The 56453-nt window shown below is 59.6% G+C and carries 56 protein-coding genes (2 of these 56 only partly in view); 18 read left to right on the top strand and 38 right to left on the bottom strand.

All coding sequences use genetic code 11. The features are described from left to right. A protein-coding gene (gene menD / locus L6762_RS00285; protein ID WP_237184965.1) for a 2-succinyl-5-enolpyruvyl-6-hydroxy-3-cyclohexene-1-carboxylic-acid synthase crosses the window boundary here: on the bottom strand, positions 1–976 show its 5' portion. The gene continues 752 nt to the left of window position 1, outside the view; the window shows 976 of its 1728 coding nt (coding positions 1–976); it begins with the start codon at positions 974–976; its stop codon lies beyond the left edge, outside the window. Positions 977–1033: 57 nt separating this feature from the next. Further along, on the bottom strand, positions 1034–2065 hold the full coding sequence (locus L6762_RS00290; RefSeq protein WP_237184966.1) for an o-succinylbenzoate synthase: 1032 nt from the start codon (positions 2063–2065) through the stop codon (positions 1034–1036). A 218-nt stretch (positions 2066–2283) separates the two neighbouring features. Between L6762_RS00290 and L6762_RS00295 the strand changes: the two genes are divergently transcribed. Next, entirely contained in the window at positions 2284–3756 is a 1473-nt protein-coding gene (locus tag L6762_RS00295) for a phosphatase PAP2 family protein (protein WP_237184967.1), read from the top strand. Between the two features lie 102 nt (positions 3757–3858). Here L6762_RS00295 and L6762_RS00300 read toward each other — a convergent pair whose 3' ends face one another. Next, positions 3859–4773 (bottom strand): MBL fold metallo-hydrolase, encoded by a 915-nt coding sequence (locus L6762_RS00300; RefSeq protein WP_237184968.1) that lies wholly within the window; start codon positions 4771–4773, stop codon positions 3859–3861. 210 nt (positions 4774–4983) lie between these two features. Between L6762_RS00300 and gluQRS the strand changes: the two genes are divergently transcribed. The 4 genes from gluQRS (at position 4984) to L6762_RS00320 (ending at position 9772) form a co-directional block, all read left to right on the top strand. Beyond that, the gene (gluQRS, locus tag L6762_RS00305) at positions 4984–5955 is read left to right on the top strand and encodes a tRNA glutamyl-Q(34) synthetase GluQRS (protein ID WP_237184970.1); all 972 of its coding nucleotides are present in this window, start codon (positions 4984–4986) and stop codon (positions 5953–5955) included. Positions 5956–5963: 8 nt separating this feature from the next. Then, positions 5964–6902, top strand: a complete 939-nt coding sequence (locus L6762_RS00310; RefSeq protein WP_237184971.1) for an EamA family transporter — start codon at positions 5964–5966, stop codon at positions 6900–6902. Positions 6903–7127: 225 nt separating this feature from the next. After that, on the top strand, positions 7128–8627 hold the full coding sequence (gene putP, locus L6762_RS00315; protein WP_237184973.1) for a sodium/proline symporter PutP: 1500 nt from the start codon (positions 7128–7130) through the stop codon (positions 8625–8627). A gap of 191 nt (positions 8628–8818) precedes the next feature. Further along, positions 8819–9772: a 1,4-dihydroxy-2-naphthoyl-CoA synthase gene (locus L6762_RS00320; protein ID WP_237184975.1), complete on the top strand. Its 954-nt coding sequence runs from the start codon at positions 8819–8821 to the stop codon at positions 9770–9772. A 464-nt stretch (positions 9773–10236) separates the two neighbouring features. Here L6762_RS00320 and L6762_RS00325 read toward each other — a convergent pair whose 3' ends face one another. Together L6762_RS00325 and L6762_RS00330 are read right to left on the bottom strand one after the other, a co-directional pair. Next, positions 10237–11322 (bottom strand): HigA family addiction module antitoxin, encoded by a 1086-nt coding sequence (locus tag L6762_RS00325; protein WP_237184976.1) that lies wholly within the window; start codon positions 11320–11322, stop codon positions 10237–10239. A 19-nt stretch (positions 11323–11341) separates the two neighbouring features. Then, the gene (locus L6762_RS00330) at positions 11342–11641 is read right to left on the bottom strand and encodes a type II toxin-antitoxin system RelE/ParE family toxin (protein WP_237184981.1); all 300 of its coding nucleotides are present in this window, start codon (positions 11639–11641) and stop codon (positions 11342–11344) included. A 391-nt stretch (positions 11642–12032) separates the two neighbouring features. On the opposite strand from L6762_RS00330, the gene L6762_RS00335 reads away from it, so the two are divergent. Further along, entirely contained in the window at positions 12033–12509 is a 477-nt protein-coding gene (locus L6762_RS00335; protein WP_237184982.1) for a hypothetical protein, read from the top strand. 156 nt (positions 12510–12665) lie between these two features. Here the strand turns inward: L6762_RS00335 and L6762_RS00340 are convergent, their stop codons facing one another. Genes L6762_RS00340 through L6762_RS00350 form a run of 3 tightly spaced genes read right to left on the bottom strand, consistent with a single transcriptional unit; the run spans position 12666 to position 19667 of the window. Next, on the bottom strand, positions 12666–15872 hold the full coding sequence (locus L6762_RS00340) for a type I restriction endonuclease subunit R, EcoR124 family (RefSeq protein WP_237184984.1): 3207 nt from the start codon (positions 15870–15872) through the stop codon (positions 12666–12668). Positions 15873–15879: 7 nt separating this feature from the next. Next, a complete protein-coding gene (locus L6762_RS00345; protein WP_237184986.1) occupies positions 15880–17070 on the bottom strand; it encodes a restriction endonuclease subunit S in 1191 nt (396 codons plus the stop codon). Next, positions 17070–19667: a type I restriction-modification system subunit M gene (locus L6762_RS00350; RefSeq protein WP_237184987.1), complete on the bottom strand. Its 2598-nt coding sequence runs from the start codon at positions 19665–19667 to the stop codon at positions 17070–17072. The genes L6762_RS00345 and L6762_RS00350 overlap by 1 nt, the downstream gene beginning before the upstream one ends. A gap of 170 nt (positions 19668–19837) precedes the next feature. Between L6762_RS00350 and L6762_RS00355 the strand changes: the two genes are divergently transcribed. Together L6762_RS00355 and L6762_RS00360 are read left to right on the top strand one after the other, a co-directional pair. Continuing rightward, positions 19838–20092, top strand: a complete 255-nt coding sequence (locus tag L6762_RS00355) for a type II toxin-antitoxin system Phd/YefM family antitoxin (RefSeq protein ID WP_237184989.1) — start codon at positions 19838–19840, stop codon at positions 20090–20092. An 8-nt stretch (positions 20093–20100) separates the two neighbouring features. Then, entirely contained in the window at positions 20101–20358 is a 258-nt protein-coding gene (locus tag L6762_RS00360; RefSeq protein ID WP_237184991.1) for a Txe/YoeB family addiction module toxin, read from the top strand. 188 nt (positions 20359–20546) lie between these two features. Here the strand turns inward: L6762_RS00360 and L6762_RS00365 are convergent, their stop codons facing one another. After that, entirely contained in the window at positions 20547–20774 is a 228-nt protein-coding gene (locus L6762_RS00365) for a hypothetical protein (protein WP_237184992.1), read from the bottom strand. Between the two features lie 2 nt (positions 20775–20776). After that, positions 20777–20953 (bottom strand): hypothetical protein, encoded by a 177-nt coding sequence (locus L6762_RS00370; RefSeq protein WP_237184993.1) that lies wholly within the window; start codon positions 20951–20953, stop codon positions 20777–20779. Positions 20954–21059: 106 nt separating this feature from the next. Here L6762_RS00370 and L6762_RS00375 point away from each other — a divergent pair, with 106 nt between their 5' ends. Continuing rightward, a complete protein-coding gene (locus L6762_RS00375; RefSeq protein WP_237184994.1) occupies positions 21060–22325 on the top strand; it encodes an AMP-binding protein in 1266 nt (421 codons plus the stop codon). A gap of 90 nt (positions 22326–22415) precedes the next feature. Next, complete coding sequence (locus tag L6762_RS00380) at positions 22416–23333, top strand: 1,4-dihydroxy-2-naphthoate polyprenyltransferase (protein ID WP_237184996.1); 918 nt, start codon at positions 22416–22418, stop codon at positions 23331–23333. On the opposite strand, the gene L6762_RS00385 is transcribed toward L6762_RS00380, so the two are convergent. Continuing rightward, entirely contained in the window at positions 23330–23614 is a 285-nt protein-coding gene (locus L6762_RS00385) for a DUF4229 domain-containing protein (RefSeq protein ID WP_237184998.1), read from the bottom strand. The genes L6762_RS00380 and L6762_RS00385 overlap by 4 nt on opposite strands. Positions 23615–23731: 117 nt before the next feature. On the opposite strand from L6762_RS00385, the gene L6762_RS00390 reads away from it, so the two are divergent. Beyond that, positions 23732–24166 carry a PLD nuclease N-terminal domain-containing protein gene (locus L6762_RS00390; protein WP_237185000.1) on the top strand — a complete coding sequence of 145 codons (435 nt, stop codon included), beginning with the start codon at positions 23732–23734 and terminating at the stop codon, positions 24164–24166. Here the strand turns inward: L6762_RS00390 and L6762_RS00395 are convergent. The 12 genes from L6762_RS00395 to L6762_RS00450 all read right to left on the bottom strand — a co-directional run bounded on the left by L6762_RS00395 (position 24158) and on the right by L6762_RS00450 (position 34924). Beyond that, the gene (locus L6762_RS00395) at positions 24158–25237 is read right to left on the bottom strand and encodes a hypothetical protein (RefSeq protein ID WP_237185001.1); all 1080 of its coding nucleotides are present in this window, start codon (positions 25235–25237) and stop codon (positions 24158–24160) included. The two genes, L6762_RS00390 and L6762_RS00395, sit on opposite strands and share 9 nt — an antisense overlap. A gap of 37 nt (positions 25238–25274) precedes the next feature. Then, positions 25275–25592 (bottom strand): PadR family transcriptional regulator, encoded by a 318-nt coding sequence (locus tag L6762_RS00400; RefSeq protein ID WP_237185002.1) that lies wholly within the window; start codon positions 25590–25592, stop codon positions 25275–25277. 298 nt (positions 25593–25890) lie between these two features. Beyond that, positions 25891–26982 carry a c-type cytochrome biogenesis protein CcsB gene (gene ccsB, locus L6762_RS00405; RefSeq protein ID WP_237185004.1) on the bottom strand — a complete coding sequence of 364 codons (1092 nt, stop codon included), beginning with the start codon at positions 26980–26982 and terminating at the stop codon, positions 25891–25893. Between the two features lie 80 nt (positions 26983–27062). Further along, complete coding sequence (gene resB, locus L6762_RS00410) at positions 27063–28667, bottom strand: cytochrome c biogenesis protein ResB (RefSeq protein ID WP_237185006.1); 1605 nt, start codon at positions 28665–28667, stop codon at positions 27063–27065. A gap of 46 nt (positions 28668–28713) precedes the next feature. Further along, positions 28714–29466: a cytochrome c biogenesis CcdA family protein gene (locus L6762_RS00415; RefSeq protein ID WP_237185008.1), complete on the bottom strand. Its 753-nt coding sequence runs from the start codon at positions 29464–29466 to the stop codon at positions 28714–28716. Then, positions 29459–30067, bottom strand: coding sequence for a TlpA family protein disulfide reductase (locus L6762_RS00420; RefSeq protein WP_237185010.1), 609 nt, complete (start codon positions 30065–30067; stop codon positions 29459–29461). The genes L6762_RS00415 and L6762_RS00420 overlap by 8 nt, the downstream gene beginning before the upstream one ends. A 49-nt stretch (positions 30068–30116) precedes the next feature. Further along, on the bottom strand, positions 30117–30803 hold the full coding sequence (locus tag L6762_RS00425) for a histidine phosphatase family protein (protein WP_237185011.1): 687 nt from the start codon (positions 30801–30803) through the stop codon (positions 30117–30119). A gap of 53 nt (positions 30804–30856) precedes the next feature. Further along, positions 30857–31111, bottom strand: a complete 255-nt coding sequence (locus L6762_RS00430; protein ID WP_237185013.1) for a glutaredoxin family protein — start codon at positions 31109–31111, stop codon at positions 30857–30859. A 117-nt stretch (positions 31112–31228) separates the two neighbouring features. Beyond that, a complete protein-coding gene (locus tag L6762_RS00435; RefSeq protein ID WP_005504750.1) occupies positions 31229–31327 on the bottom strand; it encodes a 30S ribosomal protein bS22 in 99 nt (32 codons plus the stop codon). A 236-nt stretch (positions 31328–31563) separates the two neighbouring features. Beyond that, positions 31564–32799: a FadR/GntR family transcriptional regulator gene (locus L6762_RS00440; protein ID WP_237185015.1), complete on the bottom strand. Its 1236-nt coding sequence runs from the start codon at positions 32797–32799 to the stop codon at positions 31564–31566. A 46-nt stretch (positions 32800–32845) separates the two neighbouring features. Next, on the bottom strand, positions 32846–33625 hold the full coding sequence (locus L6762_RS00445; protein WP_237185017.1) for an ArsR/SmtB family transcription factor: 780 nt from the start codon (positions 33623–33625) through the stop codon (positions 32846–32848). A 147-nt stretch (positions 33626–33772) separates the two neighbouring features. Beyond that, positions 33773–34924 carry an acetoin utilization protein AcuC gene (locus L6762_RS00450; RefSeq protein ID WP_237185270.1) on the bottom strand — a complete coding sequence of 384 codons (1152 nt, stop codon included), beginning with the start codon at positions 34922–34924 and terminating at the stop codon, positions 33773–33775. A gap of 310 nt (positions 34925–35234) precedes the next feature. Between L6762_RS00450 and L6762_RS00455 the strand changes: the two genes are divergently transcribed. Both L6762_RS00455 and L6762_RS00460 read left to right on the top strand, forming a co-directional pair. Beyond that, positions 35235–36584: a TrkH family potassium uptake protein gene (locus L6762_RS00455; RefSeq protein WP_237185271.1), complete on the top strand. Its 1350-nt coding sequence runs from the start codon at positions 35235–35237 to the stop codon at positions 36582–36584. After that, positions 36577–37254, top strand: coding sequence for a potassium channel family protein (locus L6762_RS00460; protein WP_237185019.1), 678 nt, complete (start codon positions 36577–36579; stop codon positions 37252–37254). Before L6762_RS00455 ends, L6762_RS00460 begins: the two co-directional genes overlap by 8 nt. 446 nt (positions 37255–37700) lie before the next feature. On the opposite strand, the gene proC is transcribed toward L6762_RS00460, so the two are convergent. The 6 genes from proC to L6762_RS00490 all read right to left on the bottom strand — a co-directional run bounded on the left by proC (position 37701) and on the right by L6762_RS00490 (position 45575). Further along, positions 37701–38552: a pyrroline-5-carboxylate reductase gene (gene proC, locus L6762_RS00465; RefSeq protein ID WP_423817070.1), complete on the bottom strand. Its 852-nt coding sequence runs from the start codon at positions 38550–38552 to the stop codon at positions 37701–37703. A gap of 155 nt (positions 38553–38707) precedes the next feature. Further along, the gene (locus tag L6762_RS00470; RefSeq protein WP_237185023.1) at positions 38708–39523 is read right to left on the bottom strand and encodes a sugar phosphate isomerase/epimerase family protein; all 816 of its coding nucleotides are present in this window, start codon (positions 39521–39523) and stop codon (positions 38708–38710) included. A gap of 2 nt (positions 39524–39525) precedes the next feature. Further along, positions 39526–40512 carry a Ppx/GppA phosphatase family protein gene (locus L6762_RS00475; RefSeq protein ID WP_237185024.1) on the bottom strand — a complete coding sequence of 329 codons (987 nt, stop codon included), beginning with the start codon at positions 40510–40512 and terminating at the stop codon, positions 39526–39528. A gap of 74 nt (positions 40513–40586) precedes the next feature. Beyond that, positions 40587–43367, bottom strand: a complete 2781-nt coding sequence (gene topA / locus L6762_RS00480; protein ID WP_237185026.1) for a type I DNA topoisomerase — start codon at positions 43365–43367, stop codon at positions 40587–40589. Between the two features lie 138 nt (positions 43368–43505). Next, positions 43506–43925 carry a pyridoxamine 5'-phosphate oxidase family protein gene (locus tag L6762_RS00485; RefSeq protein WP_237185028.1) on the bottom strand — a complete coding sequence of 140 codons (420 nt, stop codon included), beginning with the start codon at positions 43923–43925 and terminating at the stop codon, positions 43506–43508. 9 nt (positions 43926–43934) lie between these two features. Continuing rightward, the gene (locus L6762_RS00490) at positions 43935–45575 is read right to left on the bottom strand and encodes a DUF7059 domain-containing protein (RefSeq protein WP_237185029.1); all 1641 of its coding nucleotides are present in this window, start codon (positions 45573–45575) and stop codon (positions 43935–43937) included. Positions 45576–45615: 40 nt separating this feature from the next. On the opposite strand from L6762_RS00490, the gene L6762_RS00495 reads away from it, so the two are divergent. From L6762_RS00495 to L6762_RS00505, 3 genes are read left to right on the top strand one after another with little or no spacing between them, the layout of a single operon-like run. Continuing rightward, positions 45616–45933, top strand: coding sequence for a thiamine-binding protein (locus L6762_RS00495; RefSeq protein WP_237185031.1), 318 nt, complete (start codon positions 45616–45618; stop codon positions 45931–45933). Continuing rightward, positions 45933–46373 (top strand): pyrimidine dimer DNA glycosylase/endonuclease V, encoded by a 441-nt coding sequence (locus L6762_RS00500; protein ID WP_237185033.1) that lies wholly within the window; start codon positions 45933–45935, stop codon positions 46371–46373. Before L6762_RS00495 ends, L6762_RS00500 begins: the two co-directional genes overlap by 1 nt. 44 nt (positions 46374–46417) lie before the next feature. After that, positions 46418–46558 (top strand): hypothetical protein, encoded by a 141-nt coding sequence (locus tag L6762_RS00505; protein WP_237185034.1) that lies wholly within the window; start codon positions 46418–46420, stop codon positions 46556–46558. A 121-nt stretch (positions 46559–46679) separates the two neighbouring features. Here the strand turns inward: L6762_RS00505 and L6762_RS00510 are convergent, their stop codons facing one another. The 3 genes from L6762_RS00510 to L6762_RS00520 are packed head-to-tail and all read right to left on the bottom strand — an operon-like array spanning position 46680 to position 48584. After that, positions 46680–47213, bottom strand: coding sequence for a GyrI-like domain-containing protein (locus L6762_RS00510; RefSeq protein WP_237185036.1), 534 nt, complete (start codon positions 47211–47213; stop codon positions 46680–46682). Further along, positions 47210–48094, bottom strand: coding sequence for a rhodanese-related sulfurtransferase (locus tag L6762_RS00515; RefSeq protein WP_237185037.1), 885 nt, complete (start codon positions 48092–48094; stop codon positions 47210–47212). Before L6762_RS00515 ends, L6762_RS00510 begins: the two co-directional genes overlap by 4 nt. 49 nt (positions 48095–48143) lie before the next feature. Continuing rightward, positions 48144–48584, bottom strand: coding sequence for a pyridoxamine 5'-phosphate oxidase family protein (locus L6762_RS00520; RefSeq protein WP_237185039.1), 441 nt, complete (start codon positions 48582–48584; stop codon positions 48144–48146). Positions 48585–48761: 177 nt separating this feature from the next. Between L6762_RS00520 and L6762_RS00525 the strand changes: the two genes are divergently transcribed. Further along, a complete protein-coding gene (locus L6762_RS00525) occupies positions 48762–51335 on the top strand; it encodes a DEAD/DEAH box helicase (protein ID WP_423817071.1) in 2574 nt (857 codons plus the stop codon). Between the two features lie 30 nt (positions 51336–51365). Here L6762_RS00525 and L6762_RS00530 read toward each other — a convergent pair whose 3' ends face one another. The 6 genes from L6762_RS00530 to L6762_RS00555 form a co-directional block, all read right to left on the bottom strand. Further along, a complete protein-coding gene (locus L6762_RS00530) occupies positions 51366–51740 on the bottom strand; it encodes an Rv3654c family TadE-like protein (protein WP_237185041.1) in 375 nt (124 codons plus the stop codon). Continuing rightward, positions 51737–52117, bottom strand: coding sequence for a TadE family type IV pilus minor pilin (locus L6762_RS00535; protein WP_237185043.1), 381 nt, complete (start codon positions 52115–52117; stop codon positions 51737–51739). The genes L6762_RS00530 and L6762_RS00535 overlap by 4 nt, the downstream gene beginning before the upstream one ends. A gap of 113 nt (positions 52118–52230) precedes the next feature. Next, the gene (locus tag L6762_RS00540) at positions 52231–52443 is read right to left on the bottom strand and encodes a DUF4244 domain-containing protein (RefSeq protein WP_237185044.1); all 213 of its coding nucleotides are present in this window, start codon (positions 52441–52443) and stop codon (positions 52231–52233) included. A gap of 332 nt (positions 52444–52775) precedes the next feature. After that, positions 52776–53231: a type II secretion system F family protein gene (locus L6762_RS00545; RefSeq protein ID WP_237185046.1), complete on the bottom strand. Its 456-nt coding sequence runs from the start codon at positions 53229–53231 to the stop codon at positions 52776–52778. 17 nt (positions 53232–53248) lie between these two features. Further along, positions 53249–53965: a type II secretion system F family protein gene (locus tag L6762_RS00550; protein ID WP_237185051.1), complete on the bottom strand. Its 717-nt coding sequence runs from the start codon at positions 53963–53965 to the stop codon at positions 53249–53251. Then, positions 53965–55086, bottom strand: coding sequence for a TadA family conjugal transfer-associated ATPase (locus L6762_RS00555; protein WP_237185059.1), 1122 nt, complete (start codon positions 55084–55086; stop codon positions 53965–53967). Before L6762_RS00555 ends, L6762_RS00550 begins: the two co-directional genes overlap by 1 nt. A gap of 113 nt (positions 55087–55199) precedes the next feature. On the opposite strand from L6762_RS00555, the gene L6762_RS00560 reads away from it, so the two are divergent. Next, a protein-coding gene (locus tag L6762_RS00560) for a bifunctional 3'-5' exonuclease/DNA polymerase (RefSeq protein ID WP_237185065.1) crosses the window boundary here: on the top strand, positions 55200–56453 show its 5' portion. 516 nt of this gene lie beyond the right edge of the window; the window shows 1254 of its 1770 coding nt (coding positions 1–1254); its start codon is at positions 55200–55202; the stop codon falls past the right edge of the window.

A 56453-nucleotide genomic window follows, 5' to 3' on the forward strand; every position in this document is an offset into this window, starting at 1 on the left:
CGGAGTTGGCCAGCAGGGTGGCAACGGGACGGGAGAGGGTGGGGTGACCGAAGATGACGGTTCGCTCAATCTGCCGCCCCAGGTCACCTGCTAGCACCTGCCGGTAGGCGGGCACGGCCAGAGGTGAGAAGCGGGCGTTCGATGAGGGTTCGGCAAGCAGGGGCAGTCCCTGCTGCTGGGCAAAGGCCTGGGCGATAGGCCCTGCCCCGTCACCGGCCACCACGACGGTACGGCGGGCGGTACCGGCGCCGTCCGTCCGCCAAGCCCCCTCGGTGGTGCCTGCGCGTAGCCAGCTAGCTGCGCTGGGGTCAGCCGGGGGTAGTGGGGTGGCAGGTGCCGGTGGGTTTTCGGCCAGCGAGCGCGCCCAGCGCTCTAGAATCTGCTGGTCTAGAGGGTTGGGGATAAACGGGGTGTCAAGGGCCAGGTTGATCTGGACGGGGCCCCGCGGGGTGCTTGCGGGGGCGTCCCAGTTGTCTGTTGAACGCCCGGTCAGAGCTGCGAGCGCTGCGTTGAGCTGGGCGCTCTGGGGGTCGGCTGGGTCGGCCGTGTAGTTTTCGAGGGTGCAGGACGCTCGGGTGTGGGCGGGAGCAATCACTTGCTGGTCGGTGGTTTGGTTGGCCCCGGTACCCTGGAGCCGGGCAGGGCGGTCGGCTGAGAGCAGGGCCAGGGGGACGCCAGCGTGGTAGGCCTCCATGAGGGCCGGGAGGCATTCGCCCACAGCGGTACCGCTGGTGGTGACCATGCCAACCGGCTGGCCACTGGCCTTGGCCAATCCCAAGGCGGTGAAGGCGGCACTGCGCTCGTCGATACGCACGTGGGCCTCTAGTACCCCGGCCTGGTCCAGGGCTGCGAGGGCGTAGGCTAGGGGGGCTGAGCGTGAGCCCGGAGCGATGAGAACATGCCGCATTCCTGCCCGCACGAGGGTGTCGAGCACAGAAATTGCGGTCATAAAGGAGGTTGAGGGTGCATCAGTCACCCCACCAGTTTACTCGCTGCCCTCTTCGAGACTCGGCCGGGTTCTGCCGCTGCCCAGCTACCCCTGTTCAAGTAGGCGGTAGCAGGCTTCGATTCGGCGGTGCCACCAGGCGGTGCGTTCGGGGCTGGCAGCTACCTCTTTTAGCAGCCGAGGCTCGGGAGTGACATCCCGCAGGGGCAGCTCCCCGTCCCGGGCCACAAGGGGGTAGGCGGTGACGTCCTTGGCCATCAGTGATACCGTGCCCAGGCCGCACCCGTAGGGCAGCTGCGGCAGGGCGGCGGCCAGCGCTGCCCCGGTACGGATACCGACCGAACTTTCAAGGGCAGATGAAACAACCGCAGGCAGACCCGCCTGCTCTACGATGTGCAGGGCCCGCCTTACCCCGCCCAGGGGGGCGGCCTTAATAATGAGCACATCGGCAGCGCCCAGGCGGGCAACCCGCAGGGGGTCGTCAGCCTTACGGACGGCCTCATCGGCGGCAATCAGCAGGGGGTTACCGTGTGCCCGCAGCTCATCGCGCACCCGCGCCAGCCCCTCAATACCCGGGACCGGTTGCTCAGCATAGAGCAGGTCGTAGTCAGCTAGCTCGTTGAGGGCGCGGACGGCCTGGGCCTCGGTCCAGCCGCCGTTGGCATCAATCTTCAGGCGGGCGTCCGGGCAGGCGTCGCGCACCGCGGCTACCCGGGCTAGGTCTTGGGTTAGAGATTCTTCAAAAGGTAGCCCGGTTTCAGCCACCTTGATTTTGACTTCCCGCACCTGCCCCTCGTAGCGGCCCAGCACCGCCTCAACCTCGCTAGCGGCCACCGCAGGAACCGTAGCATTGAGGGAAATACTGGTGCGCAGCGGCTGCGGGTAGGGCAGCCAGGCCGCCTCGATGGCGCAGGCCAGCCAGGCGGACGCCTCTGCCGGCTCGTACTCGGTAAAAGCAGCAAATTCTCCCCAGCCAGCCGGGCCTTGAATCAGGGCGGTTTCGCGCAGGGTGACGCCGCGGAACTTCACCCGCATAGGCAGGGCTACGATGCGGGTAGCGGCCAGGATTTCTTCGAGCGGGGGCAGGGCAAAGCCCAGGGGCAGGGAGCTAGCTGTCATACCTTCTAATCTACTCTTTCGCCGCTTCTGCGGGGCTGTGTGCAGGTGCTCGCGCAACATTAGGGGTTCTCTCAGGAAAGTCCCATGTGAGTTTGTCACAATAGCAGTGCAGGCTGAGCCTGTTAGCTCTTAGCAGGGTCTAGGGCTGAAATAGCAGGTACAGCTTGGTAGGCTCGTTGAGGTGTCTACACGCAGCAGAAAGGTCTTTGGCGATAACTGTGAGTTTTGAGAAGCGCGATTCTAACGCTGTTTCTGGCACACCCGACGATGCCACCGAGGTGCTAACGCCCCAGACCTATACCGACCGCACGGTTGCCCTGCCGACCAGCCCCGGTGACGACGCCACCGAGGTGCTTCCCGCTTCACGGGCACGGGCTACTTTTACAGATGATGACGCCACCGTGGTACTCCCTGCCGCGCCTTCTGCTCCCCAGGGCGAGGCCATCAAAGCTAAGCTCCAGGCCGGTACCGCCAGTGGCCTGGCGGCAGCTAAAACCGGTTTTGCCGCCGCGCAAGCAGCGGCCCAGGAGGCAGCGCACCGGGTCAAAAAGGAACGTGCCGCACGCGCAGCGAGCAAGGCCCGCGCCCAGGCGGCAGCCCCGCGTCCGGACGCCGTCAGCGCCCACCGGGCGCCGCAGGCTAGCTACAGGGCCCCTGCCACTGCTCCACAAGGACGGCCAGCCCCCGGCTACCCCGCCCAGAATTATCGAGCCCCGGGGCAGCAGGCTCCGGGCTACGGCCGAGCTCCCTACGGTAGCCAGGCCCACTCGGGTGAAGATTCCCCCTCGGGCCGGCTGCATATGCTCACTCCCTCGCATATTCGGCAGACTCGCCCCTCGCTCTGGACGCTGATCCAGCACTTCTTTGCGGCAGGAACCCTCTTCTGCCTTCTGGTGGCAGCCTTTGTTTTCTTTATTACAACGCCAACCGGCCAGGAGCTCGACGAGATTTCCTTCCAGGAGTTCTCCTACCAGTTCATGACCTACACCGAGCAGACCTCTACCCTGCTCGACTTCATCCCCACCGCCGCCGGTATTACCGCGGCTATCGGCATTCTCTTTGTGCTGCTGTGGAAGCACCGCTTTGTGCCTGCCCTGGTCGGCATCGCGATTGCTGCCGGGGCTAATCTGACGACCCAGCTACTGAAGAACTACATCATCGTCAAGCCCAATCTGGGTATTCAAGAAGCGCTGGGTAACTCGGCGCCCTCCGGCCATACCACCTTTGCTGCGGCTGCAGGTCTGGCCCTCTTCCTGGCCTCGCCCAAGCGCTTCCGCCCCACCGTGGCCCTGATCAGCATGGTCTTTACGGTAGCGGCCGGCTATTCCACCGTGGTCAATGGCTGGCACCGCCCAGCCGATGTGGTCACAGCTATTCTGGTCACCGGCCTCTGGGGTGTGCTGGGGCTCGTGATTCTGCGTTTCATGCGCTCAGAAGAGCTTGATATGAGCGATACCCAGCGGTCGGGGCTGATTCTGGTTCCCCTGCTTTCTATCTCGGGGTTCTTCTCGGGTTTCTGCGCTCTGGCCCTCTACTGGGTCACCTACACTAACCCGATTCCCGGCTCTGCCTTTATGGCAGCAATCTGCATGATTGGGGCGGTAGCGGCCCTGACCACCAGCACCCAGGTCGCCCTGCTACGCCCCCAGAACAAGAAGCGCAGTGCCTACCGAAAGGTTTGGGCTTACTAATACAGACTGGATTCACTTTAAAGGCAAGAGCTACCCGGCATTTAGCTGGGTAGCTCTTTCTTTCTATCGCCTAAGCTTCTGAGCAAAATGTGCGAGGGACTTCTAGCCCTGCCCAAGGGTAATGGGGCCGGTCAGGCCGGAGGCAGCATCCCCCTCGAAGGTGACGGTCGAGAGCCCCTGCCCCTCAGCCTCACGGGCTTCAAGCTTCGTAAGGCGGTCAAGCAGTATGCGGGTGGAACCGCCCGAGTAGGGCAGCTGGTACATAGATGCTGTGGTGGCTCCCTTAACCTCTTTCAGGGCGGAGTCGGCAATTTTCTGGACGGCGTCTTCCATGGTGTCTGCCATGCGCTCAATAAAGGAGCTTTCCACCGGGGTGCCGTGGCCGGGAACGAAGATACGGTAGCGGTCCAGCCCTGCCAGGGTTCGTAGGGTGCTGACCCACAGTTCGGGGTAGGAGTCGTCGAAGGCGGGGTCTGAGCCCTGCTCGATGATGTCACCGGCGAACAGGACGTCGTCTACGCCTACCAGCACGTCACCGTCGGTGTGGGCCAGGCCCAGGTACATGAGGGTAACGGCCCGCTGGCCCAGTTCTACCCGGGTAAAGGCCGGACGGGTACCGTCGCCGGGCAAGAACCGGGTGGGTACAACAAGCTGGGTGTTGGGGCCAGCCTGGTGGGCCATCTCGGGTTCTAGCACCTCAACGTAAAGACGCTGGCGGTCGCCGTAGCTTTCGATAGCGCGGGCGGCGCGGGGGTGGGCCCAGATGTCGGTGACTCCGTCAGCTGCGAACACGGCGTTGCCCATGAAGCGGTCGAAGTGCGCGTGGGTATTGACCGCAACCAGAGGAAGCTCGGTGACCCGTCGCACAGCTCTCAGGATCTCGGCTCCCTGACGGGGCCCGGCGCCGGTATCAATCACCATAGCCTTCTCTGCGCCCACGATCAGGCCGGAGTTAAGACGGTAGTTATCCGTTGAGATCTGATAGATACCATCGGCAATTTCAAGAGTTCTAGCCATACTCTCTAAGGTACTTGAAATAAAAGGTGCCTACCGTGTTTACGAGTGGCTGGGCAGTTATTTCTCACCACACTGCCCTTCTTTAACGGTGTTACGCGGGTTGAGCGCAATCTTATGTCATAAAAAGATGTATCACCTTAGCTAACCAGCTCATCAGGGCTAGCTGCCCTCAGCCCGCTTGCTTCCCCTGGGCACTAGACTAGTGGGGTGATGTCTATCAAAACCGCTCCTGTTCCCGTTCCCTGCGGCCGTTACGCGCCTTCCCCTTCCGGTGACCTGCACCTGGGCAACCTGCGCACCGCCCTACTGGCCTGGATGATGGCCCGTACCGCGGGAGGCCGTTTTGTGATGCGGGTGGAGGATTTAGACCGGGTCAAGAAGGGGGCAGCAGAGCGGCAGCTGGCTGACCTGGCCGCCCTGGGCATCGACTGGGACGGGAAGGTGCTCTACCAATCCACCCGCCTAGATGCCTACGCGGACGCCCTGACCCGCCTGCGCGAAGCCGGGCTAGTTTACGAGTGCTACTGCACCCGCAAAGAAATTCAGGAGGCCTCCAGCGCCCCGCACGGCGCCCCCGGCGCCTACCCCGGCACCTGCCGCAACCTCACCGAGGCAGAACGTGCCGAGCGCAGGCAGCTGCGGCCGGCGTCCTTGCGCCTCAAAGCCCAGGTGAGCGAATGGACTGTCACCGACCGTTTCGCCGGGGAATACACCGACGCGGTCGACGACTTTGTACTGGTGCGGGCCGACGGGGTCTACGCCTACAACCTGGTGTGTGTGGTTGATGACGATTACCAGGGGGTCACTGAGGTGGTGCGCGGCGATGACCTGCTGCCCTCTGCTCCCCGCCAGGCCTATCTAGCTCACCTATTGGGGTTGCAGGTACCTGCCTATGCCCATGTCCCCCTGGCCCTCAACACCGAGGGCAAGCGCCTGGCTAAACGGGACGGGTCCGTGACCCTCGCCGAGCTCACCGCCGCCGGGGTCAGCACCGACCACATCATGCGCATGATTGCTGCCTCTATTCCGCTGCCCCCGCTCACCGGGGCGAGCGCTGGCGAAAGCGGCCCCCACCTGCCCGAAACCGCCGCTGAGATGCTCTCTGTCTTTAGCCCAGACCGTATCAAGCAGGCCCCCTGGACGGTGGTAGACCCGCTGCTCGAAAGCACCTGCGGGCTTTAGGAGGCGCTGTGAACCTCTCTGACCGCATACCGGCCGAACGCCGGGGCACCGCTGCCCTGCTTCTAATCCTCACTGGTTCCTTGGGTATTCAGATTTCAGCTGCGATTGTCTCGGTGCTCTTTGCTAGCGTTGGCCCCACTCAGGTCGCCGCCCTGCGTGCCCTGATTGCCGCTGTGGTCCTGTGGGCGCTGGTGCGACCTAACCCCCTTGCCCTGCGGCGGCGGGACCTTCCCCAGGTGCTGGTCTACGGGCTGGTGCTGACCCTGATGAGCGTCTGTTTCTACAACGCGGTGCACCATATTCCTTTGGGTGTAGCGGTGACCTTTGAATACCTGGGTGCCTTTGTGGTGGCCCTGCTCGGTGTGCGGCGCCTGCGCGACGGGCTCATTGCCTTTTTCGCTCTGGCCGGGGTTGTGATGATTGCCGGGCCTACACTCGCGGGGGACGCCCACCCTATCGGCTTTATCTGGGCCCTCGGGTCAGCCGCCTCGATGGCCGGCTACACCATCTTCTCGGCCCGCATGGGTTCAGCGTCCGCCGCAACCAGCGGCCTGCGCGGCACCACCATGTCGTTGGCTTTTTCGGCGCTCATCCAGCTTCCCCTGTCAGTGCCCGCTATGGCGGGGCTGGACGCGGACGCCTGGTTCAAGCTGGCGCTCTCCGCCATCGTGGGCGTAGCCCTGGCCTATTCTGCCGATAACATCGCCGGGCAGCTGACCAGCGCCGCCGTCATCGGGGTGCTCTTCTCCATCGACCCCGTAGTAGGGGCTATCGTGGGTACCTTCATGCTGGGTGAGGTGCTCTCGGCCTGGTCTTACCTGGGCATTGTGCTCATCGCCGCCTCCGGCGCCTACATCGTCTGGCGCACCAACAGGTCAGCCATCGCGGTAACGCTGCATACATCGGCCCTACCCGTGATAGATCCACGCTCGCAGAAGCACTCTTAAGAAAAGCTCACCGTTTTTATACGAAGATTCTAAATAGCTTCAGGCGGCGAGATAGTGTCACCCAGACCCTCAGGGTGTAAGCTAACGCACAGACCAAAACGTGTGCCTCAGCAAATACCTCAAGTAATCTAAACAAGATACTTTAGAGAAACTGCATATAAGGGAAGGTGCGCCGACGCACCCACCCCAGCCCGCACGCCCTCGCCTACAACCCAAGGGGAGCTCATGAGCAACACCACCTACCAGCTGATAGCCCTGGCTATCTACTTCGCCGCCATGGTCGGCATCGGCATCTGGGCCAAGTCCAAGAACAACAACCTCGACGACTATGTGCTCGGCGGGCGCTCCCTCTCCCCCACTGCGGCGGCCCTGTCAGCGGGTGCCTCGGACATGTCGGGCTGGCTCCTCATGGGCCTACCCGGCGCCCTCTACATCACCGGCCTGGCTGAAGCCTGGATTGCTATCGGCCTAACTGTCGGCGCCTGGCTCAACTGGAAGTTCGTAGCCCCCCGCCTACGCGCCTACACCGAGGTCTCCCGCAACTCGGTCACCGTCCCCTCCTTCTTCCACAACCGCCTGCGCGACCCCCGCGGCATCATCCGCATTTTCGCCGCCCTGGTCATCCTGATTTTCTTCACCTTCTACGTCTCTTCCGGCATGGTCGCCGGCGGCGTCTTCTTCCAGTCCTCCTTCGGCGGCAACTACCACACCGGCATGCTGCTGGTCGCCGGTATCACCGTCGCCTACACCCTCTTCGGCGGCTTCCTGGGCGCAACCTACACCGACGTCGTCCAGGGCCTGCTCATGCTCACCGCCCTCATCGTCCTGCCCATCATGGCACTGATTTACGTGGGCGGTTTCTCCGGCCTTGAAACCACCATCGAGTCCGTCAACCCTAACGCCCTCTCCCTCTTTGCGGGCACCACCCTGCTGGGCATTCTCTCCTCAGCTGCCTGGGGTCTGGGCTACTTCGGCCAGCCCCACATCATCGTGCGCTTCATGGGCCTGCGCTCTGCCCAGGACGCCACCGCAGGTCGCCGCATCGGCATCACCTGGATGGTTGCCACCCTAGTCGGCGCCATGAGCGCCGGTCTCATCGGCATCGCCTACTTTGCCCGCCACCCCGAAGCAACCCTGACCGACACCACCAACGCTGAGTCAGTCTTCCTGGACATGTCCCAGATTCTGCTCCACCCCCTACTGGCCGGGTTCGTGCTGGCAGCGGTGCTGGCAGCCATCATGTCGACCCTTTCCTCCCAGCTGATTGTCTGCTCATCTGCCCTGGCCGAAGACCTCTACAAGCTCACCAGCGGCGGCAAGGAACTCTCAGACGCCAAGGGCCTCTGGCTGGGCCGCGCGGGCGTGCTGGTTGTCTCTGTCATCGCAGGTCTGCTTGCCTGGAACCCCGACTCCTCCGTGCTCTCCCTGGTCTCCTTCGCCTGGGCAGGCTTCGGCGCAGCCTTCGGCCCCATCGTGATTCTCTCCCTCTACTGGCGCAAGCTCACCGCACTTGGTGCCGTAGCGGGCATGGTTGCAGGCACCATCACCGTTTTCGTCTGGGGCTACAACGAGGTGCTCTCGGGTTACATGTACGAGATTGTGCCCGGCTTCCTGGTCAACCTGCTCTTTGCCTACCTGGTGTCGGTTGCCACCTATAAGGGTGACTCCGCCACCGCCCGCGAAATCAACGAAGAGTTCGACCGCGCCGTGGAGCTCTCCCGCTAGTAGCTTCGTCTAAGTCAGGACGCCGCACCCCACTCCCCTGCCTGCGGGCAGGGGCGCTGGGGGCGGCGTCCGTCCTTTTCTGCGCTGAATGTCGTCGAAAGCTTCATCTGCGCGTGCATTGAACGCGCAGATGAAACTTTCAATTACAGACAAGGAACCAGCCCAGGGCGCCCCTGGGTAGACTGGTGGCTATGACTAACGAACTTCCTGCCAAGGTTTCTGACATTTTCGACCCCCACCAGTGGCGCCTGGTTGAGGGCTTTGAGGACCTAACCGATATCACCTACCACCGCCAGGTGGAACGCAACGAGGCCGGTGAGATCCTGCGGGATCTGCCAACCGTGCGCATCGCTTTTGACCGGCCCGAGGTGCGCAACGCCTTCCGCCCCCACACCGTCGATGAGCTCTACCGGGTGCTGGATCACGCCCGCATGACTTCCAACGTGGGCACCGTGCTGCTGACCGGCAACGGCCCCTCTGCCAAGGACGGCGGCTGGGCCTTCTGCTCCGGCGGCGACCAGCGTATTCGCGGCCGCGACGGCTACCGCTACGCCGAGGGTGAGACCCGCGATTCGATTGACCCGGCCCGCGCAGGCCGCCTGCACATTCTGGAGGTGCAGCGCCTGATTCGTACCATGCCCAAGGTGGTTATTGCCCTGGTGTCGGGCTGGGCCGCTGGTGGCGGCCACTCCCTGCATGTGGTTGCTGACCTGACGATCGCGTCAGAAGAGTACGGCAAGTTTAAGCAGACCGATGCGACCGTGGGGTCCTTTGACGCCGGCTACGGCTCAGCCCTACTGGCCCGCCAGGTGGGCCAGAAGTTTGCTCGCGAGATTTTCTTCCTGGCTAAGGAGTACGACGCCCAGCGCATGTACGAGATGGGCGCTGTGAATGACGTGGTGCCCCATGCTGAGCTGGAGACCAAGGGCCTGGAGTACGCGGCCCACATTGCCCGCCAGTCACCACAGGCGATTCGTATGCTCAAGTTCGCTTTCAACCTTCCGGACGACGGCATGGTCGGCCAACAGGTCTTTGCCGGCGAGGCCACCCGCATGGCCTACATGACCGACGAGGCCGTCGAGGGCCGCGACGCCTTCCTGGAGAAGCGCGACCCCAACTGGGAGAACTACCCCTACTACTTCTAGCCGACCAACGGCGTCCGCGCGCCCGGCTCAGAGCCGCGCAGGCTAAGTGCCCACCAGACTCTCGCACTGCCCACCCCGCTCGTGGACAGTGCGCGAGTTTTGTGGGCTTTCGCCGTCCGGGCACAAAATGATGAGGACGCCCCGCCCCACCTTCTTCACGGAAGGCGGGGCGGGGCGTCCTCTTGTTTGGCCTGGGGTGGCGGATGAGTCGAGAGCAAAAGCAAAATAGCAGACTACTTCATCGCTTACGGTAGACAGTTGAGCCGGTCATCGCGCAGATTAAGTGTTAACGAGCTCCATACGGGTTTTCAATGACCATTGGATTCGCATGGACGGGTGCTCGTGGAAGTCTGGGAATTAGTATTTTATGCAGGATGAGTGAATTTTGAATAAGCCTCACATAACGAGCTAAATCTAGAGAGACCCGATTGAAAACCTCTCCATATTTCGATCATTACAATATTTTATTTCCATTCCAACATGTATTGATCAACATTTGGGGCACCCTTAGCCAGAGTTGTACGCCAATCAAGTTTTCCTTGGCTCTGTAATCTACCTACAACAATAATAGGGTGCACCCCTAAGCGCTCAGCCTCCTTATTAACCCAGTCAGCACGGATATTTACAGGAGGATCAGACAGCTCTTCACCTGCAAGAATAATTTTCGATGCCCTGATATCAGCAGCAGTTTCTTGTACATTTAAATCAATCCCCGACCCTAAATTCTCATCAACTCTAAACTCAGTTTCAGAAACATCTTTGTTCAAAATATGGCTCATCTCATGACACAGAGTGAAAAATACTTTATCGAGCCGCTTACCTCTACCAGAAAGTCCAATAATTGGATTATTTCCAAGCATAAATGTAACACCATCTATCTTTGCACCTGGAAAATTCTCAACATAGAAAAGCCCCACGCCAGCAGCAAAAAATAATTCCTGCAAGTCTATAAAACGCTCGGGTGCAACAGAAATTTTAGCAATTTTTTCAGAAAGATTCTCAAAATTGGCCAAGCTATATTCACCAATATTTTCTTGTGCTATTTTTGCTTTTTTTCTAACAGATAATGCCCAAGCGAGCTGAGTAGCAGATATTTCATCGGTGGAGTCAGTTTTTCGGGCAGCTAAAGAATAACTAGATTTAGTATCAAAACTATCTACCTCATATAGATCAAGTAACTGCTGATCTATCTCATCTAAGGTACCCGCCTGCACTATCCCACGCTTAATTAAGAGCGATACAGGCGCGAGCTCTCTTTGCCTCGCTTTTCGTTCAATATTAGAAAGTTTTTCCTGAAAATCAGCGTCTTGAGACTGTACCCAAACCTGATACTGAGTTTGGAGATTGAGCCACAACTCGGGACTGGCACCAAAAGCCATAGCAATCTGAGCTGCAGACTCCTTAGTCAACTCACGCTTGCCGCTGATAATTTCAGAAATAAACTGAACAGGACGGCCAATAATCTCAGCAAAATCTTGCTGTGACCAGCCGCGAGCTTCGAGTTCATCGGATAGATACTCCCCTACGGGGAACGCCTGAGCAATAGTCATTATATTTTCCTCCGTGGTGTTAGTGATAATCAACTATTTCAATCACGACAGTTATCCTCCCTGGATCAACTGTCTTGAATTTAAGAATTAACCGATACTGCTGATTCAAACGAATTGAACTCTGCCCTTCACGGTCCCCCGCTAGCTTCTCAAGTCGCAGTGCTTTATATGCACGCAAATCACGCTCATCTACAGCCGCCCTGATAAGTCCAATCTTCTTCCGATACGCAGCAACTAGCGCAGAGCCAAACCGCTTCGTTGAGTAGCTAGCATCTTCCGCAAGCTTCTGCAGCTCTTCATCCTCATACTCGATCAGCATGGTTCCAAATACTTTCGGCTCATACCCACAAGTATATATCTAGTTAAATCGTATCATCACCTTCACCCCTTGCATTAAGTGTAGATTCGACTTAGAGTAGATGCTACATCATTGAGAACGAAGATTTCTTCAGCATGGAGGCTGACACGCTCAGCCTCAGAAAGGTAACTACTATGGCACGTGCAAGGACAGTAACTAGAAGCGCTAAAACTGGTCGTTTTGTCACCAAGTCTTACGCCAAAAGAGCCCCCTCTAAAACGACAACCGAACGCATAGGGGGCTCAACCAAGAACACTCGTACGGTCTACCGGTCAGCAGTCACAGGTCAGTTCGTTACTCAGGAATTTGCCGCAGCCAAGCCCGCCACTACTATCAGTCAGAAGGTGTAATTATGGAAACAGATTTTTTGACAACGCCGCCCAATTATGTTGAGAGCATGAACGCCTGGAGCTGGTTTTTCGCGATTCTGTTCGCCCTGGTTGCTGCTCTTGTACTTGTAGCATCTCTTTTTACACATCAGGTTGCGAGGTCATCCATTTTTCCGCTTAGTTGTTCAGCGGTGGGAGCGCTTATTGGCGTGTACCCCTTGTTCAAGATGTTCCGAGCAGTGCCACCACTGAGCAACGATATAGCAGGCTGGGTGATTGGCATCAGTTTTGTTGCCCTCGTGATAGTCATTGCAGTCGTAGCGGCTACAAGGATGAATGACTTTTCAGGTATTGCTTACCCCATAGGAGGAGCAGTACTAGTGACATTTTTCGCTGTCATTTTAGATAAGTTATTAGAAAGTCTTGCCGTTATTCCGCTTTCAATTGCAGGCCTTGTGGTCATGGTTGCCGCTGCGTTCGCTTGGGTCAAGGATCGGTAGTACGACATCACGCATGAACGGGCTGAAACATTGAGATTTCAGCCCGTTCATTCCCTTTATACGATATTTTCCTTACTCGTAATGGCACGTTGATGAGCTCTACTAAACTATGCAAAGAGACTGAGCTGCAATTCCTCGGATGCCAAAAATCAAGTTTTAGATGAACTCACTAGCGTCCCAATGTAGTGGGTCAGCTTCTTTGAGGAAGAAGTCTTTTAAGAGGCGTTCTGCTGCAGCATTTTGTTTGAACCGGTTGAGCTGCAGATTTTGGCGTTCGAGGTACATCGTAAACTGTGGGTAGCTGATATCAGCCTTAAGGGATTGAAGCCTGCCAAAAGATGTGAGGTCAGATGCTTCAGTGATGCCAAGCTTCATTATCTCGAAAATCTTTGCTTCGGGGATACCAAGAGCATCATGAAGTGCTGTTACGCGATTCTGCTGTTGCTGAGACTTGTAGAGATTGAGATAGTCTCGGAAGCTTCTGTCTTCCTGAATATCGATGGTGCCGTTTTCAAGGTCATTGAGAATGGTTTGAGCGATAACCTGGTCCTCTTGAGAGAGCGCCCCGTAGGCGTTTTGCACCTGAGCACGGAGCTCATCGATGTACTGGGTAGAACTATTTTCTTCTCTGAGGGCTTGGCGTAGGTTAGTAAAACGAGATTCGAGATACTCGTAATCGATGCGCAGGGTATCACGGGCAATAGCGAGTGCAGTGAGGTCTAGCGGGATGCTGTCTTCACCAGGCTCATTGTTCCCCGGGGCATCATCGCTATCGCCAAGTTCCTGGAGTCTGGCAAGCAGCAGGTTGTATGTTTCTTCGTCAATTTCAACGGTGACGGGTTCCTGGCCGGGTGTATCGTCGAAGGTGTAGGTTCTTTCGTTCCAGGTGAAACCTTGTAGGCTTGCAGTTTCAATTTTTTTAATGAGGTCTGAGACTGCTGCAGCAAATTTTGACCGCGCTTCCTTGCCTTCTGGAAGCTTGTTGAATTCTTGGAGCCCTGCTTCTCTGTAGACCGCTTTGATGCGGTCGTAGATTCCGTTGATGGCGGCCAGAGTTTTGGGTAGGGGGTCTGCAAAAACGTCGGCGGCGCGATCTCCCGCATAGAGGTCGAATGCGTCGATGATGTTTTGTTCCATGGTGTGTACTTTGCGGAAGTAGATGATGGAACCAAACGGTTTAAGTGATGAGTGGTTGAAGATGCGGTTGGTGCGGGAAAAGGCTTGGACGAGACCGTCGTATCTGAGGACCTTGTCAAGGTAGAGGGTATTGACCCACTTGGAGTCGTAGCCGGTGAGCATCTGATTGACAACGATGACCATGTCGAGCTGGAGGTCTGGCTGGTTATCGATGGTGCGGTAGCCCTGTTTGTGGGCTAGACGGTCGGCAACGTCTGTTTTGAAGCTAGCCATATCTTCACGGGAGAAGTTCTGGTGGTAGCGCTGATTGTAGTCGGTGAGAATTTCACGGATGCCTTCATCGCGCAGGTAACTCTCTTCATCGTGTTCTTCCCGTTCAGTGAAGATTGAAGTGATTTTGAGGTAGGGCGCGAGTTCCTTGAAGAGACGGTAGTAAGCGATAGCTTCTTGGACGCTACTTGTTGCGAATATGGCGTGGAACTTCCCTACAACGGAACGTTCTGGCCAGTGGCCGATTATGTGTTCGACGACCTGTTTGCGGTGCTCTTCGGATTCCCAGATATCCTTGTCTACGTAGTCTTCGATACCGCGGGTGTATTTTCCGTCTTCGCCTTTTGTTCCTGCCCAGGGTACCTCTTGTGGGTCCATAAACTTCTCGTAGATGGTTTTGCGGGTTTCGTTCTGCATGATGTCGATGATGCAGTTGATGCCTGTTCCACCGGCTTGGCGGATGGCGACGGCCTGCCGAAGGTTGGAGTAGGTGGGGACTCCTTGGGTGTTGAAGCCCAGCACATTGCCGTCACGGAGGCCGAAGGCGATGCTGTACCGGTGAAGTTCGCTGCCGAAAAGTTCGCTGGTGATGGTGTCTTTGCGCTTGTTTTCGTCGTAGATGGGGGTTCCGGTGAAGCCGATGAAGACTGCATGGGGCAGGTGGTTGTGGACGTCACGGAACATGCTGCCGAAGGTGGATCGGTGGGCTTCGTCAACGATGAATACGATGCGCTGGTCAGAGATTGTGCGGAAGTCTGCTTCACCGGCCAAGGAGTCTTCAGCGCAGAGCCTGCCGAGTTTATGGAGGGATGTGATGATGAGGGTTTTTTGGGTGTCTTTGAGGTCTCTCAGCAGGAGGGCTGTGCTGGCGGGGCGGTAGAGTTCTACGTTGTCGTCTGCGAAGTTTTTGTATTCTTTTTCAGATTGCTCTGAGAGCTCGATACGGTCGAGTACGAAGACTACTTTGTCGGCTAGGTGTTCTCGGGCGAGCAGGGCTGCTGATTTGAAGGATGACATGGTTTTGCCGGACCCTGTGGTGTGCCAGATGTAGCCGCCTTTTTGGGTGTTACGAGTCCAGTCTTCGGGGTGGATACGGTTGATTTCGCCGAGTTTGTTGAGAATCGATTGGACGGCGTGGATTTGGTAGGGGCGTAGGACTTTGAGAACGCCGTCCCCGCTATCTGCAATCATGAAATCGCCGATGAGCTGGTGCGCCTGGGGAATACCAAGGAAGGATGAGGCATTATCTGCCCAGTTGTCGTAATAGTCGTTTTCTTGATGCGTCCATTTGAACTGGAAGTTTGGGTTGAAGTCGTCTGCGCTGGCTGGCCTGGCGAAGTAGACGAGTTCTTCGGGGGTCATTGCGACGAAGGCTTGCACCGTGTTCATGATGCCGGTGTAGATGCCCTGTTGCGTGTATTTGCGGATCTGCCAGATGGCTTCGTCGGTGGTGTGCCCGTGGTTTTTTAGTTCTACGTGGATGAGGGGCAGACCCCAGATGAGGAGGAGGATGTCGCCGCGGCGGTCGCGGTCTTCCTGAACGCGCCGGGTGAACTGGGGTTGCTGGGCGATTTGGTAGGTGGAGTCACCGCCTGCGATTTGGCGGGGGTCGAAGATTTGTAGTTGGACGGGTTTGCCGTGGTTGACGGTGTCTTGCGGGTTATCGCGGATGAGCTCTATGTATTTGCCCTGTAGGAGCTGGTGCATAGCGCTGGGGTCGGTGATACCGCTGAGGTGGTTGACGAGGGTTTTCTTTTCGGAGTCAGAGAGGGGCACCCCATTGAGCCGGTATTCCTGCTGGTTGTTTTTAAAGAGGATATTGGCCCAGTTGTCGATGAGGTCTTGCTCGGTGGGGTTGATTAGGACGCCGCCGCTCCACCTGTTCTTGGTGCGCAGGCGGCTGACGAGGGCTTCTTCAAATTCTGCTTCGGTGGCGAATTGCATGGGCTGGGTCATGGGGATCCTAAACGAACATCTTGGAGAGGAAAGCAGTTTTGAGCTGGGTGAGCTTGGCAAGCTTGGCTTCTTCGAGCTCAATGAGCTGGTCAAGCTGACGGAAGTAGGAGCCAATGGCAGCTTGTTCCGCAGAAGAAGGATAAAGAAAAGGATGCTTAGAAGTGACAGGCCAGTCAGCTCGAGGCATTTTAGATCCAGTTGTAATCTGGGTTACTTGCTTAAAAGAGGTTGATTGAATCATTGCAAAAAGAAATGAGGGAAGCAATTTTCCCCCCCTGAGCACCCAGAAATCACCTACAGCAATCCCTGTAAAATCAGCTAATATCCAGTTTCCCAGATATGGGCGAAGTTTTCCATAAATAATATCACCGGATTCAAACAATATTCCAACTTTTTGAGATTTTTTTGAGTAGATATTTTTATTCAGCCTCCCTGCATGAGAAATAATGTCCTCATATTCAACGCGAGGTAAAGAGTTGTCAAAACCCGCCTGAGTTTTGCGAGTAACTAAATTTTCAAGAGCATCTTCTTCCCAGTCACCCGTGAAACCCTCAAATCGGATCTCAGGTACGGACGCCCCGCCCTGCGGGAACATCTTGGCCAGCATGGACTGCTTTAGAAGAGTAAAATTTTTTACCCTTTCAGAAGTCATATCGATAATTTCGCTGAGTCTTCTAAAATAACTTCCTACGATATTTTGCTCTGTTCCTTGTGGTAGGGAAAGACCAATTTCCATTGCTTTTGACTTGGAGATATTGAAACGAGATATTCCCTGCGCCAAGAGAGTGAAATCCTTGCGAACGCTTGGACTTCTTAGAGCGTGAGCCAGAAAATTATTGTCAATTTTTATTTGTGGCCTAAACCCAAAGCAGAAACTATTCAGATAGGTTATCCCCCTAACCTCTTCAACAACGGAGGACATACCCACTTCTTCAGGGGTCTCAGAGGACACCGTGAATAAAACATCCCCACTTATAACTTGATTTTGGGATTTATCAATTTTTGTTTTTCCAACCATCGCCGGGTTTGATATAGGGTTAGAAAATACATTCATGTAAGTTATAAAATTTGCATCTCCATGCCCAAAATCTTCTTTTGTTTTCCCGGAAAGCCCTCCGTAGGTTTTTCCCATGGAGCCTAAAACGGGTTTTGGCCACTCGCCCTCGAACCCCTCAAAACGAATCTCTGGTGTCGCCATTAGTTCTTACTCCCAAACATGTCAGCTAGGGCGGCAATGCCCTGCATATCAGCGTCCGGCCCGGTCAGTTGGCCCATCAGGGTGGCCAGCTCAGCCTGGGTACTCGCAATCTGGGTGTTAACATCATCCAGAGTCGTAGCATACTTAGCTTCCAGAGCCTGCAGTGCGTCAATGAGCCGACCCACCACAATGCCGGGCACCGCAGAGAACTGCTCCACCATGCCTGTAATCCACTGGGCATGAAGCAGATCCATCACCTGCTCATCCGACAAGGCAGCAATAGCGACCACAGTCTTCCCCTCAAGCTCCCCCTCAGCAGCTTTCAAAGCCTTCACAATCTTCGCCTGCTCCCCCAGAGCCTTCGCAGCATTCAGCAAGACTTCTTCCAAAGAGCCTTCAGCGACCTCATCCTGGCTCTTCTCAATTACCTTTGCCTGCGCCTTTACCGCAGTCGCAGCAAAAGCATCCCCCTTAGCGTTCACCAGGGAAACGTCGCCCAGCTCATAGTCCTCTTCATCAACAGACTCAAACAGCTCAGCCAAACGAGCAGACAGCACAGCCTCTTTCTCACGAAGCTGCTCAATAGCTTCCAAATCATCAGCTAACAGAACCTTCTGCACCAGGGCAAAATCAAAGACCTTACCCAGCCAGCCGTCCTGCACCTCAACCTTCTGCTTGTTCTTAGTCTTCACCACCATGTTGGGCACGACCTCACGAGTAGCATCCCAGCCCTCGCGCTTAATAACCTCAAGGTCGTTCTCAATACCCGCCCAGGCATCCGCAAAATGCTGGTACACCTCATAGTCATCAATCAGAGGAACCCCTGCAAGACGGTTAAAAATATCAGCCCGAATATCAGCCTCAACAGTCAACAAATCAACTGCCTCAAAATTCTCAACCAAACGGGCATGCAAAGCAGTCTCAAAACCCTCAAAAGCACTAGCAAAGGCCTGGGTAAAACCAGCTACAGACTCGTGTGCTCGAACTGTTTCTGCCAACTCAACACCATCACGAACCTGGGAATGGGTGGGGCTCATCTGCTCAAAAATAGACTCACGGAGCCCGGGCAGGCTCTCCCAATAATCCTTGTAGCAATCTAGCTCGCGGTGCGGAATCCCGCCGAACATGGTCGAGAAAATATCAAAGTATTCAGCATCAGCAGATGAATCTACATAGCGAGGAATATTGAGGTTATAGTCGTTCTCACGAATCTCATCACGAGAGACCAGCCGCGAATACTTCTCAATATCACGGCGCTCAATGACCGTATCAACAATCTTGCGAACATCACGAGCACGAAGATCGTTCTTGGTTCCAACCTTCACAAAACCCTGAGAAGCATCAATAAACAGCACACCCGTATCGGCAGAACGCTGCTTCTTTAACACCATCACAATCGTCGAAATACCCGTGCCGAAGAAAATATTGGCAGGCAGACCAATCACAGCCTCAATATTGTTCTTCTCAATCAAATTACGGCGAATTTTTTCCTCTTCACCACCACGGAAGAGCACACCGTGGGGCAAAACAATCGTCATGATGCCATCATCTTTAAGGTGATACAGCTCGTGCAAGAGGAAGGCATAATCAGCCTTTGTCTCAGGGGCAAGACCATACCCCGCAAAACGCGGATCGCTCTGAGCCTGCTCCCGATCCCACTTCGCCGAATAGGGAGGGTTCGACACCACAGCATCCACCCGCAGCAGGTTGTAATTATTGTACTTATCGATCATCGGCCAGTCCTGATCCAAGGAATCACCACGACGGGTCACGATATTAGAAGCCTCCAGGCCACGCATCACCAGGTTCATGCGAGTGAGGTTATAAGCGTCCTGCTTCAGCTCCTGCGCATAGTAACGAATACGGCCCTCACGGCCCGAACGACGCTCAACAGCCTGACCGATATTGAGGAGCAGCGAACCAGAACCGGAGGTGGGGTCATAAATCTCAATCTCATCACGATCAGCCACATGATGAGCCACGATTTCAGCCATCGCCAAAGCCACCGCATGTGGAGTATAGAACTCCCCATTCTTCTTACCGGCGTTAGCTGCAAACTGACCAATCAAATACTCATAGACATACCCCAAAATGTCGTAGTCAGCGCCTGAGCCGGTCGGTACGTCCTTAATAACGTTCATAATCGCACGCAGCTTCTTTGCCTGCGCTGCCGCATTATCACCCAGCTTGCGGATGCTGGACATAAAAGAGGCAAAAATGCCCTTGTACAGGTGCTGATGTGCAGGGCTCACTGAAGCGTCAAAACACCGTAGTCCTTCAGTAATATCAGCAACGTCCAGGGTGGCCCGCTTAGACAGCCACGCCTCAAAGAGGTCATCGTGAGCGATGTAGTACCCAAGATTGTCACGTGCGATCTTAAAGTACAGATGAGAGTTAGCTTCCGATGCGTGAGTTAGTTCAACAGGCAAATCCTCCACAGGAACCCCATTGCTGATGAAATACTCGACCTCTTTATCAGAAAGATACTTATAAAAAAGAAACCCCAGGATGAAGTCCTTATAGTCATTGGCGTCCAAGCTACCGCGCATCTCATTCGCAGCACTCCAAATGCTATTCGCAAGCTGTCTCTTATCCATGGGGAGGCACTTTCATTAGTGGGGAAAAATAGTTGTTTCTTTCATCCTACTGGTCGTGTCTTGAACTCAAAAGCAAATCATTTCATCTACCGCTAGGCGGGTTGAATGGTTTCGATAGGGCTTGCCACCCCCACCCACTGCGAGTACAGTTTTCTGTACAGGAGGTTTTGATGAAAACTATGACCTACACCGAGTCCCGCGCCAATTACGCCCAAGTACTCGATATCGCAGTAGAAGACCTTGAAGAAGTCGTCATCACCAGGGCAGGGCACGAACCTGCCGTCATTCTTTCACTTGCCGAATACGAATCACTCAAAGAAACCGCTCACCTCTTACGTTCGCCTGCCAATGCCCGTAAGCTACTCGATGCAATCGACGAACTTGAAGCAGGTGGAGGCTCCAACCAGGCACTCCTCGAAGATTAGGCAACGGCGTGGAACTTATCTGGAGCAATCAGGCCTGGGAAGATTACCTGTGGTGGCAAAGGCAAGATCGCAAGGTTCTCAAAAGAATCAATACCCTACTCAAAGATATCCAACGCAACGGCAACGAAGGTATTGGCAAGCCAGAGGCCCTGCGCAACAACCTCTCCGGCTACTGGTCACGCAGAATTACTGAAGAACACCGACTGGTTTACAAAATCGTGGGCAACTCTGTGCGTATTGCTGCGGTGAGATACCACTACGAGTAGACGCAGCAGCCAGAAGAAAATAACTGAGTGCCCACCAAACTCGCGCCCTGCCCACGAAGGGCGTAGACAGTACGCGAGTCTGGTGGGCTTTCGCCGTCCGGGCACACAATGAGGACGCCCCGCCCCACCTTCTTCGCGAAAGGTGGGGCGGGGCGTCCTTGCGTTCGGTCTGGGGCTAGACTCCCCAGCTAGGCCTCAGGGCCTGCCATGCGCCGGGCAGCTTTGCGGTTGTCAATGGCGCGTTCTTCGAACTCCAGCTCGATAATGCGCAGCTTGTTCTTGCGGTGCCAGGTCAGCAGCACGTTGACCAGAAAGACCAAGAAAACCAGCATGAAGACCAGGTAGGCCAGTCCAATCACAGAAAGAACGGCCTCCCCAGTAGTGGGCACCAGCGGATTAGTAGCAAGTACAGTCATGGTTAGGCTCCCTTGTCGGTGTTACCTGTGGCATTCTCACCCAGGCCCAAGCGCTTACGAATCACTCGAATTTCGGTCTTATTTTTCTTATGGAACCCCAGGAGCACTACAAAAAAGAGCACCAGCAGGGCCAGATAAAGTAGCAGAATCGCGATTTCTGCACCGGTTACTTCAAGCATGGGATGGCTCCTATCTCGACCTTGAGAAGCAGAAGGTGTTACCTACAAGATTACCAAGTAGGCATACTATCTGGCAATAATCACCAGGCGTAGACTAAAAAGAGCCATGACACTAGATTCCCTTACCCCACTCCCCGCGCCTGCCCTGCCCGGGCCGGGCAGCGTCGTCCGCGTCGGAGCAGATCAGCCCACCAGCCCCACCCAGCAGGTCACCGAAGCCCTGTACACCTTCAGCACCTGCTTTACAGAGCTAGAGAGAGGGCAGGACGCACCCGCCCTGGTGGTCACAACCAGCGGCTCCACCGGTGCCCCCAAACAGACGGTGCTCTCTACCTCGGCTTTACGTGCGTCGGCTCAGGGTACAGAGGCAGCGACCGGGACAAGCAGCGCCCAGTGGCTCCTGGCCCTGCCCCTGCAGTACGTTGCCGGGGCGCAGGTGGTGGCGAGGTCTGCCCTGGCAGGTACCGTCCCCGTCCTGACCGATTCAGTCAGCGAGGGCACCCGCTTCACCGCCCAGGATTTCGTCAGCTCCGCCAAAAAACTCTCAGCCCCGCACCGGCTGGTCTCCCTGGTACCCACCCAGTTACACCGCCTGCTCGAAACCCCGGAGGGCGCCCTCCGCGAAGAAACCCTCGCGGCCCTGCGTTCTTTCTCCGCAATTCTGCTGGGCGGGGCACCGGCCAGCGCCGACCTCATCGCAAGCGCCCGCGATCTGGCACTGCCCGTAGTACGCACCTACGGGTCGGCTGAAACCGCCGGGGGCTGCGTCTACGAGGGCAAGCCGCTGGCGGGCGTCCGCGTGCAGATAGAAGCCGATGCCGCCGACCCACAAGCTCCTGGGCGTATCTGGCTGGGCGGGCCGACCATTGCCAGCGGCTACGCCAATGATCCTCAGCGCACCGCCGCCCACTTCTTTGTAGACGGTCAGGGAACCCGCTGGTACCGCACCGACGATCTGGGCACCCAAGACCTGCGCACCGGAGCCCTCACTGTAGCAGGTCGCGCCGACGACGTGCTCATTTCTGGCGGTATCAAAACCAGCGCGGCAGCCGTAGCTACCGCCCTCGAAAGTCACCCGGCTGTGCGTGAGGCCCTGGTGGCCGGGGTTCCAGATGCCCGCTGGGGTACCGCTATCGCCGCCGCCGTCACCCTGGTGGCGGGTAACAGCGCACACGCTTCTAAGCTTGCGAACGCCCTCCCCCAGCTGGTGGCAGAAAAGCTGGGGGCAGCGTCCGCCCCCAAACTCGTTAAGGTGCTCCCTGACATGCCGACTCTTCCCACCGGCAAGCCTGACCGGCAGGCCGTCCAGGCGCTCCTTGCCGAAGCCTGGAAAGCCCAGTCAGCAAATCGGGGTAGGTCACGCGGCCACTAGCGGGCGTCCACCGCTAAAAAGTGAGAGAATGGTGTGTATTTGTGGCGTAGCGACGCCACATCGAAACCTGGGTTGATAAGGAGCACAACAGTGGCAACGGTTGCACAGTGGATTGAAGGGGCGCGTCTGCGCACGCTCCCCTTGGCGGCAGCTCCTATCATTGCTGGTTCTGCGGCCGCCTACGAGGTGCACCAGTTCAAGCCCGGCCGCGCCCTACTGGCCTTCCTCGTGGCCTTCTTCTTGCAGGTGGGCGTCAACTACGCCAACGACTACTCCGATGGAATTAAGGGCACGGACGAGGTCCGCGTGGGCCCCCTGCGCCTGGTCGGCTCGGGCGTTGCCAAGCCCTCCCACGTGAAGATGGCGGCCTTTATTTGCTTCGGTCTGGCAGGTCTGAGCGGGCTGGCCCTGATTATGCTCTCGCAGCAGTGGTGGTTCCTGGCTATCGGTGCCTCGGCTGTGCTGGCGGCCTGGGGTTACACCGGCGGCAAGCACCCCTACGGTTACATGGGCCTGGGCGATATTTTCGTCTTTATCTACTTTGGCCTGGTCGCCACCCTCGGCACCATGTTTACCCAGAGCAACCAGCTGACTCTGAGCTCCTGGGTCTTCGCCGTCGCCCTGGGGCTTTTCTCCTGTGCCCTGCTGATGGCTAATAACGTACGCGATATTCCCACCGACATTGAGGCAGGTAAGAAAACCCTGGCTGTGCGCCTGGGCGACCGCGCTTCGCGCATCACCTACGCTGTAGAGATGGGCCTGGGTCTGGCCCTGACCGCCCTGCTGGTTCCGCAGAACCCCTGGTACGCCCTGGCCTTTATTCTGATTGGGCCGGTGGTGCACTCGGCTCTGGTGGTGCTCTCGGGTGCCCTGGGCCGCGACCTGATTCCGGTGCTCAAGCAGGCGGGCATTATTGCGCTGATTTACTCGCTTCTGGTGGCTCTCGCCGTGGTTCTGCACCCGCTCGAAATCTTTGCTGAGCGGGCTACCATCTTTACCGGCTATTAAAGACCCTGGCTACGTCGGGCCGCTTCGTCTAGCTCGTCTTCAAACGCCTGATTTTCATCTTCAACCCTTGTTTTCTTAGGCTTGTTCTTGCGGCGAATCATGCGGTTAAAGTCGGCCGCTGCAGCGTCGTGCAGGCGGGGAAAAGCTAGGTAGCAGATGGCGAAGCCAATGATGGCGCCGCAAATAATGGCCAGAATGAAGCCCACACCAAAGTAGTAGGAGGCGAAGAAGGCGGCAGCTGAGAACAGCAGGCGGAGCAGGGAGTACTTCAGAAAATTCACCCCCTCATTCTACCAACCTGCTGGTGCTGCCTAGAGGAGGCGGGCGCGTCCGCTCATCTAGCACGCTGTGAGCGCACAAAGAGGGGTGGGCGGGCCTGTTCATGGAAAAATGGGGGTATGGGTAGAGCTATTTTGATTATTGGCGGCGCCGCTCTTCTGCTGGGCGTGTGGATTTATTCGATTCTGGATGCCGCCCAGACCGACCGTTTGCGCGTTCGCACCCTGCCCAAGGGGGCCTGGCTTGCTGTGCTGGTGCTCTTTCCGTTGTTGGGGTCGGTGCTGTGGTTCTGGCTGGGGCGGCCGCGCGGGTCGCGCCACGGGTCTTTTGGGGCGCCTGTTGCCAAACCGCCGGTGGCTCCCGATGATGACCCTGAGTTTTTGAAGTTCCTTGAAGCCCGGGCCCGGCGCGAGCGCCAGGACGCCGAGTGGCAGCAGCGCAAGAACCGTAAGGACGCCGGTGGGCAGGGCCCTGCCCCTGGCAAGCAGGCTCCCGGGCAGGGCGACGAGGCTACCGGCCCCACGGACGATAAGGATCACCCAGCGTCAGAATGAGCTGGCCTGCGCTTTGGCCTGGCGGTAGGCCCGGTAGTGCCTTCTGGTTTCAAGTACACCCCCGATGACAATGACAACTAGGAGTGGCAGGCGCCAGGTCAAGCTAGCGTAGTCATCGGTCGTGTAAAGTCCGTAGCCCCATAGACCGAATATCGCGAGCATGAGTAGGGAGTGCAGGTAAAGCCGGTAGGGCCTGACCTTCTTTTGTTCTGAGAGGGAACGGGCATAGACTACCGGGTGGCCGAATTCTTCGAGGTAGCTACTACCGCTTTCGCGGGCATGTTCTTTGACCCTGGAAACTTCTTCCCGCACGCGAGCGTCTGAGATATCGCCGCGCCCCCTCAACTCCTGCTTGAATCGTGCAAGCCAGGTTTCATCGTCCTGGTAATCTTCTTCCTCATCTAGACCTGTAACCTGCGGGGGTGAGGGCAGCAGGAAGCCCGCAGCTGTTCCCAAAACACCCAGCCCCAGGGCAGCCACTAGGTGGGTCCAGCTGGGCAGGCGCTGGGTGAAAACCTCATAGGAGGCAAATAGACCAAGCCCGATAGCTGCTGAGCCGGCCAGAATAACGAGCGCTGTCAGAAGTACGGCAGCGGTAAAGCCAAATTTTTTACGGCTATGTTGAAAGGTAACGAGCTGAGCAAGAAAAAGCATGCCCAAGGCCCCGGGAAGAAGATAGAAGCCCAGCGGCTGGGAGCTCGGCCTATCGCTGGGTAGTACGCTGACCACCCAGAAAAGGATGCTAAAGAATGCCCCGGTGAAGAAACCTGCCACCATTACTTCTTTGAGGGCCCATGGCTCGTCTTCAGAAAAGGCCTGGGTTCCTTTTTCCCGCCAGGTAGTGATTTTTTCTGCGGCCCATTCCTGAGGGCTACCGTAGAGGTTCGTGGCGCTTTCGCCGCTTTCTGCGACCTGTCTAATGACGCGGTTGATGGCGCTTTCGCTGGTGACTGCTTTGACACCGTTTGTAGCGAGGGTCGCAAAGGCAGTTTGTACCCAGTCTGTGTCTGCCGGGTTGTCGCTGGCTTCTTCGATTGCGACGGTCAGGCGTTCGTAGGGGTTGTTTGCCATGTCTCCTCCTTGAGTCATATAGAAACGTCTGGTGGGTTTAGGCTCCGAGGGCGCTAGTGAGCCGGACCAGGGTAGCTCGTTCGTCGGCGAGCTGGCGGGCGCCTGCGTCCGTCAGCCGGTACTGGCGGCGGGCAGGCCCGCTCTCCCCTTCCGTCCAGCTGGTGGTGACGTACCCGGCTTCTTCGAGCTTGGAGAGGGCCGGGTAGAGGGAGCCGCCGCGCAGGCGTCCGTAGCCCATCTCTTCCAGGCGGGTAGCCAGGCCATAGCCGTGCAGGTTTTCTTGAGCCAGGCAGGCCAGGACGGCGGTGGGCAAGGTTGCCCGCACCAGGGCCGGCGGGTAGGTGGTGGGGTTCATGAGCACCTCCTTCTGTACCTAAGTACAACATATACCTAGATAGGTTTCAAGACTTTTGTCGATTATTACCGAACAACACCTACGCAGAAGCCCCCGCACACAATGTGCGGGGGCTTCTTTGAACCTGTGGGAGAACGCTTTGTAGAAAGTTGGTTAACCAAAGCAATTAGGCGACCCAGGCTCGCAGCGAAGCTGCTGGCGCGGGGCTGGCGTGAATCGCCCTTGTGAGCGCTAGCGAACCAGCGAGAGGGTCGGCAGCGAGCGCGAGCCTGGGGAGCCGTAATGAGGGGTATAAATCCTAGAGACCCGAGTAGGAGTGCAGGCCCGAGAAGTACACGTTGACTACGGTGAAGTTGAAGATGATGCAGAGGTAGCCTGCGATGGAGAGCCAGGCGCTGGGCGGGCCTGACCAGCCGCGGGTGGCGCGGGCGTGCAGGTAGGCGGCGTAGACGACCCAGATGATGAAGGTCCAGACTTCCTTGGTGTCCCAGCCCCAGTAGCGGCCCCAGGCTTTCTCGGCCCAGATGGCGCCGGCGCCCAGGGTGAAGGTCCACATGGCGAAGCCTACGGTGTTGAGGCGGAAGGAGAAGTTTTCGAGGGCGGTGGATGAGGGGATGAGTCGCATGAAGCCGAGGCGGGCTAGGGAGCTGTCGTTGCCTTCGATGATGTGGCGTTCGCGGGAGGTTTGTACCAGCTGCAGGATTGCCATGGCGAAGGTGATGGTGAAGATAGCTGAGGCGAGTACGGCAATGGATACGTGGATGACCAGCCAGTAGGACTGTAGGGCGGGCACCAGCTGGCCTACGGGGGTGGGGTAGGCGATGGTGGCTGCGGTCATCATGGTCAGGGCGAGGCCAGAGACCAGGGTGCCTACAAAGCGCAGGTCGCGGAAGATGAGGAAGCCCAGGTAGACCATGACCACGAGCAGGGCGCCGGTGGTGCAGAACTCGTACATGTTGCCCCAGGGCACGCGGTTGGCGGCGAAGGCGCGGGAGAGCACACCGGCTAGGTGGATGAGGCAGCCCAGGGCCAGGATGACCACGCCGGCGCGGGCGGCGGGGCGGCGTTCGCCGGTGCCGTAGCGCATTTCTGAGTCGGCAACGTGGCCAGAGATTTTAGCGGCAGCTGACCGCTTGTAGCCCATGCCGCGTTCGCCGGTGCCCTGTTCGGTGCCGCTAATGCGAGCTGAGCGGGCGTTTTTGACGCGGGCACCGGAACCTACGAGTTCCTTTTCAGTTTCGGGGGCCGTGGCAGCTTCAAGGCGCTTGGTGGTGCGGGAGTGGGCTGCGACGTCCCAGGCGAAGGCGACGAAGGCAACCATGTAGGTGATGGCTGCTAGGTACATGAAGAGTTCGCTCCAGCGGGCGAGCTCTATGTTGACTTCTGACATGGTGTTCTCAATTCACAGGTTGAGGTAGGGCGCGGACGCCGGTGCCCGGCCGGGTTGCCCCGGGGCGGGCGGTGGGTAGGTTAGGCTTCATCAAATTCTAGTCCCCACCGCTCTGCGAAGAGGTCGGTGAGTTTGTCGGCTTCGGTGGCGAGGCGGGGGTCTTCGCCGCGGGCCAGGAGGCCGTATTCGACGGTGAGTACGCGGTCTGACCCGGTGCCGCTTTCGGTGGCTCGTACCCAGACGCGGCGGCGGGCGACGAAGACCGAGATCAGCAGGCCGCCAAAGAGCAGGGTTGCTGAGACCAGGGCGATCGGACGGCCGGGGTCTGACCTGATCTCAATGCCAGCGTAGCGCTTAACACCCAGGAATTCGATAGTTCCGTGGCCATCGGGCAGGGTGGCGGTGTTGTTGCTGGCATCGAGCACAATACCGTTACCGGCGGCCATGGTGTTGAGCGGGGTCAGGCTATCAACGTCGAGTACGTACACGTTCTGGGGCACGCCGTTATCAAGCCCGAGGTCGCCCGCGTAGCTTTGGAGCACCAGCATGGGATTGAGCAGGTCTGAGTCGATAGAGGTGGGGGCGCTGCCGGTGGTGCGTTCGCCGGTGGGCAGGAACATGCCGACGAAGCCCAGCTGGTCGGGGTGGGCGTCCGGAACCTTCAGCACGATAGATGAGAGGTAGCTACGGCCCGAGGGTAGGCCCACCACGGGCCCCTCGTAGGCAACAGAGCCGTCAGTGTTGGTGATACGGACGACCGGCGAGTAACCGTTGCCCAGCAGGTAGATAGAGGTTCCCTCAAAGTAGATGGGTTCATTGACTCTGAGGGTCTGCTCGCGCTGTTCACCGTCTGCACTGGTGAGGGTGAAGTCAGCTTCGTAGTTGATATCTGAGCCGTAGGTGGGTGAGCCTTCCTGACGGTCGTATTCGACGGTCAGGTTGTTGAGGGTGGCTGAGTAGGGCACCAGCCAGTCGGGGTTGTAGTTGGTGCCGGGGCTGAAGGAGTCATAGGCAACCAGGGAGTTGACGAAGGTTTCGTCCTCGGTCACCACTCGCTGGCCGCTGTAGCCAAAGAGGGAGCCAAGCGCTACCGCAATCAGCACACCGATCATGGCCAGGTGGAAGAGGATGTTGCCCAGTTCGCGCAGGTAGCCGCGTTCGGCGGCAACGTTTACAACACCCGGGGCTTCTTCGCGCACCTCGATACGGTAGCGGCGATTTTTCAGGACGGCGGCGGCGTCCTCGATAGCGCGGGCGGCTGTTAATTCCCCGGTACCGGCGTCCACGGGGATGGTGAGGGTGCGGTGCTGGGGCAGGCGGGAGAAGTTCTTGGGGGTGCGGGCGGGCCCTGACCGCATGGCCTGATAGTGCTTGGTAGCGCGGGGAATGACGCAGCCAATCAGGGACACAAAAAGCAGAATATAGATAGCCGCAAACCAGACCGACGAGAAGACATCAAAGAGCTGGAGCTTATCAGCGATAGGGCCCCAGGTGGGGTGCACCTCAATGTAGTCGGCTACAGCGGCGGGGTCCTGAATACGCTGGGGAAAGACCGAACCGGGCACAGCGGCGACCGCCAGCATGAGCAGCAGGAAGAGAGCGGTATTCATCTTGGTCAGCTGCGTCCATGCCCAGCGGAGCATTTCCAGCGGGCCTAAGGCCGGGGCGTCCTGAGTCTCTGCCATGTTTTCCTTGCTATCTTCGGTTCGGTGCGTCAGTGTGGGGGTGTGTTTAGATGGGGAGTTCGTAGACCGGCATGCTGGCCTGGAACCAGGACATCAGCTGCGTCCAGAGGCCGGTCGCCAGAAGCAGGCCGATGATGATGAGCATGATGCCGCCCAGGCGCTGGAGTAGGAGTCGGTTTCGGCGGGCCCAGCCCATGGTGTTGACGCCGCGGGCAACGCCCAGCGCTACGAGCAGGAAGGGAATCCCTAGCCCCAAGCAGTAGGCCAGGGTCAGAAGCACCGCCTTGGTGTTATCGGAGCCCCCGGTGTAGACCAGGGTCTGCACGGCCGCGAAGGTCGGGCCGATACAGGGGGCCCAGCCCAGACCGAAGGTGATGCCCAGAATCGGGGCGCCCCAGAGGCCGGCCGGAGGTTTGGCTTCAATTTTGCGGTCGCGCTGGAAGAAGTCGAAGCGGCCCATGAAGACCAGACCCATGAGAATTACCAGCAGACCCAGCACCAGGTCTACCCAGCCCTGGCCGCGGAGCCAGGGGGCGGCTCCCAGCTGGGCCAGCACCACAGACATGAGCACAAAAATAAAGGAGAAGCCCAGCACGAAGAGGCCGATGCCGGTCACCATGCGCAGGTTGCGGCGGCGGGGGCTCATTTCCCCACCCGATAGACCCGTTACGTAGCCCAGGTAGCCGGGCACGAGCGGTAGCACGCAGGGTGAGGCAAAGGAGACGAGGCCCGCCAGTGCCGCAAGGGGCAGAGCGAGCCAGAGGGAGCCGTCAAGAACGATTTGACCGAAACTAGGCACTGACCTGGTCTTCGAGCAGGGTATTCAGCACAGACTTATCGATCTGCCCCAGGATGCGGGCAGCGACGCGCCCCTCAGCATCAAGGACGACGGTGGTCGGCACGGCCTGAGCCGGCACGTACTTGCTCATGGCAAGGAGCACCTTGCCGGTCACGTCCCGGAAGGAGGGGTAGGGCACCTCAAAGTTCTTTTCGAAGGCCTCAGCGGTACCCTTTTCATCGCGGACGTTGGCCCCGTAAAAGGCCACCTTCTCGCCGAAGCTTGCGTGCAGTTCGTTGAGCCAGGGGGCTTCAACACGGCAGGGGGCACAGCCGGCGTACCAGAAGTTGAGCAGCACGGGCTTACCGCGCAGGTCAGCGGCTGAGACGACGGTGCCGTCAAAGAGCTCACTTTCAAATTCAACGGGTTCGCCGCGCTCACCGGCGGCGTATTCGGTGACGCTACCGTCACCGGCAATGTAGCCCTTGGAGTCACCGGCATCTGCCTGGGCCGCTAGTGAATCCTGGCTTGAGGAACAGGCCGAGAGCAGACCAACAGTTCCCAGAGCGGCGATGCTCAGGGCCTGCTTGCGGCTCACACGGGTGGGGAAAGAAGTAGACATGAATTACAGGTCTTTCAGATCAGGTAGTGTGCGCTTGCAGTCGGTGTCATTATGACCCCGGTAACTGAATAACACCTGAATAGAGCTCGGCAGCAGGCTCAACATAGGAGAGTTTTGGCTTGCCAGGGGCAAAAATATTGGGGAAGGTAAAACTTGTAATGGAAGCTAAATTGCACTGGCGGCTGCGCGGATCATGCGGCAGCGCCCCACCCTCCACAGAGGTGCGGGCCATCCAGATGGGTAGCTGATGCGAGACAATAATTGCTTCAGCGCCGTCCCCGCCCTTTTCGTAGGCGGTGCGGGCGGCGTCCTTAATAGCCTCAGCCATACGCTCCACCTGGTCCCGGTAGGGTTCACCCCAGGACGGACGCAGGGGGTTAAGCAGGTGCTTCCAGTGGCGGGGGTTGTTCAAGAGCTCCTGCTTATTCACGTGCAGGCCCTCAAAATAGTTCCCGGCCTCAATCACGCGCTCATCGGGCTGGGCGACCAGGCCCAGCAGTTCCTCGATGGGGGCAGCCGACTCGCGGGTGCGGGTGAGCGGGGAGCAGACCAGGTGCACGATGTTGGCACCGGCGTCGGCACGGCGCTTGAACTCTTCAGCTGAAAGGCGCACCATCTTCTGCCCGGTCTCAGACAGGTGGTAGTTGGGCAGACGCCCATAGACGATACGGTCGGGGTTGTGTACCTCGCCGTGGCGCATCAGGTGAACGGTGACAGTTGCCGAAGAAGTATTCATATCTCTAGTCTCTCAAACCTAGTCAGTAAGCGCTAACCAGCAACCCCGCCGGTTTACTCCGCCAGTTTCTTCTCAATAATCTTCACCAGGCGCTTAGCATTGACCTGCCAGAAGTCCTTGACCTCGCCATCAACCCGCAGCACCGGGATCTCGGTGCGGTGACGCTCCAACAGGTCGGGGTGCTCTTCAACGTTGATTTCTGTGTAGGTCAGCCCGTAGCTGCCTGTCACCCGACCGGTCGTCTCCCGCGCAGCTTCGCACAGGTGGCAGCCGGGCTTAGTCAGCAGTTCAATCAGTGGTGTAGCCATCACACCACTCTAACCTGCCCCTCCCCTAGCAGGCGAGCGGGAGCGTCCGCGCCCAAGGTGCCGACAATACAGCGCGAGCCCCGCACCGAAACAGGTGCGGGGCTCGCGGTGAAGAATTTACTTCTTGTTGCGGCGCTGGTGGCGAGTCTTGCGAAGAAGCTTGCGGTGCTTCTTCTTAGACATACGCTTGCGGCGCTTCTTGATAACTGAACCCATTGGATTCACCTCACTTATTAAATAGTGGTCGATACCCGGCCGACAGCAACCACCCGGGGGCGGTAGGTCGGTAGCTATCCGGGCGCTATACCGGTATAAACGCTCCAAAGCACGCATAAAGGGCATAGCAATACCCTCGGCGTGAAAAAACGCTCTCTCCCAAGCCTACAGGCAAACAGGGCTTTTCGCCGACTGTTCACCGGCAAGTGAGAGCATTTTCTCGTTTTATCTACCCTCTAGCGGTCGCTAGTGGCGTACTCGTAGCCCTCGCGCAGGATAGCGGCCTCTTCTTCGGGATCCCCCTCCGTATCGGCGTCAAAGAGTTCTTCATCGGCTTCAGTATTGCCCTGAACGGGGACGCTTTTACGGAAACCAAAATATCCAACAACGTCAAAACGCTTTTTGGAGGGCTGATTTCTGTCGCCCTGCGGGGCTACGGCTTTAGCACCATCGCTGGCAGTTTCCTCCCTTGCGTCCTGCGACTCGGGGGCCTCGCTGGCCGTGGGCCCCTCGGGCTTCTTGGGGGCTGCTGCCCCGGGGTCAGGGCTGGCGGTAGCGCTAGCGGCGCGGACGACCGGGCTCACCGTTCCCCGCCTGCGGCGGGTTGCGCTCCCGGTAGGGGGCTGAACACTTGCAGGGGCGGCGCCCATAGGCTGGATGCTGGTGAGGGCTTCAAACAGATCAGGCTCAATGGGCCCGCCCCAGGTATCGGGCACCAGTTCCTGGGTCTCAACCTCGATGGGTTCAAGGTTGATGCTGCCCGCTTCCCTAGTCGGGGTCTCAAAATCAACCGGGTGCCCGGCCTCAGCAAAGCGCTCTTGTAGGTTGGCCTTAAGCAGGGCCTGGGCGAGGGCAGCGTCGCCAGATCGGGCAGCATCGACGATAGCCCGATACTCCATACGCAGGCGCGAGGCGGTAGCGCTCCATAGGGGAACTTGGCTGACCAGCTCGAAGCGGGCCTCAATCATGGCGTCACGCAGGGTCGCCAAGAGGGCAGAAATCAGGGCGTTGCCAGAGAGTCTTCCGAGTTGGATGTGGAAATCCGCTTCGAGCTCGTGAAAGTCGCTCAGGCTGGTAGCGTCGTCCTGCATGGCCTCCACGATGCGGTCTAGCTCTTCGAAGGCTGACTGGTCGTAGTCGGGCCCTGTGAGGGCGTGGTTTTCAAGCAGCAGGCAGGTTGCCAGCAAATCCTGGCGGGGCGAGAGGGAGCTGGCCAGATAGAGGCTGACGGCTGGCCCTGCCGAGGCCGCCGGTTCCCGCACCAGCTGGGCGATAATGCTCTTTTTCCGCCCCTCGTAGAGCCTGAGCACCCCGATTTCTTCGCAGTGCTTGAGGCTCTCCCGCATGTGGTTCTGACTGATACCCACCTCACGGGCCAGTACCCTGTCGTCGGGCAAGTTATCGCCCAGGTGCAGGGTCTGGTTAATCAGTTCGTTCTCGATCCAGTCGAGAAGCTGCTGATGGTGTGCCATACAGTCTTGTGGTGTCCTTTGAAACTAGCGGTTGGTGGGCAAGGGCCTAGCGGGAGCTGCGGCGACCCCAGCGGGTGAGCTTGGCCAGCAGGCCACGGTCGTCGCCCTCTTCACCACCGGCCTGCTTGTGGGCCTGCTTATGGGCCTGTTCATCACTTGCCTTGGCCGCTACCTCTTGGGCAATGACCTGCTCAGGGGTGGGTACTTTGAAGCTAATGGGCTCCTCATCTTTGGTGCCCAAGCTCAGGCTCTGTGCGAGCTGGCGTACTTGGTCGCTGACGGCGTCCTGCTCTACATTGGCAGGCGCCTGGTTCTCCACAGCCTCTTCGTCCACCCGGTTATCGAGCACGGGAGTAAAGGGGGTCAGGGGGGTGAAGGTAATACCCGCGGTGTTGGGGTGGGGCACGTCGACGGCCGGGGCGGACGCCTCCTCCTGCGCCTCGGGAACAGAGGTAGTTTCAGGCGCAGCAGGGTTTGCCTCAGGGGCAGGCTCGGGGCTCTCGTGAGCAACAGAGGTAGCCTCGGCGGCAGGTACTGCTTCGAGGGCGGGGGCGGTCTCGGCTGCGGGGGCAGCGAGCAGGCCGTCGACCCAGTCGGTGACGGTAGCTAGAGGCGCGGGGGTAAGGGAGTAGAAACGCTTCTGGCCTACGGCTTCGGTTTCGACCAGACCGGCGGTGCGTAGTACCTTGAGGTGCTTAGATACGGTGGGCTGGCTGACGCCCAGCTCCTCAACCAGTTCGCCAACGGCTAGTCGTTCGACGGCTAGTGCCTGGAGGATGTGTCGCCGCGTGGGGTCGGCGATAACAGCAAATACGTCGTCTTTCATACTGACATCTTTACACATATATACCCACAATTGCATGTTTGACCAGCAGAAATGGGGACACTCTTCGTCTATGCCCAGCTAGCACTCAGACTAAAAGCCAACGTACAGGGCCATCTGCCGGGCCCGGTGACCCGCCCCTATACCGGCCTAGTCATACCAGGGATCAAGCCCCCAGAGGGGGAATACTTCCTTGCGGGTGGCCATAATGCTGCGGTCCACACTGCTGGCCGGGTCGTAGCCAACCTCCCAGGAGTACCACCAGAGGTCCACGGGATCCCCCATCATGGTGGGCACTTTGGTCCCGTACTTTTCAAGCATATAAGCCTGCCACGATTCCGGCGTGGGCATATTTATGTCGAGGGGCTGGCCGGCCGCCACCGCAATAAGGTGGCTCCAAGAGCGGGGCACAGCGTTGTAGATGGAGTAGCCCCCTCCCCCGGTGGCAATCCAGCGACCCTCACAGAGCTCGTCCGCCAGCAAGGAGATATGGGCGGCAATTTCCCGCTGCCCGTTAATGCTGATGTTCAGGTGCGACATGTCATCGGCCAGGTGGGAGTCGCAGCCGTGCTGGCTGACGATTACCTCGGGCTGGAACTGCCGCAGTAGGCTAGGGACCACCGCGTCAAAAGCTCGAAGCCACCCTGAATCGGTAGTGCTTTCGGGCATGGCGATGTTAACCGAGGTTCCGGCAGCCAACCCTTCGGGGCCCACTTCGTTGGCGAAACCTGTACCAGGAAAGAGAGTCATGCCGCTCTCGTGCAGGGAAATGGTCATGACATTAGGGTTATCCCAGAAGATACTTTGCGTACCGTCCCCGTGGTGGGCGTCCACATCGATGTAGACGACCCGTTGCACTCCCGCTTCAAGCAGGCGGGCTATGCCCACGGCGCAATCGTTATAGATACAAAAGCCGCTGGCGTGATCACGTGAGGCGTGGTGCATGCCCCCGCCGAAGTTAACGGCGTGCTTGACCTTACCGCTCAAGATAGCTTCTGCAGCCTGATAGGTGCCACCGGCAAGTCGGGCGGACGCCTCGTGCACCCCCTCAAACCCGGGGGTGTCTTCGGTGCCCAGGCCACAGCTGGCGATGATCAGCGTGGGGTCGGCGCTGATTTTTTGAACCGCGTCGATATAGGGGTAGTCATGGGCCAGCATGAGCTGGTGCACGGTGGCGATTTCAGGTTCTTCAAGCTCTACCTGCGGGAGGTCAAAAATCCCAAGGTCCCGCGCTAGGGAGGCTGTTGCGTCCAACCGCGAGGGGTGCATGGGGTGATAGTCGCCAAAATAGTAGTTGGCCATGGCGGGAGTCCAGAGCACACGCACGTCGGTGGGCGTGAGGCTGTCGATAATAGCCACCAGCACTACCTCCTTTGGTAAGTTGAGTCACACTTACCATTAAACACATAAAAACTCTGCGGGCACCACACCCCGCTTGTATGACACGCAGACTACGCTAGAGACGGCAGAAGAAAGCGAGGTGAAGAACGTGGGCAAAATTGTGCGCAAGGTCCAGGAGCGCAAGCGGGTTCTGGACGCCATGGAGCAGGGGCAACTGGAATACCAGCAGCTCCTTCAGATTGTTAAGTTTTCGGCAGCCTTCCAGGCCCGCATGGCCCACCTGCGCGACCTGGTAGACCGCCTCTTTGGATCGTCATCCTCGCGTATTGCTATTGCGGCCTTCTTGCTGGTCATTATTTTCTTCTCGCTTATGCTCTACACCCCCTGGGCCTCACGCGATGGCCAGCAGGTGGAGTTTCACCACGCTGTTTTTACGGCGACTAGCGCCGTGACTGTCACCGGTCTCACCACGGTTTCCACCGCCGAACAGTGGACTTTCTTTGGCCAGCTCATGATTCTCTTAGGTTCGCAGATTGGTGGCCTCGGCACGCTCACCCTCACCTCCATCCTGGCGCTGGCGGTGGGGCGCAAGCTGGGGTTGCGCTCCAAAATTATCGCCCAGGAATCCCTCAATATCGGACGCCTGGGTGAGGTTGGCTCAGTGCTCCGCACCGTGGCCTTCACCTCCATCGCCATTGAGGCCCTGATCGCCTTCACGCTTATCCCCCGCTTCCTGGTGCTGGGGGAGCCCCTCTGGCAGGCAGTCTGGCACGGCGTCTTCTATGCGGTCTCATCCTTCAACAACGCGGGCTTCACCCCCCACTCAGACGGCATTGTACCCTACGGCCACGACCTCTGGATTCTCTTCCCCATCGCCCTGGGCGTCATGGTGGGCTCGCTCGGCTTCCCCGTCATTCTGGTGCTGCGCAACAACCTGCGCTTTAGCAAGTGGAACCTCAACGCCAAGCTCACCATCATCGGCACGCTGGTGCTCTTCTTCCTGGGCTCCTTTGCCTGGGGTGCCCTGGAGTGGGGCAACGACCGCACCATCGGCGCCATGGGCGCAGGCGATAAAATCCTCAACGCTGCCTTTGCCTCGATTATGACCCGCTCCGGCGGCTTCAACCTGGTCGATATGGCAGATATTCACCCGGTCACCATGTTGCTGACCGACGTGCTCATGTTCATCGGCGGCGGCTCGGCCTCCACTGCAGGCGGTATCAAAATCACCACCATCACCGTGGTCTTCCTGGCGATCCTGGCAGAAGCACGCGGCGACCAGTTCGTCGTGGCTTTCAACCGCACCATTCCCGATGCTGTCCTCCGTATCGCTATCTCCGTGATTATGATGAGCTTCGTGTTTGTACTGGCAGGCACCACCGCTATTATGCTCATCAGCCAGGTCGGCCTCGACCGGGCCCTCTTTGAAGTCATCTCGGCCTATGCCACCTGCGGCCTGTCTACCGGGCTCTCGGCCGAGCTGCCACCGTCCGGAACCTATATTCTCTCCACCCTCATGCTGATCGGCCGTATCGGCACCATTACCATAGCTACCGGCCTGGCCATGCGCTCCCGCCGCCGCCTCTACAAATTCCCCGAAGAAAGGCCCATCATTGGCTAGAAAAGATTTCCGCCCCGCCCATAGTGCCCCCGTGCTGGTGATTGGCCTAGGACGCTTTGGTTCGGCTACCGCTGCCCAGCTCGTTCGCCAGAACAAGGAAGTGCTGGTCGTTGAGAAAGATCCGGTGCTGGTGCAGAAATGGTCGGGCGACCTCACCTACGTGGTTGAGGCAGATGCCACCGACATGAATGCCCTGCGCCAGTTGGGGGCCCAGGACTTTACCGCCGCCGTGGTGGGTGTGGGTACCTCCGTGGAGGCCTCGGTGCTCATTACCGCCAACCTGGTGGACCTGGGCATCGAACGTATTTGGGCTAAAGCTATCACACCTTCTCATGGCAAGATTCTCTCCCGTATTGGAGCACACCGGGTTGTTTACCCGGAGTCGGATGCGGGGGTGCGAGCAGCCCACCTAGTCTCAGGGCGACTACTGGACTTCATCGAGTTCGATGACGACTTTGCCATCGTCAAGATGTACCCTCCCAAGGAGACCCACGGCTTTACCCTGTCTGAGTCTGATGTGCGGTCTAAATACGGGGTGACCATCGTGGGAGTGAAATCGCCGGGTGAAGAAATTACCTATGCGACGCCCGATACCCGGGTTTCTTCTCGCGATTTATTGATTGTCTCTGGCCAGGTGGACCTGATTGAAAGGTTTGCTGCACGCCCCTAACAGGTTTATACCTACAAGAAAGCCCTGACCACACCCTATACCCACCTGAGCATAGAAACCACCCAGGTGTCTTCCGAAATAATTCGTCTTTTTTTGATTTTCAGGGTGCATAAACTTAAAAACTGGCATATAGTTATAACTACCTCTAAAGGTGCGAGTGATTACTGAACGGTCCGCGAACCCGTTCAGGTAGCTCAAGACCTGAAGATTCCCAGATGGTTCCCCCTAATCCCATCTACTTCAGGTTGTGAGCCTTCTCTTAAAGCCAGATCCCTACCGGCAGAAGAGAAAGCTGAAGGCCAGTCCGATTCCCTACGGACTGGCCTTTAGTGTATCTAGGTTCCTTGTTCAGGAAAGAAAAAGCAGGCTGCCCTACCCCACTCCACAAGGAGTTTTGGTAGCACAGCCTGCTGTCATAGAACCTTTTTATTTAGGCTATCTCTGTACTATTTTTCAGAGCTGAACTCTTCGGTCATTTCCTCATTTCGAGCTACACAGGCCCGCATAGCAGTCTCGGTTAGTTCGAAGAGGCCACCATCGATATAGGCGGTAATGGCCTTATCGGTAGTGCCCTTGGGGCTGGTAACCGCCTTGCGGAGATCCTGGGGGTTGGGGTCAGCATCCAGCAGATAGCCCGCGCCCGCCACCGTAGCAGCAGCCAGTTCAGTAGCAGTTTTTTCGTCCAGGCCCAGCTTGACTCCAGCAGCGGCCATGGTTTCTGCTAGTAAGAAGGCGTAAGCAGGGCCTGAGCCAGATACAGCGGTTACCGCCCCCATCTGCTCTTCCTCAACCTCAATGACCCGGCCTGCTGCCCCCAGGACCGAAGCGGCAGCGTCCTTAAGCTCCTCGGTCACGGTTTGTCCCACCGAGATAGCAAGCACCCCCTTGCCCACCCGCGAAGGAGTATTGGGCATGCAACGGATTGCCGGCTGTCCCTCGGGCAGAGCCCGCTGTAAGGCTTCCAGAGTAATACCGGCAGCAACCGACACCACTACAGTATTCTCGCCCAGAGCCGGTGAAATTTCGCGGGCAAGATCAAGAATGGCGTAGGGCTTGACGCCCAGAAGCACCACGTCGGCCCCTTCAGTGGCTTTGAGGTTAGCCTGCGCGTCGTCCTCACCGGCAAGAATGGTTACGCCCTGAGCCCCCTCCCCCAGTTTCTCACGCAGGGTAGAGATGCTGGCGTGGGAGCCAACGGTCGCGCGCACAGAGGTAGGGTCGGTGCCTGCAGCGAGCAGGCCCGAGGCAATCGCTCCGTTCATGGAGCCGGTTCCGATAAAAGCAACGGTAGTCATGATGTTCTCCTTCGAATATGACGTATAGCTGAAGGCGCTGTCGGACTCGCAGCGAAGCTGCTGGCTCGGGGCTGGCGTGAATCACATGTGAGCGCTAGCGAACCTGTGAGAGGGTCGGCAGCGAGCGCGAGTCCGAAGCGCATGTTTGGTGAAGATTTTCACCTAGCTAGGTGGGTGCGGGCGAACTGCAGGGTCTCGTAGAGCATGTCGTCGCGGGCCCCTGCTCCCTTGGCCTTGCGGGTTGATACTTCAGCGCAGACAACGCCGTCAAAATCGCTGGCTGCGATGTACTGTAGGGTTTCGGCGACGGGCTGGGTGCCGTGGCCGGGTACCAGGTGTTCGTCCATGACCTTATCGCCGGAGCCGTCGGTCAGGTGCACGTGCCCCAGGCGGGAGCCGATGCGTTTGACGGCTTCGAGGGAGTCGTCTCCGGCTGCGGCTGCGTGGGAGAAGTCCCAGGTCATCCAGTCGTAGTCGAAGCGGGAGGGGTCCCAGTGGGGGGCGTACATCTCTACCGCGTGGCCTTTGATGGACCAGGGGTACATGTTTTCGACGGCGATTTTGACGTTTTCGAGCTCTGATATTTCGCGCACGCCCGCAACGAAGTTCTTGGCGTAGAGCTTCTGCCAGCGAAAGGGTGGGTGGGCGACGATGACGTCCGCCCCTACGGCCTTGGTCATTTTGGCGGCCATCTGCATTTTGTTCCAGGCCCGGCCCCAGACCTGCTGGGTCAGGAGCAGGGTGGGGGCGTGAATGGCGGAGATAGGAATCTGGTATTTCTGGATCAGGTCGAGCAGGTCGTGGGGCTCTTGGGAGAGGGCCGAGTGGGTGATCATGACTTCCACGCTGTCGTAGCCCAGGTCTACGGCGGTTGAGAAGGTTTCGGGTACGCCGAGCGGGAAGAGGCAGGAGGTAGAAAGCGCCACCGGCACGGGTTTACGGGCGGACGGGTTCTTGGGTGCGTCGGTGCTCATGGCTAGTCCTGCACGAATTCGGCGAGGGAGCGGGGGTCAATCATGGCTTCGGGCCCCTGCTGGGAGAGGTAGTTTAGGCGGCGTAGCACCAGGCCCTCGCGCAGGGCCCAGGGGGAAACGCGCATGCGGTCTACGCCGAAGACGTCCATGGCGGTTTCTGCCGCGATAGCCCCGGCTAGCATCTGTTCGGCGCGGACGTCGGACACCCCGGGTAGGCCCTCACGTTCGCTGGGGGGCATGGCTTCCATGCGGCGGGTCCACAGGCGCAGATCCTGTAGCAGCATTTCACGTTTGACGAAGGGGCCCGCCGAGTAGGGGGCTGCCCCGCAGATGCGGGCGAGGGAGCGGAAGGTTTTGGAGGTGCCCACGACCATGTGGGGCTGCCCGTAGGCCAGCAGGGTCTCGGCAACGGGTTCTAGGGTTTCGCGCACGTACTTGCGGAGTTTTTTGATTTCCTTGGGGGACGGCACGGGGGCGCTGAACCAGTCGCCGGTCAGGCGGGTGGCACCCAGCGGCACGGAGATTGCGTCGTCGGGGTAGGCGTCCATGCCGGTGGAGAACTCGAAGGAGCCGCCGCCGATATCGAAGTTGAGAATGCGGCCGGCGCCCCAGCCCTGCCAGTGGCGCACGGCGTGGTAGGTGATGGCGGCTTCCTGGTCGCCGGTGATTTCGGTGAGGTTGACGCCGGTCTGGTTCTGCACGTGCTGCAGAACCTCGGGGCCGTTCTTGGATTCGCGGATGGCGCTGGTAGCAAAGGCCAGCAGGTCTTCTGCCCCGTGCTCAATCGCGTAGAGCACCGCGGACTTCACGAAGGCGGTGAGGCGGTCACGCCCCTCGTCGGTGATGTTGCCGTCTGTGTCGATGTAGCGGACCAGCTGTAGGGGCTCCTTGTGGGCTGCGGTGTAGGCTTCGGGGCGGGAGCCTAGCTGCCCCTCAATCAGAAGCAGGTGGCCGGTATTTGAGCCAATATCGAGCACGCCTAGACGCATGGGTCCCCCTTGAGTGGTGACAAAAAGTTTTCCTGCCTACCAGTGTACAAGGATGGGACCCACGCGATAGCCGACTACTCGCCCGCTTTCTGAGCGGTGCTCTTCTTGGTCGCAGTCTTCTTGGCAGCAGTCTTGCGCTTGACCGGGCCCTTAGCTCGTTTCTCAGCGAGCAGCTCAACCGCGCGAGTGTGGGTCAGGGACTCGATGGTTTCGCTACGGGGCACCGTAATGTTGGTGACGCCGTCGGTGATATAGGGGCCGAAGCGGCCGTCCTTCACCACGATCTTCTTTTCAGAGACCGGGTCTACGCCGAGCTCAGCCAGCGGGGGCTTGGCTGCACCGCGTCCACGCTGCTTGGGCTGGGAGTAAATCTCCAGGGCCTGTTCAAGGGTGATGGAGAAAATCTGGTCCTCGGTTTCCAGGGAGCGGGAGTCGGTGCCCTTCTTCAGGTAGGGGCCGAAACGACCGTTCTGGGCGGTAATTTCGGTGCCCTCGGCATCGGTACCGACCACGCGGGGCAGGGCCATAATCTTGAGGGCGTCATCCAGGGTAACGGTTGCCAGGTCCATGGACTTGAAGAGGGAGCCGGTGCGGGGCTTTTCAGCCTTGGGCTTCTTCTTGGGCTTGGGCTTACCGTTCTTGTAGTACTCGGTGGGCTGGGCGTCCATCCAGGCGGCGATTTCTTCCTCGGTCATCTCGGGGATAACCTCGGTGACGTAGGGGCCAAAACGGCCGTCACGGGCTACAATGGTGCGGCCGGTGGCCGGGTCAACGCCGAGTTCACGGCCGTCGTTCTTACCGGCTTCCAGCAGTTCAGCGACCTTCTCTTCGGTCAGCTCATCGGGTGCCAGATCAGCCGGTACGTTGGCGCGGATGGGGTCCTTGATTTCGCCGGTTTCGGTGTCAATCTCACCGCCGGTCTCAAGGTAGGGGCCGAACTTGCCCACGCGCAGGTTGACCCCGGGGGCGACCTCTACAGAGTTGATTGCGCGGGCGTCGATGTCGCCCAGGTTGTCAACGATGGGCTTGAGGCCGCGCTTGTCTCCCCCACCGAAGTAGAAGTGAGACAGCCACTCGGGGCGGGCCTCTTCACCGCGGGCAATGCGGTCGAGGTCTTCTTCCATTTCGGCGGTGAACTCGTAGTCCACATACTTGGCGAAGTGCTCTTCGAGCAGGCGGACGACCGAGAAAGCGGTCCAGGAGGGCACCAGGGAGCCGGAGCGGTTATTGACGTAGCCGCGGTCCATGATGGTTGAGATGACGGCTGCGTAGGTTGAGGGGCGGCCAATGCCGAGCTCGTCCATAGCCTTGACCAGGGATGCCTCGGTGTAGCGGGGCGGGGGTGAGGTTTCGTGGCGGGCAGCTTCGATATCGCTACCGCGCAGGGCGTCGCCTTCTGCCAGGTTGGGTAGGCGCTTGTCGTCCTTGCCGTCCTTGGCCTCGCCCTTGCCCTCTTCGCCGCGCAGGGCGTCCTTGCCTTCTTCGTAGGCGGCGAGGAAGCCGCGGAAGGTAATGACGGTGCCGGACGCTGCGAACTCGGCATCCCGGCCGTCGGCGGCGGTAGCGCCTAAGCGGACGGAGGCGGTGGAGCCCTTGGCATCTGCCATCTGGGAGGCAACGGTGCGCTTCCAAATCAGCTCGTAGAGGCGGAACTCGTCGATGCTCAGGGCACTCTTGACCTCGGCGGGGGTGCGGAAGGAATCCCCCGCAGGGCGGATTGCTTCGTGGGCTTCCTGGGCGTTCTTGGACTTGGAGGTATAGACGCGGGGGGAGGCCGGTACATAGTCGGCGCCGTAGAGCTCGGAGGCCTGCTTGCGGGCAGCCTGGGTCGCCTGGTCAGACAGGGCAACCGAGTCGGTTCGCATGTAGGTGATGTAACCGTTCTCGTAGAGGCGCTGGGCCACCTGCATGGTAGAGCGGGACGAGAAGCGGAGCTTACGGGCGGCCTCCTGCTGCAGGGTTGAGGTGGTGAAGGGAGCAGCGGGGCGGCGGGTGTAAGGCTTAGTTTCGACCGAGCGGACGCCGAACGCGGCGGACGCCAGCGCGGACGCCAGGGAGCTGGCGGCAGCTTCATCCAGGTGGGCAACCTTACCGGCTGAGGCAGGCTTGAGGGTGCCGTTATCGGCAAAATCCTTGCCTGTGGCGACGCGGGCACCGTCAACAGCTGAGAGCTTGGCGGTGAAAGACTCGGCGGTCTCGGTGGTGAAGGTGCCGGTCAAATCCCAGTAGGTGGCGGAGCGGAAGGCCATGCGTTCGCGCTCACGCTCTACGACCAGGCGGGTTGCCACAGACTGCACGCGGCCGGCTGAAAGGCCGCGGGAGACCTTGCGCCAGAGCACCGGTGAGAGCTCGTAACCGTAGATACGGTCGAGCACACGGCGGGTTTCCTGGGCGTCCACCAGGTTGTTATCAATGTCGCGCAGTTCATTGAAGCCGCGCTGGATCGCTTCTTTGGTGATTTCGGGAAAGGTCAGACGGTAGACGGGCACCTTGGGCTTGAGTACCTGCAGCAGGTGCCAGGCAATGGCTTCACCTTCGCGGTCACCATCGGTTGCCAGATAGAGGGCATCGGACTCTTTGAGCAGGCGCTTGAGCTCGGTGACCTTCTTTTTCTTGTCGGGGTTCACTACGTAGTAGGGCTCGAAGCCTTCTTCTACATTGACCGCAAACTTGCCAACGGGGCTCTTTTTAAGCTCGTCGGGCAACTCAGAGGGCTGAGGAAGGTCGCGAATATGCCCCATGGAGGATTCAACGATGAAGGCATCGCCCAGGTACCCGCTGATGGTTTTCACCTTCGAGGGGGATTCCACGATCAGCAGTGACTTGCCGTGCTCGGTGGTTGCCTTAGTGGGCACTGAGGGCTCCTTGGGGTCGGTTTTTCGCGTGTATGCACAACAATAGCCGACTTACGGGGCTTCGTGTCTACTTAGACCGATGTGACCTTAGAGCGCGGGCGTGCGGGGCCAGTACCGGTGCTGCCCCCCCTTAGCCCCTTAAAGCTCGTCGGCAGGTTCTGCCCCGATTTCGAACTCGCGCCCGCTGACGCTCACCGGCTCTACCTCAACCCAGTTGGTCTTGTAGGTCGGTGAGTAGGTGCGCAGGCCCAGGGCTTCGACCGCGTCGAGGTCGGCTTCGCTGGTGAGCCAGTGGGCGTTGCCGTGCACGACAACGGAGCGGGCTGTACCGTCGATAACCTCATCAATTTCGAAGGCGGCCTTGCGGCTGATGACGACTTCTGAGAGCTTCTGGCCGGCCGCGGTGCGGAAGTAGATTTTCTTCTCGTGCACCACAAAGTTGACGGGGTAGATATCTACCTCCCCGCCAACAGCCAGGGCCAGGCGGCCGAACTCGTGGGCAGCTAGCAGCTCCCAGCAGCGGTCTTCAGACAGGGTTTTAATAGGATTCTCTACCATGGCCCCAGTCTAGTCGCCCTGGTCAATCCGCAAAAAGCCCTTTTCGAGCAGTTCGCGCATGTTACTGATTAATACTTGTCTGGGTTCTTCGGTCTCCCAGCCCAGCAGGGCAGCTAGGGCACCGACGATTTGGCCAGCGGTCAGTTCCCCGTCGCAGGCGGAGACGAAGCCGGAGGTCTCTGTAGTTTCTAGGATGGTGCGGCGCAGCCCGGCACCTGCGCGCAGCAGAATCACGGAGGGGTGCTCAGAGCCGGGAGTGGAGTGGCGTTCTTCGGTCACGTCCCCGGCAACGACCAGGTGCTTCTCTAGCAGCTCGGTATCGCTCAAGGCGGTGACCTGATCAAAGTGCTCCACCGCCTCGGTAATGAAGGGGGCGATGGGCTGCTGGATGGGGTAGGTGATTTCTTCGAAGCGGTGTAGGCGCTCCCCTGCGGACCCCGGGTTCGGCTTACGCAGCCAAATCATGCCAAACCCGATGGAGCCAACGCCGCGGGAGGCGAAGTCGCGCAGGTAGGCGGTGTAGGCGGCTTCAAAGTGGGCGGGGTCGCGGTTTTCGCTGGCATCTCGCAGCCAGGTTTCGGCGTACTGTTCGGGTTCAAGAACCTCGCGCTGGATGAACCAGGCTTCGGTCTCCTCCCCCACCCAGGCGCGGGGGCGGTCTGCCCAGTCGACGGGGCCGTCCTGCCCGTCAACGGGAATTTCCCAGTTACCCAGCATCTGGGCACGCCCGCCGGGGGTAAGCACGGTAGGCAGCTGCTGCACCAGGGTTGAGACGATACCGTCCCCCGCCATACCGCCGTCGCGATAGGTGAACTGGTCTTCGGGGGTTTCATGGTCGCTGCGTGGGGTAATGACAAAGGGCGGGTTAGAGACCACCAGGTCAAAGGTTTCACCGGCGACCGGCTCCAGGAGGGAGCCTAAGCGCAGGCTGACGCGCTCCTCCAGGTTGGCGGGGTTCAGCTTCAGGGCGGACGCATTCAGCAGCAGATTAAAGCGGGTAAAGGCCAGGGCGCGCTCGGAAATATCGGTAGCGGTCACGTGGCGGGTGTGGGCCAGCAGGTGGAAGACCTGGATGCCGCATCCGGTGCCCAGATCGAGGGCCCGGTCTACGGGGGTTCGCTCGGTGAGCTGGGCCAGGGTGAGGGAGGCATGGCCGATACCCAGCACATGGTCCTTGCGCAGGACGCCGGGGCGCTGGTGGGCGCCCAAGTCGCTGGCCACAAAGAGTTCGGTTCCGTCGTCTGCGGCGTGCGGCCGCAGGTCTACGGCAGCCTGTACCAGGCCGTCCTCGGTGGGCTCCGCCAGCCCCAGATCCAGCAGCAGGTCCAGGCTACCTGCCCCCAGTGCGTCCTCAAGGTCCCCACCGGGCAGGGCGGTGCCAAAGAGGAAGAAGCGCACCAGCTGGGCCAGATTCCGCTGGGCGGTGGTAAAGGTTTCTGATGTGGCCTCCTGCCCCAGAATCTGGCTCACTCGGTAAAGGCCGGGCACCACCTGGTCGCGGGTCATGGCCTCAAAAGCGCGGGACCCCAGTAGCTCCTCGATACCGTCGTAGGTGTAGTTGAGCTCGGTCAGGGCAGCGTGCAGGCGGGTGAGGGCGGCAGTATCGGCGCTGACGGGGGCACCGGGAACACGAGAAAAATCAGAAGTCATCACGCTCTCTATTTAACCGTATGAGCGGTACGGTAGAGACATGTTATTTGCATTCTCTGTAGCCCCCACCGGCGGCGGAGACCCGTCCGGGTCCGTACACGACGCCGTTGCAGAAGCCGTCCAGATCATCCGCGATTCGGGCCTGCCCCACCGCACCGACGCCATGTTTACCACCATCGAAGGTGACTGGGACGAGTGCATGGCCGTCATCAAAGCCGCCACCGAAGCCGTTGGAAAGTACGGCAACAGGGTCTCCCTTGTGCTCAAAGCCGATATTCGCCCAGGTCACGACTCAGGCGAACTCACCGGCAAACTCGACCGCCTCGAAGAAGCCATCGCCCGCAGAGCTGAAGGCTAATGCGTATCTGGTCTGTGCACCCCTCCCTGCTCGATGCCAAGGGGCTAGTGGCCTGCTGGCGTGAGACCCTGCTTGCCCAGAAAGTGCTCCAGGGGCTCACCCAGGGCTACACCAACCACCCCCAGCTGAACCGTTTCAAAGCCTCTAGTGACCCCCTGGCCTACATCTGCACCTACCTGCACGGGCTGGCTGATGAGGCTGATAGACGGGGCTATAACTTCAACCGCAGTTTGCTGGTGCTCCCTGCTCAACCTGAGTTGTCACCGCTACCAGTTACCGACGGCCAGCTAGACTACGAAATCTCATTTTTGGCAGAAAAAGTAAAAGCCCGCTCCCCACAGTGGTATGACCAGTATTTTTCCACATCACCCACTAAAGTCACCCACCCGCTCTTCACCGTCGTACCCGGCCCCATCGAAAACTGGGAAAAGGTCAAATAGTAATCAAGGTGTTTTTTTCTAGAGGTCTGGGTTATATTTACCTTATGGCAAATGCAGAAAAAATTGCCGAACTGGAAAAGTCCATCGCTGACTGGAAGGAAAAGGCCGCTAACGGTGGCCCCGCCTTCATCGCAGAGATTATCGAGAAGCTTGAGGCCGAACTGGCCGTAGAGCAGAACTCCTAAAGATTTTTCCCTTCGGTATTACCACACCAGTTCAACCGTTATCCAGGGGCGCGCAAGCGCACATACTTTAGAGAGAAATACCTCCCGCATATCGCACTGCGGGAGGTATTTTATTGTTTCTTTAAGCGGCCTGCGGGCTCGTTACAGCCTGCCAGAGATACATACGGTAGTTCTCGTCGGTGATTTCGCCGGGCCCGTACACTTCTAGGCAGACGCCGGTAGGCTCCAGCCCCTTCGAGGGGATAAAGGTGCTGGCCAGGTGGTTGAAGCCCGCCTTGATATGGGCAGGGGGGACGCCCGGGGTAATGGCCCCCTGCACCAGGACGGTAGCGTACATAGCAGCCGGTACCATCACGCCGGTCAGCCCAAGGGCCGCAACGTCCTTAATACCGCCGGGCACAATGAAACCCGCCGTGTAGGTAAAACCGGTATCGTCGGCGTCCGGCATTACGACGCCCACCTTCTGCAGCTTTTCTACCGCAGCCAGACGCTGGGCGGCCAGGTCGCCCCCGCCCGACTCAAGCGTGCTGTAGAGGCGCTCCCACCAGGATCCAAAGTCGCTCTCTTCTGTCGCCGGGTCGGTGACACCGGCGACCATAAAGGTACCGTATTCAATCAGAGCTGTCTCGTAAGCCGGGGTTTTCTGCTCACTCATGCTGACGCTGCCGCAGCCTCGCGCTCGGCCTCTGCTTTAGCCTGGCAGTCGGGGCACAGGAGCACCAGGTCGCGCACGCCGTCCACATCGAGGTTGACGAAAGTGTTTGCCTTAGCGCCGCAGTGTTCGCACTCGCCGATTGTGACGGTGTCGGGTGAGAAGTTCATGTGCTGGCGCTTGTCGAAGATGTAGAGCGAGCCCTCCCAGAGGCCGGAGTCGCCGTACTTTTCGCCGTAGCGCACGATGCCGCCGTCAATCTGGTAAATCTCTTTGAAGCCGCGGTTCTTCATCAGGGCCGAAAGAATTTCGCAGCGGATACCGCCGGTACAGTAGGTGATGACGGGCTTGTCTTTGAGGTCATCGTACTTGCCCGATTCGATTTCTTGAATGAAATCGTGGGTGGTGCGCACATCGGGCACAATGGCGTTCTTGAACTTGCCGATTTTTGCTTCGAAGGCGTTGCGGCCGTCGAAGAAGACGACCTCGTCGCCGCGTTCTTCAACCAGCTTGTTGACTTCTTCGGGCTTCAGGTGCACGCCGCCGCCCACCACACCGTTTTCATCAACGATGAGTTCATCGGGAGTGCCGAAGGCAACAATCTCGTCGCGGGCCTTTACCGAGAGGCGGGGGAAGTCGCTAGCGCTACCGTCAGACCACTTGAGTTCGAGCTTTTCGAAGCCCGGGTACTGGCGGGTAGTTTTACCGTACTGTTTCAGGGCGTTGATGTCGCCGCCCAGGGTACCGTTGATGCCGTGCTTAGAGATCAGGATGCGGCCGGTCAGGCCCAGCTTCTCGCAGAGAGCACGCTGCCACAGCATCACGGCCTTGGGGTCGGTCACAGGGGCAAAGCAGTAGTAGAGGATAATTTTTTCTTGAGACACACCCCTATTTTAGACCTTATGCCCCTCGGTGGGGCGGCGACTGGCGTTCCTAGCCCAGGCGGAAGCGGCGCCCGGTCATTTTCTGCGGGGTCAGCTCCACAAACTCCAGCTTCTCGGTATCGAGCCAGGGCTCAAGGTTGAGCTTGCCAACGTAGTCAATGTCGCGGGTTTCGGTCAGCAGGCGGGCTGTGGCAAAGACATTGACCGAGTAGGCGTGGCTGCCCTCTGCCCGGTCGAACTGCACGGTTACTTTCTCGTTCATCAAAAGCTGGGTAAGTTTGCTGCCGGAGGCGGTGCGGAAGAAGATGCGAACCCCGTCGGTCACAATGTTGAGCGGGGTGATGTGCACGTAGCCGTCCTCGCCTACCGTGCCCAGACGGGCAAATCGGGTGCCCTCAATCAGCTCCCAAATCTGCTCTTCGGTGAGGACCGTGACCACAGGCTCCTGCTCGGTAGTCTTCTTACCCTGAATGTTCATTGGAATACTCATACAGTCCATTATCCCATCCCTTATAGTGCAGGTCACAGATAACAGGATAGAAAGAGCAAATATTTACGCGCGCTCTCGCGGTGCCATAATAGACGGGTGCCTACCGATGCCCTTCCCTCGCGCTCACACCCAGCCGGAGCCCCGTCCACTCGCGCTCCCCAGCCCGGTGAGCTGGCCGTGGTGCTCGACCAGCTGGGGCTAGCATCCTTACCTGAGCAGGTCACCCATGTGCGTACCCTGCCTGCCCGGCGCGCTGAAACTGCCCCCTGGCCGTCCTGGGCCCACCCGCGGGTGGTTGAGGCCTACCAGAACCTAGGGGTCGCCGATCCCTATCTACACCAGGTGCAGGCGGCAACGGCCGCGCACGACTCCCCCGGCAACCGGCACGTCATTCTGGCAACGGGAACCGCCTCGGGTAAGTCCCTGGCCTACCAGCTACCCGCCCTTGACGCTATCTACCGGGGCGAATTCGAGGCCCAGGCTAGCGGCTTTGATTCAGGCCGGGCAACGGCCCTCTACCTCTCCCCCACCAAGGCCCTAGCGGCAGACCAGCTAGCATCCCTGCGCAACTTAGGACTTCCCGGGCTCGTGGCTGAGAGCTACGACGGCGATACCCCGCAGGCCGACCGCCGCTTTATTCGCGAGCGCGCCAACTTCATTCTGGCTAACCCGGATATGCTGCACCACGCTATCTTGCCCAACCATGCCCGGTGGGCTGGTTTTTTGCGCAAGCTCAAGTATGTGATTGTGGATGAGGCCCACGGCTACCGGGGCGTCTTTGGGGCCCATGTTTCTCTGCTGATGAGGCGCTTGCGACGGGTGTGCCGCTACTACGGTGCTACCCCGGTGTTTATTGGGGCATCTGCTACCAGCGCGGAGCCTGCTGAGTCTTTTGCCCGGCTGATTGGGTCGCGGCCCACCGCGGTTACCGCGGTAACTGAGAGTACCGCTCCGCGCGGTGCTACCCATGTACTGCTGTGGGAGCCGGAGTTTACCGATGCGGCTGCGGTCAATGACAAGCTTTCTGCCCATGCTAATGGGGTGAGTGTTCGGCCCGGTGCCCAGGGCAATGGTGCAGGTGAGAACGGGGCGCCGGTGCGTAAGTCGGTCATTACCCAGAGCGCTGAGATGCTCACTGACCTGGTGGTGAACCGTACCCGCACGATTTCCTTTATTAAGTCCCGTCGCGGGGCTGAAGCTATCGCGCAGACCGCTGGCCGCTATCTCGATGAGGTTGAGCCCGGCCTTTCTGCCCGTATCGCAGCCTATCGGGCGGGCTACCTGCCCGAGGAGCGTCGGGCCCTTGAGGCCAGCCTGCGCCGGGGTGAGATTCTCGGCGTAGCCTCGACCAACGCCCTGGAGCTGGGTATTGATATTGCGGGGCTGGATGCCGTGTTGGTGGGCGGATGGCCGGGCACGCGGGCGTCCTTCTACCAGCAGATAGGACGAGCGGGCAGGGCAGGGCAGGACGCTTTTGCCGTCCTGATTGCCAGCGAAGACCCCCTCGATACCTACCTGGTGCACCACCCCGAAGATATTTTTGACCGGCCGGTTGAAAAAACCGTTTTCGACCCTGAGAACCCCTATGTACTTAGTCCTCATCTATGTGCTGCGGCCGCTGAGATTCCCCTGCGCAGGGAGGAGCTCATGGTCTTTGGGCGCACCACCGAGGCGCTGTTGGGCCGCCTGGTGGAGCAGGGCTACCTGCGGCAGCGGGCTACCGGCTGGTTCTGGACCCACCCCGAGTCTGCCAGTGACTTTGTGAACCTGCGCGGGGGTGGTTCTCCCCTGCAGATTATTGACTGCGAAACGGGTGCCGTGATTGGCAGTATGGACGACGGCCACGCCCACTCCCAGGGGCACCCCGGCGCTATTTACACTCACCAAGGCAAGACCTATGTGGTGGAAGATCTTGATGAGGACAACAAGGTTATTGCGGTCTCGGCAGTGAGCCCCGATTATTACACCCAGTCCCGTGATATCACCGAAGTGACCGTACTGGGTGCTGAAGAATCGCAGCAGCAGGGGCAGGTGTCGTTGAACTACGGCAGGGTGCGGGTTCGTTCCCAGGTGGTGGGCTACCAGCGGAAGTCCCTGGTGGGCCAGCAGGTTCTGGGTGATGAGCCACTTGACCTTGCCCCGCAGGAGTTGCAGACCAGGGCTATCTGGTGGGCTATGCCCGCTACCCTGTTGCACGCTGCGGGTATTCATGAGAGGGATATCCCCGGTGCCCTGCATGCCGCTGAGCACGCCGCTATCGGTCTGCTCCCCCTGGTAGCTACCTGCGACCGGTGGGATATCGGTGGTTTATCGACCGCCTTTCATATCGATACCGAACAGCCCACGATTTTCGTCTACGACGGCCACCCCGGCGGGGCTGGCTTTGCCGAGCGGGGCTTTGAGCAGGTGGGGCACTGGTTGCGGGCCACTCTCGATACGATTTTGGCCTGCGAGTGCGATCTGGGCTGCCCTTCGTGTGTGCAGTCCCCCAAGTGCGGTAACCGGAACGAGCCCCTGCATAAGGCGGGCGCCGCCCGGCTTTTAGCTGCCCTGCTCGTTGAGGCCGATGAACTCACCGATGAAGAGCGCAGAAAACTGCTCAAGCCTTTAGGCCCGGCGGCTGAAAGCCCGGTAGCTGGGGAAACAGGAGCCGGGAGTTACGCGGTGGGACACCGGGTAGAGGGGAAACCTACCCCGGTGAGTGTAGCTGAGTCTTTGACCGGCTTCGCCGCTACCGACGACCCCTTCTAGCCTTGCTATAGCGAGCGGGGCTGGCCTCGGTTATGAGGAATCAGGTGGCCCAGCCCGGGATATGCCCTCAGCGGGACCAAGGAAAGCGAAGGGGCCGGTGATATCAACGAGGGTGCGGACGTCCACCGTCCCGCCCAACCCGGCGGGCTGGCCGCAGCCACCCAACCGGGCCCCGTTGGACTGGGCAATGCGCTCGGCGACCGCACAGGGTTCTCCGGGGGCAAGGCCGCGGGCTACGTCCGCTGCGGCAAGAGCCGCTAGATCCGCTGCTGCCGCTGCCCGGTGCTGCGCGGTAATGACCCCAATGAGCCCGGCACAGGTAGCCCCGAGAATAAGAAGAGCGCAGACCAGGCCCACCGTGGCAACGGTGCTGCTTCCTCGTTCCCACTCAACTTCGCGATTCATGGGTCAGCGCTCCCGGTGGTGGCGCTGTATTCGGTGAGGGCCCGTGCATCGGCGGTAAGCGTCCAGCCGCTGACCTTTCCCACAACTCCCGGAGCCTGCCTGCTCACCGTTACGACCGTCATGTCGTCATCCTGAGCCAGGGTGACGGTAGCTGCGGGGTCTATCTCCTGCACGATGCGGGTTACGGTCTCGGCTGTTTCCCCGCGGGCTGCTGCCCGGGCTCCCAGGCGAGCGCCCTCTTCCAGTTTGAGCTGTACGATACCGGTTGCGGCAGCTCCCAGCACCAGGGCCAGAACGAACACAAGGGCAGGGAGTATCACCGCAAATTCAGCGGTGCTTGACCCTCTTTCGTTTTCTGGTGCGGCTAGTGTCTGCACGGTATCACCACCTTATCTTGGGCTGAGGGTTCCAGGGCTTTCAGGTATCAATTACGGATTTTCCAGTCTCTGTGCCCGGGCGGTTCAGCCCGGGCACAGAGACAGAAGGCTGTCTATGCTCCGGTTGAGAGAGCTGTTTGCACAAGCCCCAGCAGCATCTGGCGGACTTCTTCAGATTTGAGGATGACCACGAGCAGTCCCGCAAAGCCTACGGCCGCCAACATGACGATTCCGTACTCGGCGGTCGTAGCGCCCGCTTCGGGGTCGTCGAGACCGGCCTGAAGGAGCTGGCCTTCTACAGGTGATGTGGGGTGAGTGTTCGACACGGTTTCCTCCTTGATGTGGTGCTCCTCGGCAACCTTGCCGAGGCGCTGTGTTCTTTCGGGTGTTCTCGGGTGAAGACGGGGTAAGGGGCGGGTTGAGGTGGTGAGAAAGACGCCGGGGCCTTCACCCGAGGTACCTGTAGCTTTCCAGTTGCCCGAGATAGCGTAAAGAGTAGTGTTACCTGTGGATAAGGGCAGCGGGCCTGCTCTCCTGTCTTTTCAGGGAGCAAAGCTCCCAACACCTTCTACAGCAGTGCAGCCGTGACGCCTTTATGACGCCCCTGCGCCCTCCACCGGAGGCCTGTGGATAACCTGTCCGTACCGCCTGCCCGCTTCTAAAAAAGCACCGGAAACAGGGCAATGAGAACGGGTACCACCCCCAGGCAGATAAAGGACGGCAGCGAGCAGGCCCCCAGCGGCACCACCAGTTTGACGCTCAGCCGGGCAGCTGCCTTCTCGTAGGCCCGTTGCCGGTGGCGGCGCTGCCGCTGGGCCAGAACCCTCACCAGTTGGGCGCTCGGTGCACCCGTGCTCAGCGTCAGCCCCAGGGCCTCATACAGGCCTACGAGCCCCGGGGCAACCGGCTGCTCCCAGGCGTCCGCCCAGCTCTGCCCCTGATAGAGGCGCTCCACCACAGCGGTCAGCTCCGCCTCGTATCTTCCCTCTTCAAGCTGACCCAGCTGGTGCAGCACCGCAGGGATCGAAAGCCCTGCCGCGAGCATGGTCGCCGCCATATCCAGGTAGAGGGCAGCATCTAGTTCAGGAGCGGACGCCCGGGGCTGCTTCCCCACTCTCGGTAGACCCAGCATCACTGCCCCTCTTCCGCGCGACGAATCAGGCGGGCCGTCCAGCGGTTGCCGCACCAAGCCAGCGCCAGCCCCAGGCACCCAACGAAAGCCCCGGGAACTGAGCCTAGAAGCACCCCTAAGGGATCCGTACCCATCAAGATTCCCAGCCCCAACCCCACAAAAGGCAGCCAGGAAAGGATTCGCCCGGTAGCCCGCGGCCCACTCAAAGCCGTCTCCCGCTGCTGGCGAAGGTCAATTTCCGTCTCCAGGTAGCGGGCTAGACGCTCAAACACCTGGGCGAGAGAGGCGCCCGTCCGCTCCCCCACCTGCCAGCAGGCTGCCACCCTGGCGGCTCCCTGCCTCACGCTCTCGCGCAGCTCAGCCTGCCCGGCAGCCTGCAGATACACACCGGCTAGGGGCAGGCCCTTCTGGGCTTGGGCGCTCGCGGTCTCAAAAAGCTGGGCCATCTGGGCCCGGGCACCTTCGAGGCCCTGCTGCTGGCGCGTGGACGGTCGCAGCTTCCCCACAACTGCGAACAGGCCGGATTTCTGTTCGGCGCGCCCCTCATGTTCTAGGCCCACCAGATAGGCCGCTACGTGGGTGCAGGCCTGCGCCGGTGAGCACCCCGCACGCAGCAGGGCGGCAAGACGCCAGATGGCATCGGGCCATAGCTCCAGCTCTTCTAAGCCCGCAGAATCGCTGCGGGCCCCAAGATTTTTCAGACTTTCGACCAGCATCAGGCACCCACCCCCGTGCTCTGAGACAGACCGGCTGCCTGCTGGAGCTCTTCACCACCGGGGTGCCAGCGCAGGTAGGTGCCGCGGCGGCGCGGCTCCACGGTACAGACCGGCTCAACGGCAAGGTTGTGCCCGCCTACCAGCCGATAAACCCCGCGTACTATACGGCGCTTGCCCTCGCGTTCAAGGTGCACAATATAATCCAGCGCCGTCGCAGCTTGCAGGGCCACAGCCTCGCTACTCACCCCCGCGAGAGCCCCCATAGCGTAGAGCCGGGCAGGCACAGACCCTGCGGAGTTAGCGTGCACCGTGGTGCCGCTTCCGGAGTGACCGGTGTTCATGGCCGTCAGCATATCCATGACCTCAGCTCCGCGGCACTCGCCCACCACCAGCCGGCTGGGCCGCATACGAAGGGCCTGCCGAATCAACTCGGCCAGCCCCACCTCGCCCTGCCCCTCGGCGTTAGCAGCCCGGGCCTGCAGGCTCACGGTGTGCGGGTGATCTAGTTGCAGTTCAGAGGTGTCTTCTACCAGCAGTAGCCGCTCACCGGCGTCCGCCTCCTGCAACAGGGCACCCAGCAGGGTGGTCTTGCCGGTCCCAGTTCCCCCGCTGACCAGCAGATTAGCCCGCGAGCGCACCAGCTGCCGCAGCACCTGTTCCAGGTCGCGCCCCATCATGCCGCGCTCTTGTAGTTGCCGTAAGGACGGGCGCTGGGCCGGTTGAAGGCGCAGGGACAGCAGGGTGCCGGAGCGGCTCAGGGGTGGGAGCAGGGCGTGGATGCGGATTCCCTGCTGGGTTTGGACGTCGGCAGCCGGGTAGGCGTCGTCCAGACGGCCACCTGCCGATAGGATCAGCCGGGTGGCAAGTGCCCGGACGGCTTCATCGTCGGGGAAGGTAATAGCAGCCCGGTGCAGGGTACCTGCGGCCTCGTACCAGACATCCTGCGGGCCGTTGACGAAAATATCGGTCAGCCCTTCTCGGCTCACCAGGGGTGTGAGCGGGCCCAGGTCGGTCTCGGCAGGTTCTACCGCTAAGAGCGGCACATCATCGGGTAGGTCTGTGGGGGTCGGCTCAAAGAAACGGCGCCGCGATCGGCGCACACGCATCTCAGTATCGGGCATGGCTACCTTTCAGGGTAGGCCCCTGCCCCGGCATCTTTCTCTTGTCTCTCTTTATGCCACAGAAGAAGTGCCGTGTCTAGCCCTGTGAACAGCGCAAACGGCATAATAGAAAGATGTATATCGTGCTTGGCCCAGCGACCTCCCCCGGCGATACGCCCCTGTGGGAGGCTATTACGCTGAACGACACCGGCTCAGGCACCCACCGCACTTTCCCTTTCGCTAAGCTCCCCGACTTTGTGCGCGCGGTAGAGGCCCAAAACCCGCACCGGGTGATTCGCTGGGCCTGGGCGGACGCCCGCGAGCTCATGCCCGCCCTGCTGGCAGCTGGGGTCTCACCGGCGTCCTGCCACGATCTGCGCCTTGCCCAGCGAATTCTGCTCACCGCCGCCACCCGCGCCCAAAACCGGCTGCCCTACACGCCCACCATCGACCTCACCCCCGAAGCCGCGCCTCCGGCAGGAGTACTACCGGCCAGACGACAAATCGAGGGGCAAACCGCCCTCTTTGACGACCTTGGCCCAGCCTCCCCCGAACAGCACGAGGCAGCCGGGCCAACCGCGTCCGCCCTGCTCACCGAACTCCGCACCCAGCTAGAGGCCGTCGCCGCCTGCCCAGCCCCAGCCCGGCTCTCCCTCCTACTCGCCGCAGAATCCCAGGGCGCCCTCATCGCAGCCGAAATGAAGCACCACGGCATGCCCTGGAACCGCACCATCCACGAAAAAATCCTCGAACATGCCCTCGGTCCTCGCCCCGCAGGCTACGACCGCCCCTACAAGATGGAGCGCCTCGCCGCCCGCATCCGCGAAGAACTCGGCGCCCCCAACCTCAACCCCGACTCGCCCCAAGAAGTCCTCAAAGCCCTCCAGGCAGCCGGGCACTCAGTCACCTCCACCCGCAAATGGGAACTCACCGAATGGGCCAACGCCGTCCCCCACCTGCGCGAAGAACGCTGGCAGCTCGTCCGCCCCCTGCTCGACTACAAACGCCTCGCCCGCCTCTACACCGCCAACGGCTGGAACTGGCTCGACACCTGGGTAACCAACAACCGCTTCCACCCCACCTACGAAGTCGGCTCCGCTGCCACCGGCCGCTGGGGCGGGCACGGCGGCGGCGCCATGCAAATACCCAAGGACGTCCGCCCCGCCATCCGCGCCGAAGAGGGCATGATGCTCACCGTCGCAGATGCCGCCCAAATCGAACCCCGCATCCTCGCCGTCATGAGCGGCGACCGCGCCCTCGCCGTCGCCGGACGCGGCACCGACCTCTACCTCGGCATCGCCCAGATTGGCGAACGCACCGGCAGCGTGCTCAACGACCGCTCCCACGCCAAAATCGCCCTACTGGCCGCCATGTACGGAGCCACCACC

The sequence above is a fragment of the Rothia nasimurium genome (assembly GCF_928381705.1).
Taxonomy (GTDB): domain Bacteria; phylum Actinomycetota; class Actinomycetes; order Actinomycetales; family Micrococcaceae; genus Rothia; species Rothia nasimurium_G.

Excerpts from the sequence above, each read along its gene's own strand:
- L6762_RS00340 (WP_237184984.1), bottom strand. The coding sequence starts at position 15,872 with ATGACCCAGCCCATGCAATTCGCCACCGAAGCAGAATTTGAAGAAGCC.
- L6762_RS00430 (WP_237185013.1), bottom strand. The coding sequence starts at position 31,111 with ATGGCTACACCACTGATTGAACTGCTGACTAAGCCCGGCTGCCACCTG.
- L6762_RS00435 (WP_005504750.1), bottom strand. The coding sequence starts at position 31,327 with ATGGGTTCAGTTATCAAGAAGCGCCGCAAGCGTATGTCTAAGAAGAAG.
- L6762_RS00475 (WP_237185024.1), bottom strand. The coding sequence starts at position 40,512 with ATGCGTCTAGGCGTGCTCGATATTGGCTCAAATACCGGCCACCTGCTT.
- L6762_RS00445 (WP_237185017.1), bottom strand. The coding sequence starts at position 33,625 with ATGAAAGACGACGTATTTGCTGTTATCGCCGACCCCACGCGGCGACAC.
- L6762_RS00400 (WP_237185002.1), bottom strand. The coding sequence starts at position 25,592 with ATGAACCCCACCACCTACCCGCCGGCCCTGGTGCGGGCAACCTTGCCC.
- L6762_RS00370 (WP_237184993.1), bottom strand. The coding sequence starts at position 20,953 with ATGCTTGAAGTAACCGGTGCAGAAATCGCGATTCTGCTACTTTATCTG.
- L6762_RS00330 (WP_237184981.1), bottom strand. The coding sequence starts at position 11,641 with ATGCTGATCGAGTATGAGGATGAAGAGCTGCAGAAGCTTGCGGAAGAT.
- ccsB (WP_237185004.1), bottom strand. The coding sequence starts at position 26,982 with ATGTCAGAAGTCAACATAGAGCTCGCCCGCTGGAGCGAACTCTTCATG.
- L6762_RS00425 (WP_237185011.1), bottom strand. The coding sequence starts at position 30,803 with ATGAATACTTCTTCGGCAACTGTCACCGTTCACCTGATGCGCCACGGC.
- L6762_RS00350 (WP_237184987.1), bottom strand. The coding sequence starts at position 19,667 with ATGGATAAGAGACAGCTTGCGAATAGCATTTGGAGTGCTGCGAATGAG.
- L6762_RS00355 (WP_237184989.1), top strand. The coding sequence starts at position 19,838 with ATGAAAACTATGACCTACACCGAGTCCCGCGCCAATTACGCCCAAGTA.
- L6762_RS00520 (WP_237185039.1), bottom strand. The coding sequence starts at position 48,584 with ATGAGTATTCCAATGAACATTCAGGGTAAGAAGACTACCGAGCAGGAG.
- L6762_RS00300 (WP_237184968.1), bottom strand. The coding sequence starts at position 4,773 with ATGGCTAGAACTCTTGAAATTGCCGATGGTATCTATCAGATCTCAACG.
- L6762_RS00500 (WP_237185033.1), top strand. The coding sequence starts at position 45,933 with ATGCGTATCTGGTCTGTGCACCCCTCCCTGCTCGATGCCAAGGGGCTA.
- L6762_RS00345 (WP_237184986.1), bottom strand. The coding sequence starts at position 17,070 with ATGGCGACACCAGAGATTCGTTTTGAGGGGTTCGAGGGCGAGTGGCCA.
- L6762_RS00420 (WP_237185010.1), bottom strand. The coding sequence starts at position 30,067 with ATGTCTACTTCTTTCCCCACCCGTGTGAGCCGCAAGCAGGCCCTGAGC.
- putP (WP_237184973.1), top strand. The coding sequence starts at position 7,128 with ATGAGCAACACCACCTACCAGCTGATAGCCCTGGCTATCTACTTCGCC.
- L6762_RS00365 (WP_237184992.1), bottom strand. The coding sequence starts at position 20,774 with ATGACTGTACTTGCTACTAATCCGCTGGTGCCCACTACTGGGGAGGCC.
- L6762_RS00290 (WP_237184966.1), bottom strand. The coding sequence starts at position 2,065 with ATGACAGCTAGCTCCCTGCCCCTGGGCTTTGCCCTGCCCCCGCTCGAA.
- L6762_RS00550 (WP_237185051.1), bottom strand. The coding sequence starts at position 53,965 with ATGCTGGTCGAAAGTCTGAAAAATCTTGGGGCCCGCAGCGATTCTGCG.
- L6762_RS00440 (WP_237185015.1), bottom strand. The coding sequence starts at position 32,799 with ATGGCACACCATCAGCAGCTTCTCGACTGGATCGAGAACGAACTGATT.
- L6762_RS00490 (WP_237185029.1), bottom strand. The coding sequence starts at position 45,575 with ATGACTTCTGATTTTTCTCGTGTTCCCGGTGCCCCCGTCAGCGCCGAT.
- L6762_RS00390 (WP_237185000.1), top strand. The coding sequence starts at position 23,732 with ATGGGTAGAGCTATTTTGATTATTGGCGGCGCCGCTCTTCTGCTGGGC.
- L6762_RS00320 (WP_237184975.1), top strand. The coding sequence starts at position 8,819 with ATGACTAACGAACTTCCTGCCAAGGTTTCTGACATTTTCGACCCCCAC.
- L6762_RS00450 (WP_237185270.1), bottom strand. The coding sequence starts at position 34,924 with ATGGCCAACTACTATTTTGGCGACTATCACCCCATGCACCCCTCGCGG.
- L6762_RS00455 (WP_237185271.1), top strand. The coding sequence starts at position 35,235 with ATGGCCCACCTGCGCGACCTGGTAGACCGCCTCTTTGGATCGTCATCC.
- L6762_RS00325 (WP_237184976.1), bottom strand. The coding sequence starts at position 11,322 with ATGACTATTGCTCAGGCGTTCCCCGTAGGGGAGTATCTATCCGATGAA.
- L6762_RS00495 (WP_237185031.1), top strand. The coding sequence starts at position 45,616 with ATGTTATTTGCATTCTCTGTAGCCCCCACCGGCGGCGGAGACCCGTCC.
- L6762_RS00555 (WP_237185059.1), bottom strand. The coding sequence starts at position 55,086 with ATGCCCGATACTGAGATGCGTGTGCGCCGATCGCGGCGCCGTTTCTTT.
- L6762_RS00470 (WP_237185023.1), bottom strand. The coding sequence starts at position 39,523 with ATGAGCACCGACGCACCCAAGAACCCGTCCGCCCGTAAACCCGTGCCG.
- gluQRS (WP_237184970.1), top strand. The coding sequence starts at position 4,984 with ATGTCTATCAAAACCGCTCCTGTTCCCGTTCCCTGCGGCCGTTACGCG.
- L6762_RS00335 (WP_237184982.1), top strand. The coding sequence starts at position 12,033 with ATGGAAACAGATTTTTTGACAACGCCGCCCAATTATGTTGAGAGCATG.
- L6762_RS00485 (WP_237185028.1), bottom strand. The coding sequence starts at position 43,925 with ATGGTAGAGAATCCTATTAAAACCCTGTCTGAAGACCGCTGCTGGGAG.
- L6762_RS00375 (WP_237184994.1), top strand. The coding sequence starts at position 21,060 with ATGACACTAGATTCCCTTACCCCACTCCCCGCGCCTGCCCTGCCCGGG.
- resB (WP_237185006.1), bottom strand. The coding sequence starts at position 28,667 with ATGGCAGAGACTCAGGACGCCCCGGCCTTAGGCCCGCTGGAAATGCTC.
- L6762_RS00505 (WP_237185034.1), top strand. The coding sequence starts at position 46,418 with ATGGCAAATGCAGAAAAAATTGCCGAACTGGAAAAGTCCATCGCTGAC.
- L6762_RS00530 (WP_237185041.1), bottom strand. The coding sequence starts at position 51,740 with ATGAATCGCGAAGTTGAGTGGGAACGAGGAAGCAGCACCGTTGCCACG.
- L6762_RS00395 (WP_237185001.1), bottom strand. The coding sequence starts at position 25,237 with ATGGCAAACAACCCCTACGAACGCCTGACCGTCGCAATCGAAGAAGCC.
- L6762_RS00510 (WP_237185036.1), bottom strand. The coding sequence starts at position 47,213 with ATGAGTGAGCAGAAAACCCCGGCTTACGAGACAGCTCTGATTGAATAC.